Origin of the sequence: Pseudomonas oryzicola (assembly GCF_014269185.2) — a bacterium.
GTDB lineage: Bacteria > Pseudomonadota > Gammaproteobacteria > Pseudomonadales > Pseudomonadaceae > Aquipseudomonas > Aquipseudomonas oryzicola.
This window is the reverse complement of the sequence record NZ_JABWRZ020000001.1, coordinates 3,147,642-3,203,170: the sequence shown is the minus strand read 5'-3', so window position 1 is coordinate 3,203,170 and position 55,529 is coordinate 3,147,642. Positions and strand designations below refer to the sequence as shown.

The 55,529-nt window shown below is 63.9% G+C and carries 53 protein-coding genes (2 of these 53 cut by a window edge); 19 read left to right on the top strand and 34 right to left on the bottom strand.

The window, feature by feature from the left end; translation table 11 throughout:
* From HU760_RS14720 to HU760_RS14680, 9 genes are all read right to left on the bottom strand, one after another.
* Positions 1-520: the 5' portion of an NUDIX hydrolase gene (locus HU760_RS14720; protein ID WP_170030293.1), read on the bottom strand. It extends 44 nt beyond the left edge of the window; only the first 520 of its 564 coding nucleotides appear in the window; it begins with the start codon at positions 518-520; its stop codon lies beyond the left edge, outside the window.
* Between the two features lie 2 nt (positions 521-522).
* Complete coding sequence (locus tag HU760_RS14715) at positions 523-1,275, bottom strand: GntR family transcriptional regulator (RefSeq protein WP_186679913.1); 753 nt, start codon at positions 1,273-1,275, stop codon at positions 523-525.
* A gap of 90 nt (positions 1,276-1,365) precedes the next feature.
* Positions 1,366-1,755: a carboxymuconolactone decarboxylase family protein gene (locus tag HU760_RS14710; protein ID WP_008100863.1), complete on the bottom strand. Its 390-nt coding sequence runs from the start codon at positions 1,753-1,755 to the stop codon at positions 1,366-1,368.
* A gap of 137 nt (positions 1,756-1,892) precedes the next feature.
* Positions 1,893-2,381, bottom strand: coding sequence for a flavin reductase family protein (locus HU760_RS14705; RefSeq protein WP_186679916.1), 489 nt, complete (start codon positions 2,379-2,381; stop codon positions 1,893-1,895).
* Between the two features lie 13 nt (positions 2,382-2,394).
* Entirely contained in the window at positions 2,395-3,876 is a 1,482-nt protein-coding gene (locus HU760_RS14700) for an aldehyde dehydrogenase (RefSeq protein WP_186679918.1), read from the bottom strand.
* A complete protein-coding gene (locus tag HU760_RS14695; RefSeq protein ID WP_186679921.1) occupies positions 3,873-4,706 on the bottom strand; it encodes an alpha/beta fold hydrolase in 834 nt (277 codons plus the stop codon). The genes HU760_RS14700 and HU760_RS14695 overlap by 4 nt, the downstream gene beginning before the upstream one ends.
* Before the next feature lie 68 nt (positions 4,707-4,774).
* On the bottom strand, positions 4,775-5,371 hold the full coding sequence (locus tag HU760_RS14690; RefSeq protein ID WP_186679924.1) for an amino acid synthesis family protein: 597 nt from the start codon (positions 5,369-5,371) through the stop codon (positions 4,775-4,777).
* A gap of 192 nt (positions 5,372-5,563) precedes the next feature.
* Entirely contained in the window at positions 5,564-6,604 is a 1,041-nt protein-coding gene (locus HU760_RS14685) for an LLM class flavin-dependent oxidoreductase (RefSeq protein ID WP_186679927.1), read from the bottom strand.
* 83 nt (positions 6,605-6,687) lie between these two features.
* Positions 6,688-7,173 carry a flavin reductase family protein gene (locus tag HU760_RS14680; RefSeq protein WP_186679930.1) on the bottom strand — a complete coding sequence of 162 codons (486 nt, stop codon included), beginning with the start codon at positions 7,171-7,173 and terminating at the stop codon, positions 6,688-6,690.
* 318 nt (positions 7,174-7,491) lie between these two features.
* On the opposite strand from HU760_RS14680, the gene HU760_RS14675 reads away from it, so the two are divergent.
* Positions 7,492-8,898 carry a purine-cytosine permease family protein gene (locus HU760_RS14675; RefSeq protein ID WP_186679933.1) on the top strand — a complete coding sequence of 469 codons (1,407 nt, stop codon included), beginning with the start codon at positions 7,492-7,494 and terminating at the stop codon, positions 8,896-8,898.
* Between the two features lie 57 nt (positions 8,899-8,955).
* Here the strand turns inward: HU760_RS14675 and HU760_RS14670 are convergent, their stop codons facing one another.
* Positions 8,956-9,867, bottom strand: coding sequence for an AraC family transcriptional regulator (locus HU760_RS14670; RefSeq protein ID WP_186679936.1), 912 nt, complete (start codon positions 9,865-9,867; stop codon positions 8,956-8,958).
* Between the two features lie 102 nt (positions 9,868-9,969).
* On the opposite strand from HU760_RS14670, the gene HU760_RS14665 reads away from it, so the two are divergent.
* The 5 genes from HU760_RS14665 (at position 9,970) to HU760_RS14645 (ending at position 14,459) form a co-directional block, all read left to right on the top strand.
* Positions 9,970-10,530 (top strand): carboxymuconolactone decarboxylase family protein, encoded by a 561-nt coding sequence (locus HU760_RS14665; RefSeq protein ID WP_186679939.1) that lies wholly within the window; start codon positions 9,970-9,972, stop codon positions 10,528-10,530.
* Positions 10,531-10,629: 99 nt separating this feature from the next.
* Positions 10,630-11,694, top strand: a complete 1,065-nt coding sequence (locus tag HU760_RS14660) for an acyl-CoA dehydrogenase family protein (RefSeq protein ID WP_186679942.1) — start codon at positions 10,630-10,632, stop codon at positions 11,692-11,694.
* Positions 11,691-12,512, top strand: a complete 822-nt coding sequence (locus HU760_RS14655) for an ABC transporter ATP-binding protein (protein WP_186679945.1) — start codon at positions 11,691-11,693, stop codon at positions 12,510-12,512. The genes HU760_RS14660 and HU760_RS14655 overlap by 4 nt, the downstream gene beginning before the upstream one ends.
* Positions 12,499-13,704 (top strand): ABC transporter substrate-binding protein, encoded by a 1,206-nt coding sequence (locus HU760_RS14650; RefSeq protein WP_186679949.1) that lies wholly within the window; start codon positions 12,499-12,501, stop codon positions 13,702-13,704. Before HU760_RS14655 ends, HU760_RS14650 begins: the two co-directional genes overlap by 14 nt.
* The gene (locus tag HU760_RS14645; protein WP_186679950.1) at positions 13,704-14,459 is read left to right on the top strand and encodes an ABC transporter permease; all 756 of its coding nucleotides are present in this window, start codon (positions 13,704-13,706) and stop codon (positions 14,457-14,459) included. Before HU760_RS14650 ends, HU760_RS14645 begins: the two co-directional genes overlap by 1 nt.
* 49 nt (positions 14,460-14,508) lie before the next feature.
* On the opposite strand, the gene HU760_RS14640 is transcribed toward HU760_RS14645, so the two are convergent.
* Both HU760_RS14640 and argC read right to left on the bottom strand, forming a co-directional pair.
* On the bottom strand, positions 14,509-15,195 hold the full coding sequence (locus tag HU760_RS14640; RefSeq protein WP_186679953.1) for a GNAT family N-acetyltransferase: 687 nt from the start codon (positions 15,193-15,195) through the stop codon (positions 14,509-14,511).
* Positions 15,196-15,273: 78 nt separating this feature from the next.
* Entirely contained in the window at positions 15,274-16,215 is a 942-nt protein-coding gene (argC, locus tag HU760_RS14635) for an N-acetyl-gamma-glutamyl-phosphate reductase (RefSeq protein ID WP_186679955.1), read from the bottom strand.
* Positions 16,216-16,327: 112 nt separating this feature from the next.
* Between argC and HU760_RS14630 the strand changes: the two genes are divergently transcribed.
* Complete coding sequence (locus HU760_RS14630) at positions 16,328-17,209, top strand: LysR family transcriptional regulator (RefSeq protein WP_186679957.1); 882 nt, start codon at positions 16,328-16,330, stop codon at positions 17,207-17,209.
* Positions 17,210-17,233: 24 nt separating this feature from the next.
* Here the strand turns inward: HU760_RS14630 and HU760_RS14625 are convergent, their stop codons facing one another.
* Together HU760_RS14625 and HU760_RS14620 are read right to left on the bottom strand one after the other, a co-directional pair.
* On the bottom strand, positions 17,234-17,440 hold the full coding sequence (locus HU760_RS14625; protein ID WP_063913650.1) for a tautomerase family protein: 207 nt from the start codon (positions 17,438-17,440) through the stop codon (positions 17,234-17,236).
* Between the two features lie 18 nt (positions 17,441-17,458).
* Complete coding sequence (locus tag HU760_RS14620; RefSeq protein ID WP_186679959.1) at positions 17,459-18,193, bottom strand: SDR family NAD(P)-dependent oxidoreductase; 735 nt, start codon at positions 18,191-18,193, stop codon at positions 17,459-17,461.
* A 124-nt stretch (positions 18,194-18,317) separates the two neighbouring features.
* Between HU760_RS14620 and HU760_RS14615 the strand changes: the two genes are divergently transcribed.
* The gene (locus HU760_RS14615) at positions 18,318-19,238 is read left to right on the top strand and encodes a LysR family transcriptional regulator (protein ID WP_186679962.1); all 921 of its coding nucleotides are present in this window, start codon (positions 18,318-18,320) and stop codon (positions 19,236-19,238) included.
* Here HU760_RS14615 and HU760_RS14610 read toward each other — a convergent pair whose 3' ends face one another.
* On the bottom strand, positions 19,239-19,889 hold the full coding sequence (locus HU760_RS14610; protein WP_186679964.1) for a TIGR04211 family SH3 domain-containing protein: 651 nt from the start codon (positions 19,887-19,889) through the stop codon (positions 19,239-19,241).
* Positions 19,890-20,114: 225 nt separating this feature from the next.
* Here HU760_RS14610 and HU760_RS14605 point away from each other — a divergent pair, with 225 nt between their 5' ends.
* Positions 20,115-20,594 carry a VOC family protein gene (locus HU760_RS14605; protein WP_186679966.1) on the top strand — a complete coding sequence of 160 codons (480 nt, stop codon included), beginning with the start codon at positions 20,115-20,117 and terminating at the stop codon, positions 20,592-20,594.
* A 110-nt stretch (positions 20,595-20,704) separates the two neighbouring features.
* On the opposite strand, the gene HU760_RS14600 is transcribed toward HU760_RS14605, so the two are convergent.
* The gene (locus HU760_RS14600) at positions 20,705-22,453 is read right to left on the bottom strand and encodes a BCCT family transporter (RefSeq protein WP_186679968.1); all 1,749 of its coding nucleotides are present in this window, start codon (positions 22,451-22,453) and stop codon (positions 20,705-20,707) included.
* Between the two features lie 313 nt (positions 22,454-22,766).
* Between HU760_RS14600 and HU760_RS14595 the strand changes: the two genes are divergently transcribed.
* From HU760_RS14595 to HU760_RS14580, 4 genes are all read left to right on the top strand, one after another.
* Positions 22,767-23,084 (top strand): hypothetical protein, encoded by a 318-nt coding sequence (locus HU760_RS14595; protein WP_186679970.1) that lies wholly within the window; start codon positions 22,767-22,769, stop codon positions 23,082-23,084.
* 8 nt (positions 23,085-23,092) lie between these two features.
* A complete protein-coding gene (locus HU760_RS14590) occupies positions 23,093-23,293 on the top strand; it encodes a DUF1289 domain-containing protein (RefSeq protein WP_186679972.1) in 201 nt (66 codons plus the stop codon).
* Positions 23,294-23,346: 53 nt separating this feature from the next.
* Entirely contained in the window at positions 23,347-23,988 is a 642-nt protein-coding gene (locus tag HU760_RS14585) for a LysE family translocator (RefSeq protein ID WP_186679975.1), read from the top strand.
* 140 nt (positions 23,989-24,128) lie between these two features.
* Positions 24,129-24,920, top strand: coding sequence for a substrate-binding periplasmic protein (locus HU760_RS14580; protein WP_186679979.1), 792 nt, complete (start codon positions 24,129-24,131; stop codon positions 24,918-24,920).
* Positions 24,921-24,937: 17 nt separating this feature from the next.
* Here the strand turns inward: HU760_RS14580 and HU760_RS14575 are convergent, their stop codons facing one another.
* The 4 genes from HU760_RS14575 to HU760_RS14560 are packed head-to-tail and all read right to left on the bottom strand — an operon-like array spanning position 24,938 to position 30,073.
* On the bottom strand, positions 24,938-25,957 hold the full coding sequence (locus tag HU760_RS14575) for an XdhC family protein (protein ID WP_186679980.1): 1,020 nt from the start codon (positions 25,955-25,957) through the stop codon (positions 24,938-24,940).
* Between the two features lie 50 nt (positions 25,958-26,007).
* Positions 26,008-27,351, bottom strand: a complete 1,344-nt coding sequence (locus HU760_RS14570; protein WP_186679983.1) for a c-type cytochrome — start codon at positions 27,349-27,351, stop codon at positions 26,008-26,010.
* Between the two features lie 17 nt (positions 27,352-27,368).
* On the bottom strand, positions 27,369-29,618 hold the full coding sequence (locus HU760_RS14565) for a xanthine dehydrogenase family protein molybdopterin-binding subunit (RefSeq protein WP_186679985.1): 2,250 nt from the start codon (positions 29,616-29,618) through the stop codon (positions 27,369-27,371).
* Entirely contained in the window at positions 29,618-30,073 is a 456-nt protein-coding gene (locus HU760_RS14560) for a (2Fe-2S)-binding protein (protein WP_186679987.1), read from the bottom strand. Before HU760_RS14560 ends, HU760_RS14565 begins: the two co-directional genes overlap by 1 nt.
* A 244-nt stretch (positions 30,074-30,317) precedes the next feature.
* On the opposite strand from HU760_RS14560, the gene HU760_RS14555 reads away from it, so the two are divergent.
* Positions 30,318-32,504 carry an OsmC domain/YcaO domain-containing protein gene (locus HU760_RS14555; RefSeq protein ID WP_186679989.1) on the top strand — a complete coding sequence of 729 codons (2,187 nt, stop codon included), beginning with the start codon at positions 30,318-30,320 and terminating at the stop codon, positions 32,502-32,504.
* 222 nt (positions 32,505-32,726) lie between these two features.
* Positions 32,727-33,542: a class I SAM-dependent methyltransferase gene (locus HU760_RS14550; protein ID WP_186679991.1), complete on the top strand. Its 816-nt coding sequence runs from the start codon at positions 32,727-32,729 to the stop codon at positions 33,540-33,542.
* Here HU760_RS14550 and HU760_RS14545 read toward each other — a convergent pair.
* The 3 genes from HU760_RS14545 to HU760_RS14535 all read right to left on the bottom strand — a co-directional run bounded on the left by HU760_RS14545 (position 33,526) and on the right by HU760_RS14535 (position 38,054).
* Entirely contained in the window at positions 33,526-34,401 is an 876-nt protein-coding gene (locus tag HU760_RS14545) for a DUF6708 domain-containing protein (protein ID WP_186679993.1), read from the bottom strand. The genes HU760_RS14550 and HU760_RS14545 overlap by 17 nt on opposite strands.
* A 3-nt stretch (positions 34,402-34,404) precedes the next feature.
* Complete coding sequence (locus HU760_RS14540; protein ID WP_217858971.1) at positions 34,405-37,395, bottom strand: T6SS effector BTH_I2691 family protein; 2,991 nt, start codon at positions 37,393-37,395, stop codon at positions 34,405-34,407.
* Positions 37,396-37,754: 359 nt separating this feature from the next.
* Positions 37,755-38,054, bottom strand: a complete 300-nt coding sequence (locus tag HU760_RS14535; protein WP_186676435.1) for a hypothetical protein — start codon at positions 38,052-38,054, stop codon at positions 37,755-37,757.
* A gap of 155 nt (positions 38,055-38,209) precedes the next feature.
* Here HU760_RS14535 and HU760_RS14530 point away from each other — a divergent pair, with 155 nt between their 5' ends.
* A complete protein-coding gene (locus tag HU760_RS14530) occupies positions 38,210-38,638 on the top strand; it encodes a DUF2231 domain-containing protein (protein ID WP_186676437.1) in 429 nt (142 codons plus the stop codon).
* Complete coding sequence (locus HU760_RS14525; protein WP_186676440.1) at positions 38,635-39,927, top strand: PQQ-dependent sugar dehydrogenase; 1,293 nt, start codon at positions 38,635-38,637, stop codon at positions 39,925-39,927. The genes HU760_RS14530 and HU760_RS14525 overlap by 4 nt, the downstream gene beginning before the upstream one ends.
* 88 nt (positions 39,928-40,015) lie before the next feature.
* Here the strand turns inward: HU760_RS14525 and HU760_RS14520 are convergent, their stop codons facing one another.
* Positions 40,016-42,145, bottom strand: a complete 2,130-nt coding sequence (locus tag HU760_RS14520; protein ID WP_186676443.1) for a TonB-dependent receptor — start codon at positions 42,143-42,145, stop codon at positions 40,016-40,018.
* Between the two features lie 225 nt (positions 42,146-42,370).
* Between HU760_RS14520 and HU760_RS14515 the strand changes: the two genes are divergently transcribed.
* Positions 42,371-42,952: a hypothetical protein gene (locus tag HU760_RS14515; RefSeq protein ID WP_186676445.1), complete on the top strand. Its 582-nt coding sequence runs from the start codon at positions 42,371-42,373 to the stop codon at positions 42,950-42,952.
* A 2-nt stretch (positions 42,953-42,954) separates the two neighbouring features.
* Here HU760_RS14515 and HU760_RS14510 read toward each other — a convergent pair whose 3' ends face one another.
* Together HU760_RS14510 and HU760_RS14505 are read right to left on the bottom strand one after the other, a co-directional pair.
* Positions 42,955-43,746 carry a hypothetical protein gene (locus HU760_RS14510; RefSeq protein WP_437179844.1) on the bottom strand — a complete coding sequence of 264 codons (792 nt, stop codon included), beginning with the start codon at positions 43,744-43,746 and terminating at the stop codon, positions 42,955-42,957.
* Between the two features lie 373 nt (positions 43,747-44,119).
* A complete protein-coding gene (locus tag HU760_RS14505) occupies positions 44,120-44,449 on the bottom strand; it encodes a hypothetical protein (RefSeq protein WP_186676448.1) in 330 nt (109 codons plus the stop codon).
* A 195-nt stretch (positions 44,450-44,644) separates the two neighbouring features.
* On the opposite strand from HU760_RS14505, the gene HU760_RS14500 reads away from it, so the two are divergent.
* Entirely contained in the window at positions 44,645-45,394 is a 750-nt protein-coding gene (locus HU760_RS14500) for a FadR/GntR family transcriptional regulator (protein ID WP_186676451.1), read from the top strand.
* A gap of 89 nt (positions 45,395-45,483) precedes the next feature.
* Here the strand turns inward: HU760_RS14500 and HU760_RS14495 are convergent, their stop codons facing one another.
* From HU760_RS14495 to HU760_RS14460, 8 genes are all read right to left on the bottom strand, one after another.
* Positions 45,484-47,064, bottom strand: coding sequence for an aldehyde dehydrogenase (NADP(+)) (locus tag HU760_RS14495; protein ID WP_186676453.1), 1,581 nt, complete (start codon positions 47,062-47,064; stop codon positions 45,484-45,486).
* A gap of 182 nt (positions 47,065-47,246) precedes the next feature.
* Positions 47,247-48,800 (bottom strand): galactarate dehydratase, encoded by a 1,554-nt coding sequence (gene garD / locus HU760_RS14490; RefSeq protein WP_186676455.1) that lies wholly within the window; start codon positions 48,798-48,800, stop codon positions 47,247-47,249.
* Between the two features lie 79 nt (positions 48,801-48,879).
* Positions 48,880-50,241, bottom strand: a complete 1,362-nt coding sequence (locus HU760_RS14485) for an MFS transporter (RefSeq protein WP_186676456.1) — start codon at positions 50,239-50,241, stop codon at positions 48,880-48,882.
* A gap of 102 nt (positions 50,242-50,343) precedes the next feature.
* Positions 50,344-51,255, bottom strand: coding sequence for a 5-dehydro-4-deoxyglucarate dehydratase (kdgD, locus tag HU760_RS14480; RefSeq protein ID WP_186676457.1), 912 nt, complete (start codon positions 51,253-51,255; stop codon positions 50,344-50,346).
* Positions 51,256-51,827: 572 nt separating this feature from the next.
* On the bottom strand, positions 51,828-52,637 hold the full coding sequence (locus HU760_RS14475) for a gamma-glutamyl-gamma-aminobutyrate hydrolase family protein (protein WP_186676458.1): 810 nt from the start codon (positions 52,635-52,637) through the stop codon (positions 51,828-51,830).
* A 358-nt stretch (positions 52,638-52,995) separates the two neighbouring features.
* Positions 52,996-53,778, bottom strand: coding sequence for an amino acid ABC transporter ATP-binding protein (locus HU760_RS14470; RefSeq protein ID WP_186676459.1), 783 nt, complete (start codon positions 53,776-53,778; stop codon positions 52,996-52,998).
* 23 nt (positions 53,779-53,801) lie between these two features.
* Positions 53,802-55,046 carry an NAD(P)/FAD-dependent oxidoreductase gene (locus HU760_RS14465; protein WP_186676460.1) on the bottom strand — a complete coding sequence of 415 codons (1,245 nt, stop codon included), beginning with the start codon at positions 55,044-55,046 and terminating at the stop codon, positions 53,802-53,804.
* A 17-nt stretch (positions 55,047-55,063) separates the two neighbouring features.
* A protein-coding gene (locus tag HU760_RS14460) for an ABC transporter permease (protein WP_186676463.1) crosses the window boundary here: on the bottom strand, positions 55,064-55,529 show its 3' portion. The gene runs 245 nt beyond the window's last position; 466 of the gene's 711 nt are visible here — the last part of the coding sequence; its start codon lies off the right edge, out of view; the stop codon is at positions 55,064-55,066.

Here is a 55,529-nt window from a genome sequence, read left to right as displayed (position 1 = left end):
AGATGCCGTACACCCCAGCTTGCCGCTCGAGGATGTAGCGCTCCAGGATCTGCCGGATCGCCGGGTAGTAGATGTCGTCCCAGGGAATATCGTCCGGCTCGAAGAACTTGCAGGCCAGTGTTTCCGCCCCGTATTGCCCGGTTTCCTCGGTGGCGATGGCGCGGAAGATGATGTACACCTCGCTGATCTTCGGCACGCTGAAGATCGAGTACGGCGAGACGATCTCGGCGCGCACGCCAGTTTCTTCCCAGACCTCGCGCAATGCCGCCTGCTCGGTAGTCTCGCCGGCCTCCATGAAGCCGGCGGGCAAGGTCCAGGTGCCCGGGCGCGGCGGGATAGCGCGCTGGCATAGCAGGTACTTGCCATCGCGCTCGATGATGCAACCGGCAATGATCTTCGGGTTGATGTAGTGGATATAGCCGCAGCCGGTGCAGTGCAGGCGTTCGTGGGTGTCGCCTGTGGGAACGCCCCGGGCCAGTTCCGTGGTGCAGTGCGGGCAGTAGCGCGGGGCGTTGGGCATGGTCAGCGGCCTATGCGAGGTTCCTTGAGGGCCAGGGGCTCGACGATATCGCGCAGCTTGGCATTGTCATCCTGCTTCTGGCGCAGGTAGTCCAGGGCTACCTTGGCCGCGGCGCGGACGTGATCGACCGAGGCCTGGTGGGCAGCCAGCGGGTCACCGCTCTTGATCGCCTCGACGATTTTTTCCATTTCCCGGTTGCTGGCGCCGCGGCGGTTTTCCTGCGATACCGAGGTGGCGCGCAGGTAGCTGATGCGGGCCTGCAACTGGCGCAACTGCTGGGCTGCCACCTGGTTGCCGGAGCCCTCCAGCAGCACATCGTAGAAGCCTTGTACCGAATCCAGCACCTGTTGCAGCTCGCCTTCTTCGAGGGCCTCGCGGTTGACTTCCAGTGCGCGCTCCAGGGCACGGATGTCCTTGGCCTTGGCGTTGAGGGTGAACAGTTGCACGATCAGGCCTTCGAGCACGCAGCGCAGTTCATAGATGTCGCGGGCGTCTTCGAGGGTAATGATGGCCACGCGCGGGCCCTTGGCATCGGCGAACTCCACCAGGCCTTCCGACTCCAGGTGGCGCAGGGCCTCACGCACCGAGGTGCGGCTGACGCCGAGGCGGTCGCAGAGGTCGCGCTCGACCAGGCGGTCGCCCGGCAGCAGATGGAAGTTCATGATCGCGGCGCGCAGCTTGTCGAGCACGATTTCGCGCAGGGTAACGGGGTTGCGGTTGACCTTGAAACTGTCGTCGAGTGGCAGGCGTTTCATCGAGTGCGCTCTGAAAGAGGCTGCCCGACCGCAACTGCAACAGCACCACGAACCTCGGGTGCTCCTTGCATGGGTTCGAACAGCCCGGTGTTAACGGGTTGACTCCGCATCGGCTTCGGCGAACGCTTCGCGGGCCAGGCGGAAGCTGTCCACCGCCGCGGGCACGCCGCAATAAATGCCGACCTGGAGCAGGATCTCGCGAATCTGTTCACGGCTCAGGCCATTACGCAATGCGCCGCGAATGTGCAGCTTGAGCTCGTGGGGCCGGTTGAGCGCGGAAATCATGGCCAAGTTTATCATGCTGCGCTCTTTCAGCGACAAGCCTTCACGACCCCAGACGTGGCCCCAGCAGTATTCGGTGACTAGCTCCTGCAACGGTTTGGTGAAGTCGTCGGCGTTCTGGATAGAGCGGTTGACGTAGTCCTCGCCCAGCACCTGGGTGCGGATCTGCAGGCCTTTCTCGTACTTTTCGTTGCTCATGCGCAGTACTCCGGAAAAATAGGGTCATCGGTGTTGGCTTCTTCGCGGGCTTGCCCGCTCCCACGGGGATCACATAGATACTGAAACCTGTGCAGGACCTGTGGGAGCGGGCGAGCCCGCGAAGAAGCCAACGCGGTCTAGCAACCCAAGGGGGGCAGGGCGCCCAGCTTGCCCTTGTGGTAGACCATCGGCGTCACCGGCTCGGCCGGCAACACCAGGTTCTTCACTGCACCAACGATGATCGCGTGGTCACCGCCATCGTATTCGCGCCACAGTTCGCATTCGATGATCGCCGTGGCCCTGGTCAGCAGCGGGTTGCCCAGCTCGCTCAGGTGCCACTCGATGCCTTTGGCCTTGTCCTTGCCCTTGCCGGCGAACGCGTAGGCCTCGGCGGTCTGGTCGGCAGACAGCAGATGAATGGCGAACTGCTTGCTGTCACGCAGGATCGGGTAGGTGTCGGAGGCGTAGTTGGGGCAGAACAGCACCAGTGCCGGGTCGATCGACAACGCGCTGAACGCACTGGCGGTGATGCCGACGATGCCGCCATCGGCGTCCAGGGTGGTGACCACCGTGACGCCGGACGGGAAGGAGCCCATCACGTCTTTATAGATGCCGGGTTCGATCATGGGCGCAGTTCTCCTAGCGCATGACAAAGGGGTCGGGCATGGGCGCGGTGGACAAGTTGATCCACACCGTCTTCAGCTCGGTATAGGCCAGCACCGAATCGATGCCGCTCTCACGGCCGTAGCCGCTGTTCTTGAAGCCGCCGATCGGCGCCATGGCCGATACGGCGCGGTAGGTGTTGACCCAGATGATCCCCGAACGCACGTCGCGGGCCAGGCGGTGGGCACGGCCCAGGTCGCGGGTCCAGATACCGGCGGCCAGGCCGAACTGCGAGTCGTTGGCGATGGCCAGGGCTTCTTCTTCGGTCTTGAAGCGGATCACCGCAGCAACCGGGCCGAACACTTCCTCCTGCATGATGGTCATCGAGTTGCTGTCGCACTCGAACAGGGTCGGCTCGTAGAACCAGCCGTCACCCTCGACCACGGCACGCTTGCCGCCCATGTGCAGCCTGGCGCCTTCGGCCTTGGCCGCAGCCACCAGGCCTTCGACCACGGCCAGCTGTTGCGCGGTGGCCATCGGGCCCATTTCGCTGGCGTCGTCCTGCGGGTTGCCGATACGGATGCGCTTGGCGCGGGCGATCAGGCGGGCGACGAACTCGTCGAAGATTTCGTCCTGCACCAGCAGGCGCGAGCCGGCCACGCAGCTTTGCCCGGAGGCGGCATAGATGCCGGCCACGGCACCGTTGATGGCGCTGTCCAGGTCGGCGTCGGCGAAGATGATGTTCGGCGACTTGCCGCCCAGCTCCAGCGACAGCTTGGCGAAGTTCTCGGCACTGCTGCGCACCACGTGGCGGGCGGTGGCGGCACCGCCGGTGAAGGCGATCTTGCGTACCAGCGGGTGACGGGTCAGCGCTGCGCCGGTGCTCGGGCCGTAGCCGGTGACCACATTGACCACGCCGGGCGGGAAGCCGGCCTCCAGGGCCAGGCGGGCCAGTTCGAGAATGGTCGCCGAGGCGTGCTCGGACGGTTTGAGCACGATGGTATTGCCGGCGGCCAGGGCCGGCGCCAGCTTGATCGCGGTAAGGTACAGCGGGCTGTTCCACGGGATGATCCCGGCCACCACGCCGATCGGCTCGTGCACGGTGTAGGCGAACAGGTCGGGCTTGTCCAGCGGCAGGGTTCCGCCTTCGAGCTTGTCGGCCAGGCCTGCGGTGTAGTGGAAGAACTCCGGCAGGTAGCCGACCTGGCCGCGGGTTTCGCGGATCAGCTTGCCGTTGTCGCGGCTTTCCAGCTGGGCCAGGTGTTCCTTGTTTTCGGCAACCAGGTCGCCCAGGCGGCGCAGCAGCTTGCCGCGCGCGGTGGCGCTGATGCTGCGCCATTGCTGGCTGTCGAAGGCCCGCTGGGCGGCCTGCACGGCCAGCTCCACATCGACTTCGTCGGCATCTGGCAATTGTGCCCAGGCCTGGGCGGTGGCCGGGTTGAGGCTGTCGAAGGTCTTGCCGCTCTGGGCATCGCGCCATTGGCCGTCGATGCACATCTGGAAACGAACGAGGGTCATGCAACAATCCCCTTGGCGGATTCGGTAAGGGTGCGGGCTTGTGCGAGAAAGTCCAGCAGCATCTTGTTGACTTCACGCGGTGCTTCCACTGGCATCATATGCCGTTGCTCGGCGAGGACCACACTGTGCGCACCCGGAATGCTGGCGGCGAGCTGGCGGGCCATGGCCGGGGTAGAGCCCGAGTCGAGTTCGCCGGTGGCGATCAGCGTCGGCACCTGGATGCTGCCCAGGTCGGCGGCGCGGTACATGTCCTGGGTGGCGAACAGCGAATACGTGGTGTGGTAGCCCTGTGGGTCGTTGCTCGCCAGGACCTGGCGAATGGCGGCGACCTGCGCCGGGTTGGCAGCCTTGTATTCACGGCTGAACCAGCGGTCGAGCGCGGCGTCGACATTGGCGTCCGGGCCTTGCTCGGCTGCCTGGGCCGCGCGGGCGATAACCCCGGCACTCTGCTCGGGGGTGCGGTTGAACACACTGTTGAGTATCACCAGTGCCGCCAGGCGCTGTGGGTAATGCAAGGCGAACGCCCGGGCGACCAGGCCACCCATGGAGAAGCCGATCACGGTGGCCTGTGCGATCTGCAGGTGGTCGAGCAGCTCGGCAAGCTGGGCGGCATAGCCTTCCAGGCCGATGTCGGCAGCCGGCAGGGCACTTTGGCCGTGGCCGAGCATGTCGTAGGCGATGACGCGGTAGTCGTTGGCCAGGCCAACGAACTGACCGCCCCACATTTCCTTGTTCAGGCCCACGCCATGGATCAGTACCACGGGTTGGCCCTGGCCAACAGACAGGTAGCTGGTGCCGGCGGGGGTGCGTTCAGCAACAGGCTGAATCATGGAGGGCGCTCCTTCAAGGTCGGGCGCGGCGGGTAGGTACGTCACGCCCCGGCCCGTCTTGGTTGTTGTTATTGAGCGTTGGCTTTTTCGGCAGCCAGTTCTTCCAGGTCGATGTAGCGGTTGCCGATGCGTGGGTGCAGGCGGCCACCGTCGGAAGCCCCCAGGACCACGACGATTTCGTCGGCGCGCGGGGCATCTTCGATCTGCATTTCCAGGGTGATGTAGTGCGAGCGCAGGCCTTCGTCGTCCTTCTGCATCATCGGGATCTGGATCGAAGTGCCCGGGCCGCCGCGCTTGTTGGTGAAGCTCAGGTAGCTCTTGGCCTGTACCGCTTCGCGGTAGTGGTTGCCAAAGCGCAGGGTGTGAATGACCGCCGAGGCGTGTTCGATTTCGCCCTCCGCGCCGACCACGGCCGCTTTGCCATAGGCCTCGATCTTGTCGGCCCCGCCAATGGCGGCGGTCAGCCGCTCGACCATCAGGGCGCCCAGGTCCGAGCAATTGGCGCGGATTTCCGGCTTCAGATCTTCTACGAAACCGCGACCAGCCCATGGGTTCTTGATCACGACGGCCAGGCCGACCATGGTCACCGGCTTGTCGGTGGCCTTGCCGCCTTCGATGCGGGTCTCTTCGGAGTAGGTGACGATCTTGCGGATTTCGAAACTCATGGATGGCTCCTGGTGAGGGTTATCAGCTTTTGTTGTCTGATGGTATACCATAATATTTGTTGCGCAAGAGGCGGCTGGAAATTTCTCTGTTGCGAGGGGACGAAAGGCAAACACACCAAAAAAACCCGCTCCCGCGGGCCGCGATGACCCACGAAAGCGGGCGTGTCCCGCAATGGTTCAGGCAAAGGGAATTCAGGCGAACGCCGGCACCACTTCCTTGATGAACAGCGCGAGCGACTTCTTCTTCTCGGCATGCGGCAGGCTGTTGTCGCACCAGAAACTGAACTCGTCGACGCCCAGCGCCTGGTAGTACTTGATGCGGGCGATGATCTCTTGCGGGGTGCCGATCATGGTGTTCTTGCGGATGTTCTCCAGCTCGAACGCTGGCACTTCGGCAAACTTCGACTCCGGGCTTGGCTCAAGGAAACCGTTGACCGGGGTGGTCTTGTTGCCGAACCAGGCATCGAAGGTGCGATAGAAGCGCGAGATGGCCTGGGCGCCGACCTTCCAGCCATCCGGCTCGGCCGGGCTGTGCACGTGGGTGTGACGCAGCACCATCAGTTGTGGGCGCGGCACGCCCGGGTTGTTGTCGAGGGCCGCCTGGAACTTGTTCTTCAGGTCCAGCACTTCTTCGTCACCCTTCATCAGCGGCGTCACCATGACGTTGCAACCGTTGGCCACGGCGAAGTTGTGCGAGTCCGGGTCGCGGGCAGCGATCCACATTGGCGGGACGGCGTTGTAGGGTTTTGGCACGCTGGTGGAGGTGGGGAACTTGTACACCTCGCCGTCATGGGCGTAGTCGCCTTCCCACAGCTTGCGCACCACCGGCACCATTTCCCGCAGGGCCTTGCCGCCGTCGGTGGCCGGCATGCCACCGGCCATGCGGTCGAACTCGAACTGGTAGGCGCCACGGGCCAGGCCCACTTCCATGCGGCCCTTGCTGATCACGTCGAGCAGGGCACACTCGCCGGCGACCCGGATCGGGTTCCAGAACGGCGCGATGATGGTGCCGGCGCCCAGGCGGATCTTTTCGGTGCGTGCGGCCAGGTAGGCCAGCAATGGCATCGGGCTCGGCGAAATGGTGTATTCCATGGCGTGGTGTTCGCCGATCCACACGGTGCTGAAACCGCCGTTTTCGGCCATCAGGGTCAGTTCGGTCAGGTCTTCGAACAGCTGGCGGTGGCTGACCTGTTCATCCCAACGTTCCATGTGCACGAACAACGAAAATTTCATGGGGCTTTCCTCAACGCTTGTTGTTTTCACCCGCCATCAGGCGGGCTTCAGTGTGGGAGCGGGCCTGCGTCTGGCTGCAGGGCTCAGGCAAAGGCGGGCAGGCTGGCCATCTTGCCGCGGCAGTACACCATTGGCCGTGGCGCGTCTGCAGGGACGATCAGGTTGTGCACCTTGCCGACCATGATGGCGTGGTCGCCACCTTCGTATTCACGCCACAGTTCGCACTCGATGACAGCGGTGGCGCCGGCCAGGATCGGGTTGCCCAGTTCGCTCAGGGCCCATTCGATGCCGCTGGCCTTGTCCTTGCCCTTCTTGGCGAACGCATAGGCTTCGGCTTGCTGTTCACCGGAGAGCAGGTGGATGGCGAAGCGTTTCTGCCGGATCAGTACAGGGTAGGAGTCGGAGCTGTAGTTGGGGCAGAACAGCACCAGCGGCGGGTCCATCGACAGGGAGGAGAAGGCGCTGGCGGTCAGGCCGACGACCGAGCCGTCGTCGTCCAGGGTGGTGATGACGGTAACGCCGGACGGGAAGGAGCCCAGGACGTGCTTGTAGACGGTTGCGTCGATCATCGGGTGTACCTCTGAGGGGCTGCGGTGGTCCGCGGTTTTTATCGTTGATGTGTCTGATGGTATACCGTAATACCTATTTTGCAAGCGGAATTTTCAAGCTCACGGTTATCGCGATGAGCGGCGCAAGGCCACGGATGCTGCGGGTTCCGCTGTGAAGTCGGTTCGCCACAAAGGCTTTGCAAACGGATCAGTGGGCAGTTTTTCCTGCGGATCAGTGTTGTCAAAAGTTTGGAATACCATAATATGGTCCGCAGCTGAGAGGCCGCCTTGATGCGGTTTCCTTACAAAGATAAAAACGACCTTTCGAGCTGAAATCCTATGTCCCAACCGTCGTCGCAACACCCGTTTGTCGAGAACCACACGGTCGATTACGTTCCACCTGCCGAGCGCCACGGGAAGGCGCGTGACCTGTTCACCCTCTGGTTCAGCACCAACATCGCGCCACTGCCGATCGTCACCGGTGCCATGGTGGTCCAGGTGTTCCACCTGAACCTGCTGTGGGGGCTGGTGGCCATCGTGCTGGGCCATCTTGCCGGGGGCGTGGTCATCGCCCTGGCCTCTGCGCAGGGACCGCAGCTGGGCATTCCGCAGATGGTGCAGAGCCGTGGCCAGTTCGGCCGCTACGGCGCGCTGCTGATCGTGTTCTTCACGGCGCTGATCTACGTCGGCTTCTTCATTTCCAACATCGTCCTGGCGGGCAAGACCATCCATGGCATCGCCCCGAGCGTGCCAATGCCGGGCGCGATCGTGATCGGCGCCCTGAGCGCCACTGCCATCGGCGTGATCGGCTACCGCTTCATTCATGTTCTCAACCGTATCGGTACCTGGGTGATGGGCTCGGCGTTGCTGGGCGGCTTCATCATGATGTTCGCCCAGACGTTGCCGGCCGATTTCTTCAGCCGTGGCGCGTTCAACCTGTCGGGCTTCATCGCCACGGTATCGCTGGGCACCATCTGGCAGATCAGTTTCTCGCCGTACACCTCCGACTACTCGCGCTATCTGCCGCGTGAAGTGGGTATCGCCAAGCCGTTCTGGGCGACCTACCTTGGCGCCACCCTGGGTACCATCCTGTGTTTCAGCTTTGGCGCGGTAGCTGTACTGTGCGTGCCCGAGGGCACCGATGCGATGGAGGCGGTCAAGCAGGCCACCGGCTGGCTGGGCCCGATCCTGATGGTGCTGTTCCTGCTCAACATCATCAGCCACAACGCCCTCAACCTGTATGGCGCAGTACTGTCGATCGTCACCGCGATCCAGACCTTCGTCGCGGCGTGGACGCCGAGCATCAAGGTACGGGTAATGCTGGCTTCGGTAATCCTGCTGGGGTGTGGCCTGGTGGCGCTGAATGCTTCGGCAGACTTCATCGGCCAGTTCATCGGCCTGATCCTGGCCCTGTTGCTGGTACTGGTGCCGTGGGCGTCGATCAACCTGATCGACTTCTACCTGATCAAGCAAGGCCAGTACGACATCGCCTCGATCTTCCGTGCCGACGGCGGCATCTATGGCCGCTTCAACCACCACGCGATCATTGCCTATGCCTGCGGCATCCTGGTGCAGTTGCCGTTTGCCAACACGTCGCTGTATGCGGGGCCGTATTCGAACATTGTCGAAGGGGCCGACCTGTCATGGTTGTTCGGCTTGCTGGTGACGGTGCCGCTGTACTACTGCCTGGCCACTCGCGGCAACGCTGGCGAGAAGGCGGGGCGGGTGGTGAGTGTCAATGACTGACAGACAGGTGTAGTTGCAACAGGGGCTGCTTTGCAGCCATCGCAGGCGCAATACGGCTCAGCGTCTTTCATGCTGGCGCCGATACGCCCCTGGCTGCACACCCACCGCCTTGGCGAACGCCCGGGTAAACGCCGCAACCGATTGATAGCCCACCTGTGCGCCCACCTGCTCGACGGTGTGCCCCGCCTGCAACAGCTGGCTGGCATGGCGCATGCGCAACGCCAGCAGCACTTGCCCTGGGGACTGTCCCGCCAGTTCATTGAAGCGCTTGAAAAAAGCCGAGCGTGACAACCCGGTGCAGGCCGCCATGCTTTCCAGCGTCCAGGCTTGCCCCGGTTGCTCGATCAATTGCGCCAGCAGCCCGGCAAAAGCCGGCTGGCGGGCAAGCGCGACCAACCCGCCCAGTGGCTGCCCGGCATGCACCTGCTGGCGCAGCACATAGAGGAACAGCAGGTGCGTCAACCGCTCCAGCAACGTTTGCGACGGGCCGGCGGTGCGCCGGCATTCCTCCAGGATCAGCTCGAACAACGCCCGCGCTGCATGCCCGCCCGGTTCTTCGGCGCGCAGCAATATCCAGCTGGCCAGGCCCTCGACGATCAGCGATGACAAACCCGGCTTGAAGTGGAAAAAGCCGCACACCAGCCCTACGCCATCGACCGCTTCGGCGTCCAGCGGCTGCATGGGCTGGCGTGGCTGGGCACAGGCACCGGCCAAGTCCGGCTCACTGGCCAGGCGATAGCCAAGATCGCGTAGCAGGAACACCGCATCGCCGGCCGCCAGGCGTATGGCATCGGGCTGGCCGTCGATGTGCAGCCAGCAATGCCCCTGCACCACCAGGTGGAAGCTGGCGCGGCCCATGCCTTGCGTGCTGGCGTGCCAGCCGCCGCAGTAGCGGCCGACATGAAACAGGCTGGCATCAAGGTCCAGGCCCTCTAATAACCCATCGACAAGGTGGCTGGAGGAAATCATCTAATGCAAAGACTCAAGAGCAAGGAAAGGCGACTGATGAATATGGAGGGTAATGCTTATAACCAACAGACTGTAGTGACACCCATCACAGGAGATCACCGCATGTCGTCGCGAGTTACTTTACACACCCTTGAGAGCGCCCCGGAAGCGGCCCGACCGTTCCTCGAGAATGCCCAGAAGAATTCCGGCTTCATTCCCAACCTGCTGGGTGTGCTGGCCAACGCCCCGGCGGCACTGGAAACCTACGTGACCGTTTCGGCACTCAACGGCAAGGCTGACCTGAGCCTGGCCGAACGCGAAGTGGTGCAATTGATTGCCGCCACCCAGCATGGCTGTGACTTCTGCGTGGCCGGCCATACGGCGGTGGCGCTGAACAAGGCCAAGCTGCCGCAGGCGGTGGTCGATGCCCTGCGTGCCCGCGGCGAACTGCCGGATGCGCGTTACGAAACCCTGGCCGCCTTCGCCCGCGAAGTGATCGCCACCCGTGGCAACGTCAGCGAGGCCACTTATCAGGCCTTCCGCGCGGCCGGTTTCAGCGAAGGTAACGCGCTGGAAGTGATTCTGGGGGTGAGCCTCGCAACCCTGTGCAACTTTGCTAATGTGTTCGCCCAGACGCCGCTCAATGACGAGCTGGGCAAGTACCGCTGGCAGCCTTCTGCATGACCCGCGTGTGATCTCGGCCATACCGCGATCGTTGTAGGAGCGGCCTGGTGCCGCGAACGGGCCGCAAAACGGCCCCGGCGTTTTCAAAGGAGCAGGAACATGCAAGATTGCGCATTTCGACACTGGCTGGATGCCAATGCCGAAGCTATCGACCGAGGGCAGTGCGAGCCGCAGCGGGTGCTGACCCAGATTGCCGAATCACAGCTGCTGCGCATCGGTGTCGACCCGGCACTGGGCGGCACGGGCGGGCGGCTGGCCGACGCGGTCGAGGCCATCGCCGCCATCGCCAGCCGTTCGCTGGCAGCGGCGTTCGTCTGCTGGGGCCAGCGTGCCTTCATCGAATACCTGTTGCACAGCCCCAACCAGGCCCTGCGCGAGCGCTTGTTGCCGCGTTTGCTAAGCGGCGAACTGGCCGGGGCCACCGGGTTGTCCAACGCCATGAAGTTCCTGTCCGGCATCGAAGCGCTGCAGGTGCGTGGCCGACCGGTGGCCGACGGCTGGCACCTGGAAGGGCGCCTGCACTGGGTGACCAACCTGCGCAAGAGTGGCTTTGTGGTAGCCGCCGCCATCGAGGACGAAGCCGGTGGTGCGCCGTTCGTGCTGGCCATTCCTTCCGACGTTGAGGGCCTGGAGCGCTCCGACGACCTGCAACTGATGGGCCTGCAGTCGAGCAACACGGCAGCCCTGGCCTTCCACCAGGTGCAACTGCAGCGCGACTGGCTGTTGCATGAGAATGCTCGCGAGTTCCTGCCGCAGGTACGCCCGGCCTTCCTGGCGCTGCAATGCGGCATGGCCATCGGCCTGGCGCGGCGGGCACTGGAGGAGGTGCAACTGCACCTGCATGGTCGTGCCTCGTTCCTCGATGAAGCCCGGCGCGTGCTTGGCGAGCGTCTGGAAAACACCGTGGGCGAACTCAAGCAGGGCTTGCTCGATGGCCGCTTCCTGCAGCAGCCGGCGGCGTTGTTCAAACTGCGCATCACCTTGGCCGAAAGCGCTGCCGACGCAGTGCAGCTGGAGTTGCAGGCCAGCGGCGGCAAGGCCTACCTCAGCGAGTACGGTGAAGGCTTTGCCCGCCGCTGGCGCGAGTCGGCGTTCGTGCCGATCGTCACGCCCAGCCTGGTGCAACTGCGTGTCGAGCTGCAACGCCAGGCGGGCGCGGCATGAGCCCAGTGCTACTCGAAGCCCGTGACATCAGCCTGGGTTACCCCGGCGAAGGTGGCTGGCAGGCTGTGCTGACCCAGTTCGACCTGCAGCTGGCAGCGGGCGAAGTGGTGACCATTCTTGGCCCCAGCGGGGTTGGCAAGTCCAGTCTGTTGCGGGTACTGGCCGGCCTGCAGCAACCCCATGGCGGTAGCGTGACCTTGCACGGCCAGCCGCTGCAGGGGCCGCACCCGCGACTGGCCGTGGCCTTCCAGGACCCGAGCCTGTTGCCCTGGTTGAGCCTGGAAAACAACGTCGCCTTCGGCCTGGACTTCGCCCGCCAGCCAAGACTGGCCGCGGCCGAGCGGCGTGCGCGCATCGACCATGCGATCGACGCTGTGGGCCTGGCCCATGCGCGCAACCAGTACCCGGCGCAACTGTCCGGCGGCATGGCCCAGCGCACTGCGCTGGCGCGTTGCCTGGCCCGGCAACCCGAGGTGCTGTTGCTCGACGAACCGTTCGGCGCGCTGGATGAAGTGACCCGTGCCGATATGCAGCAGTTGCTGTTGCAACTGATCGCCACCCACAACACGGCGGCGGTGCTGATCACCCATGATATCGACGAAGCCCTGCTGCTGTCCGACCGGGTCCTGCTACTGGGTAACCACCCGGCGCAGATCCTTGGCCAGTGGCGTATCGACCTGCCGCAACCACGGACGCAGCGGGTCGAAGAACTGGGCGCCTTGCGCATCGATGTACTGAAAACCCTTCGGCGGGCAAGCCGCACAGTCGAACCTACCTTAACCCCGTTGCCCTCGGAGGCTGTCCATGTGCATGGATGACTGCTGTTCCTCTTCCTCGCGTCGCGATTTCCTCAAGCTCAGTGCCATGCTCACCGCCGCCGGTGCGTTACCGTTGCTGTCGAGCCTGCAGGCCCGTGCTGCCGCCGAACCGGACGCACCGGTGCGTATCGGCTACCTGCCGATCACTGATGCCACGCCGCTGCTGGTGGCGCACAACAACGGCCTGTTCGAGGCCGAAGGCATCAAGGCCGAGCGCCCGGTGCTGCTGCGCAGTTGGGCGCAAGTGATCGAGGCGTTCATCTCGGGCCAGGTCAACGTCATCCACCTGCTGTCGCCAATGACCGTGTGGGCCCGCTACGCCAGCAAGGTGCCGGCCAAGGTGGTGGCCTGGAACCACGTGGGCGGTTCCGGCCTGACCGTGGCACCGGATATCACCGATCTGAAGCAACTGGGCGGCAAGACCGTGGCCATCCCGTTCTGGTACTCGATCCACAATGTGGTGCTGCAGCAGATGCTCAACGACAATGGCCTGACCCCGGTATCGAAACCGGCCAATGCCCAGTTGGCGGCCAGCGAGGTCAACCTGCTGGTGCTGCCGCCGTCCGATATGCCGCCGGCGCTGGCCAGCAAGCGTATCGCCGGCTACATCGTCGCCGAACCGTTCAACGCCCTGGCCGAGCACCTCAAGGTTGGCCGCGTGCAGCGCTTCACCGGCGATGTCTGGCGCAACCATGCCTGTTGCGTGGTGTTCATGCACGAGCACGACCTGAACAATCGCCCGGACTGGTCGCAGAAAGTGGTCAATGCCATCGTCAAGGCCCAGCACTGGACCCGTGATCACCGCGCCGAGGCCGCTGCGCTGTTATCCAAGGCCGGCCCCAACAAGTACACCCCGCACGAGCCAGCGGTACTGAGCAAGGTGCTGGCCCCGGCTGCCGAAGACCGCGCCGGCTACATCGCCAGTGGCGCCATTCGCCACCAGCAGTGGGAGGAACAACGCATCGACTTCCAGCCTTACCCGTACCCGAGCTACACCGAAGCGTTGGTCAAGCGCCTGAAAACTACCTTGATCGAGGGTGACAACGCGTTCCTTGCCGGCCTGGACCCGGCACAGACAGCGCGCGATCTGGTCGATGACCGTTTCGTGCGCAACGCCATTGCCGCCGTCGGCGGGCCGTCGGTGTTCGGCATTGCCGACAACTTCGAGCGTAACGAGGAGTTCGCGGTCTGATGCGCACGCATGTCGTACAGGCCGGCCTTGGCCTGGCCGGGCTGCTGGGCTTGCTGCTGCTGTGGTGGGGCGCGGTTGCCCTGTTCGGTGAGGCGGATGGCCTGTCGGCGCGCTTCGCACCGGCGGCGACCCTCGGCAGCCTGGCCGAGTTGCTGGGGCAGGGCGAGGTCTACGGGCATATCTGGGTGAGCCTCAAGCGCATCCTGATCGGCTTGCTGCTGGCGCTGCTGATCGGTGTGCCGCTGGGCTTGCTGGTGGGCAGCTATCGGCAGCTGGAGGCCGCGACCACACCGGCGTTCCAGTTCCTGCGCATGATCTCGCCGCTGTCGTGGATGCCGGTAGTGGTCATGCTGATGGGCGTGGGTGACCAGCCGATCTATTTCCTGCTGGCCTTTGCCGCGTTGTGGCCAATCCTGCTGAACACCGCCGCCGGGGTCAGGCAGCTGGACCCGCGCTGGTTGCAGTTGACCCGAAGTTTGAGCGCCACCCGCTGGGAAACCTTGTGCAAGGTGATCTTGCCGGGGGTGATCGGCCATGTACTCACCGGTGTGCGCCTGGCCATCGGCATTCTGTGGATCGTGCTGGTGCCGTGCGAAATGCTCGGGGTGAGCGCCGGGCTGGGGTACTTCATTCTCGATACCCGCGATCGTCTGGCGTATTCAGAGCTGATGGCAATGGTGTTGCTGATCGGGGTGCTGGGGTTCGTGCTGGATGCCCTGGCGCGTGGCTTGCACCGGCGCTGGGTGCACGGCTGAAAGGCCAATGAGGCTTCTTCGCGGGCACGCCCGCAAAGAGGCCCTTGGATCAGTGCACGGTTTTGCGTTGCCGCACACAGGCCTGTGCCTGAGCGGTCAACTCATCCAGCCGCTCATCCCGCTGCTGTTCCGCTTCGACCATTGCCTCCTCACCTTGCTGGTTGAGCAGGTAGGTATGAATCTGCATCACTTCGGCCGTCTGGTAGATCGGCGCGATGTCCAGCCGCCCGATCAACGCACCGCTGGCACGCCCGGTGCTGCTCATCAGCACTTGCGGGCCATTGGCGGCCACCACCTGCATACCCATGGCCTCGAACCACGGCACCTGGCTGGCAAAGGCATTCAGCTCGACGCAGGCATGGCGTGCCTGCAGGTCGGCCAGCAGGGCGCGGGCGATGCCCTGGCGGCGATGGCCGGGGCGCACGGCCAGAAACGCCAGCGCGCACACCTGCTCGTCGTCTTCGGCAGGCAGCGACAGGGCAAAGCCCAGCAGTTGGTCGGGTGCTTCGGCATCCAGCGCCAGGGTCAGCGCCACAGCCAGGCCGCGGGTGCCGTCCAGCGCCTGCAGGTACTGGTGCACCTCCATGCCGACGCCGTACTGGTACAGCGGATACAGCGGGTTGTCGGCGCTGATGGCCACACTGCTCAGTTCGCCGACATTGTGGATCACCAGTTCGCGTATCTGGTTCTGGAAGGATTCGGGCGGCACGCTGTCGAGGCGGCTCAGGATGAACATCGGGGACGGGCTCCGGCGGTTGGATAGACGGCTCGCGCCATGCAGGCGCGGGCCCTGTAGTCTAACCGGTTTTACCCATCAGCCTTGTAGCTGCAGCGCACCGAGCATCAGGTCGAGGTTTTGCACTGCCGCCCCAGAGGCACCTTTGCCGAGGTTGTCGAACACGGCGGTCAACAATACCTGGCCATGTTCGGGGTTGGCGAACAGTGCCAGGCGCAGGTCGTTGCTGTCGTTCAAGGCCTCCGGGTCCAGGTTGGGCGCTGCACCGTGCTGATGCAAAGGCATGACCTGGACGTGGCGGGCCCCTTGGTAATGCTGCTCCAGGCAAGCCTGCAACTGCGCCGCGCTGACCTGGCCGGGCAGCAGGCGCAACTGCAGCGGGATGCTCAGCACGATGCCCTGGCGGTAGGCCGCGTAACCGGGCATGAACATCGGCCGTGCCGACAGCCCGGCGTGCTGCTGGATTTCCGGTACATGTTTGTGTGTCAGCTCCAGGCCATACAGCTGCAAGGTCGGGGCCTTGTCGGCACCGGGCTGTTCATGCCGTTCGACTGCCGCGCGGCCACCACCGGAATAACCAGAGATGGCGTGGATGTTCAACGGGTAGTCCGCTGGCAGCAGGCCAGCCTTGACCAGTGGCCGCAGCAGGGCGATGGCCCCGGTGGGGTAGCAGCCGGGGTTGCTGACGCGCTTGCTGTGGGCAATGCGTTCGGCTTGCTGCTCGTCGAGTTCCGGCAGGCCATAGACCCAACCCGGGGCCGTGCGGTGCGCAGAGCTTGCATCGATCACCCGCACCTGCGGATTTTCGATCGTCGCCACCGCTTCGCGCGCGGCGTCGTCAGGCAAGCACAGCAGGGCGATGTCGGCGCTGTTGATTGCCTCGCGGCGGCGTTGCGGGTCTTTGCGTTCGGCATCCGGCAAGGTCAGCAGGTTCAGGTCGCGGCGGCCTTGCAGGCGCGCATGGATCTGCAGGCCGGTGGTGCCTTGGTCACCGTCGATGAAGACAACAGGGGTGTGCATGGTCAGCGTCCGCTCGGGAAAGGATGGCCTATGCTCGCCTGTGGTGTTGGTAAAGGAAATTTGAATATCATGACGGTAATCTTCAGATTTACTGAACAAGACGGCCCTTGATATGCGTGAAATCAGCCTCGACCGCCTGCGCACGCTGGTGGTGATCGCCGACCTGGGCTCGTTTGCCGAGGCCGCCCGCCAGCTCAACCTGGCGCCGCCGACCATCAGCCTGCACGTGGCCGAGCTGGAGGCGCGCATCGGCGCCCCGTTGCTCACCCGTGCCCGCAGTCAGGTGCGGCCCACGGCCATCGGCGAAACCCTGCTGCTTCGTGCCCGTCGCCTGCTGGCCGATGCCGACCTGGCGCTGGACGAAGTGCGCCGTCAGGTCGAGGGGCTGACCGGGAGGGTGCGCCTGGGCGCCTCGACCGGTGCCATCGCCCACCTGCTGCCGCAGGCGCTGGAGCATTTGCGTGCCGTGCACCCGGGGATCGACGTGCAGGTGCAGGTGCTGACATCCCAGGCATCGCTGGCAGGTTTGCGCGAGGGCACCCTGGATATCGGCCTGGTCGCCTTGCCGCAGGTGGCTGGCAAAGGGCTTGAAGTTACCCCCTGGCGGCGTGACCCGATCCTGGCTTACGTGCCGGCCGACTGGCAGCCACCGGCCAGGGTCACGCCGGCCTGGCTGGCGCAGCGGGCATTGATCCTCAACGACAGCAGTACCCAGCTGTCGCGGGTGACCAACGACTGGTTCGCGGCGGCTGGTTTGTACCCCCAAGCACGCATCGAGCTTAACTACAACGATGCGATCAAGAGCCTGGTCGGGGCCGGGTACGGGGCAACGTTGCTGCCGCAGGAAGGCGAGGCGGCCGAGCTGGACCGGCGCATCGTCCGCCGGCCGCTGCGCCCGGGGCTGTGGCGGCAACTGGGTATCGCCTGCCGCCAAGAGCAGGTGGAGCGGGCCACGGGGTATGTGCTGCAGGCATTGGCGCGGCTTCGGCAGTAGGGGCTGCACAGCGGCCCCCAGGTTTCACCCCCGTTCTCGCGCTCGCACCGCGGTCACCGTCTCGCCACCTACCCCCCAGTTATCGGTCGGCACTTCCTCGATCACCACGAAGGTACTGGCCGGCGGCTTGCCCAGCACCTGCTGCAACATGTGCGTGGTCTGTTCGATCAACTGGCGCTTGTGCTCGGCGCTCACCCCTTCATCGGTCACGCGAATATGGACATATGGCATGGCTGTTCGCGCCTCCGCTCAGTGCCAGGTGCCAGCGGTACTACCGCCATCCACCGGCAGGATGACACCGCTGACGAAGCGTGAGTCCGCCAGGTACAGCACGGCGTCCACCACGTCCTGCGGCGCGCCGGTGCGGCCACTGGGCGACAGCGCGGCCATCCCCTGGACGTTGCCGCCATGCAGCGGCGTGTCGATGATCCCCGGCGCCACGGCATTCACCTGCACGCCGCTGGCGGCCAGTTCCAGCGCCAGGGCTTTCACTGCCTGGTTCAGGCCGCCCTTGACCAGCACCGGCAGCAGGGCTGGCACGCGAGTGTCCGGTTGCAGGGCGATGGAGGCGGTGATGGCGATGATCTTGCCATGCCCTTGGCTGGCCATGATCCGCGCCGCTTCCTGCGCCGGGTAGAAGAACCCCTTGAGGTTGGTGCCGACCAGAGCGTCGACATCCGCTTCGCTGTACTCCGTGGCGGGTTTGGCAATGAAGATGCCGGCATTGTTGATCAGCAGGTCGACACCGCCGAAGGCCTCCACGGCGCGGGCGAACAGGCGCTGTGTGGTGCCTGGCTCGGCGATGTCACCGGCTACGCCGATGAAGCGCGAAGGCTGGCCGAGGCGGGCGGCGGCCTGCTCCAGGCGGGCCTGGCTGCGGGCGTTGCCGACCACGTTGTCGCCGCGTTCGAGGAACGCCTCGGCCAGGGCGAAACCCAGGCCGCTGGAGGCCCCGGTGATGATGACAGTACGTGGGGTGTTCATGTGGTTGATCTCCAGTGAAGTGAGCCATGAGCTCGGTGTGGAGCCACTCTAGGACGTTACCCGTGCTTGAAAAATGAGGCGCATGGTATTTCAATCGATACACCATGTAATTGATCGAGCCGCTATGAGCCGCCATTTCGATGATCTGCAACTGGGCAGCCTGGAGTTGTTCTGCCTGGCTGCCGACCGGGGCAGCTTCAGCGCTGCCGCCACCGAGGCTGGCGTCACGCCGGCGGCGGTCAGCCGCAGCGTGGCACGCCTGGAGGAACGCCTGGGGGTGCGCCTGTTTGTCCGCACCACCCGGCAGATGCGCCTGTCTGCTGCGGGCCTGGCCTATTACCAGCAATGTCGGCAGGCGCTGGGGCAGTTGGTCGAGGCCGAGCGCCAGGTCACGGGCGGGCAGGTCGAGCCGAGCGGCCGTTTGCGCATCAGCGTGCCCACGCCTTATGCGCACCACCGCTTGTTGCCGCTGCTGCCGCGGTTCCGCCAGCGCTACCCGAGCGTGCAGGTGGATGTACATGTCAGCAACCGCAATGTCGACTTTGCCGAGGAACCGTTCGACCTGGCGATTCGTGGCCGCGAGCCGAGCGATTCGCGCCTGGTGGCGCGGCGTCTGGAGGATGCCGAACTGGTGGTGGTAGGCACGCCGGGTTACCTGGCCCGTGCCGGCACCCCGCAAACCCCGCAGGACCTGCTGCAGCATGACTGTATCCAGTTCGAGATGCCCAGCACTGGCCGTCGCCCACCCTGGACCTTTCGCCAGGGTGGAGTACAGGTAGAGGTCGACACCCAGGGGGCGTTCACTTGCCAGGGCGACTTCCTCGCCACCGCCACGCTGGTGCGTCATGGCGGCGGCCTGATGCAGGCTTACCGGTTTACCGTGGCGGACGCCCTGGCCAGTGGCGAGCTGGTGGAGGTACTGGGTGAGTATGGCGGGACGTCAAGGCCGTTCATGCTGCTCTACCCGCAGGCTCGGCATATGCCGTTGCGGGTGCGGGTGTTCATCGACTTCCTGTTCGCCGAAGCCAGCTCGCCGCCCGGCTGATCAGAACCAGCGATCGTTCTTCTTGCGCCCGCGGGTCAGTGACGGCAGGATCAACCCTGCCAGCAGGCCCGCGCCGGCAATGCTGCCGCCATACACCATGTAGCGCATCATCACCTGCTTGTTCTCGTCACCCAGGCGGGCCTTGGTATCGCGCAGGTCCGACTGGCTCTGGTCGAGCTGTTCGTTCAATGCCTGGTTGCGCGCCTGCAGTTCGTCGATGAGCTTTTTCCGCGAATCGAGCGTCTCCTGCATGCCCTGAACGCGGTTCTTCCAGCTGTCGTCGATGGTGTTCAGCTGCCCGGTCAGGTCCGCGACCTGGGCGTCGAGCTGCGGCAGGCGCTCACCCTGGCCCGGCACCGCCTGCAGGTCGCTGCTGAGAATCCACACCACATCGCCATTCTGGCCACGCACCTGGCTGTAATTACCCTGGGTGCCGATCAGGGTCAGTTTCTGCCCGGACTTGAGAGTACCGACGATGCGGTGGCCGTCGGTCGGGCCGCTGCGCACATAGGTGCTCAGGCTGTCGCTGACCCAGCGTGCATCGCTGGTGGGCTCTTCGGCGTGCACCGGTGCGGCAAGGGCAACAAGGGTGGCAATCAGGCCGCTGCGCAGGGCAGAGAGGGCGGAAGCAGTCGGGCGGGAATCGGGCATGTTGGTCTTCGCTGAAACAGGACAAAGGTAGGCCCGGTGACTGGGCCGATGAACCGGTCGGTGAGTTGACCGCCAGCGAAAGACCGTTTTTTTATCGGCAGGTTCACCACCTGACGTCGGAAATGTCTGCAGAATATTGCAGAAGCAGCCACTTGGCCGGGCTCGCGCCGGTGTTTGATGCGGCGCGCTAGACTCCAGTTTTCACCTCTTTCATGGAGCAAGACCATGACTGCCAAGAACACCATTTGCCTCTGGTACGACAACGATGCCGAGGCGGCGGCGACCTTCTACGCCAGCGTCTTCCCCGATACCCGGGTGACGGCGGTGCACAAGGCACCAAGCGACTACCCGTCGGGCAAGCAGGACGATGTGATCACTGTCGAATTCACCGTCATGGGCATACCTTGCGTGGGGCTCAATGGCGGCAAGGCCTTCAGCCATTGCGAGGCGTTTTCGTTTCAGGTCAGTACCGAGGACCAGGCCGAGACCGACCGCTATTGGAATGCCATTGTCGATAATGGTGGCGAGGCCAGCGTCTGCGGCTGGTGCAAGGACCGCTGGGGGATTTCCTGGCAGATCACCCCACGCGTCCTGATCGAAGCCATCGGCCACCCGGATCGCGCGGCGGCCAAGCGCGCGTTCGAGGCCATGATGCAGATGGGCAAGATCGATGTGGCCAAGATCGAGGCCGCCCTGAAGGGCTGAGCCGAGGGGTTAGGTAGCCGCGCGCGTGGCGCGCGTCCAGCCGCGAACACCGGCGAAGCCGGTGCCAGAGGCTGGATGATTCGCGGCTACCTGTCCCTACGCAGGCCGCGTCAGGTTTCGGACACTTCGCTTGCCGCTGGCGTGGCCTTGCTGGATGTCTTCTTCTCCTGCACCACGATGTAGAACTCTTCGCCATGCTTGACCGCACCATACAGCACGGCCTTTTCGATCAGTTCGTTGCCACGCAGGTGGCGCAGCATCATCGGGTCTTTGCGCAGGTCGCGGTACAGCGCCAGGCACAGCAGCACCATCACCACCACGAACGGCAGCGCCACGACGATGGTCAGGTTCTGCAGCCCGGTGAGCGCCTCGCCGGGGTCGCGTGGGTCGCCGATGGCCAGCATGATCGCCGCCACCGTACCGGTCAGCGCGCCCCAGAAGATCACCGTGCGGCGCGATGGCGTGGTGGTGCCGTGCTCCGACAGTGTGCCCATGACCAGCGAGGCGGCGTCGGCACCCGAAACGAAGAAGATGCCCACCAGGATCATTACCAGCACCGATGTCGCCGATGCCAGCGGGTAGCTGTCCAGCAACTGGTACAGCGCATGGTTACTGTTGACTGCGCCATTGGCCAGCTGGAAGGCGCCTTCGCGCAGGGCCTCGATGCTCGCGCCGCCGAAGATGGTGAACCACACCAGGCTGACCAGGCTCGGTACCAGCAATACGCCGGTGACGAACTGGCGGATGGTACGGCCACGGCTGATGCGGGCGATGAACATCCCCACGAATGGCGTCCAGGAGATCCACCAGGCCCAGTAGAACACGGTCCAGCCGGCCAGCCAGCTGTTCATCTGCTCGCCGCCGCTGGCATTGGTGCGGGCCATCATTTCCGGGAGCATCTTGATGTAGATGCCGATCGAGGTCGGCAGCAGGTTGAGCATCAGCAGGGTCGGGCCCACCATGAACACGAATGCCGCCAGTACCAGGGCCAGCACCATGTTGGTGTTGGACAGCCACTGGATACCCTTGCCGATGCCGGACACCGCCGAGGTGACGAAGGCGATGGTCAGCAAGGTGATGACCGAGATGTAGAACAGCTTGCCGGGGTTGTCGATCCAGCCGTTGTATTCCAGGCCGCCGGCAATCTGCAGGGCGCCCAGGCCGAGCGATGCGGCCGAACCGAACAGCGTGGCAAAGATCGCCATCATGTCGATCATGCGGCCCAGCGGGCCGTTGGCATGTTTGCCGATCAAAGGCCTGAAGGCGGCGGAAATCAGCTGCGAGCGGCCCCGGCGGAAGGTGCCGTAGGCAATCACCAGGCCGACGATGGCGTACATCGCCCAAGGGTGCAGGGTCCAGTGGAACAGCGTGGTGGCCATGGCCACTTGCATCGCTTCGCTGGTCTGCCCAGCGGCTGACCCTGGCGGTGGTGACACATAGTGCGAAAGGGGTTCGGCAACGCCGAAGAACATCAGGCCGATGCCCATGCCGGCACTGAACATCATCGCCACCCAGGACACCGTACGGAATTCGGGCTGTTCGCCATCCCGCCCCAGCGGCACCCGGCCGTAGCGGCTGGCGGCCAGCCACAGCACGAATACCACGAACAGGGTGGAGGTCAGCACGAAGAACCAGCCGAAGTTGAGAATGACCCAGGACTGCGCGCTGGAGGCGTTGCTGGCGAGGCTGGCCTGGTTGAGGAAACCCCAGAGGACGAAAGCGATTGCCAGGAGGCTGGTGAAGCCAAAGACGATCCAGTCGAGCTTGCCCTCGAAGTGCCGGTCCTGGCGTGCTTCCGCGGTTTTCGAGGGGTCTGTCACGCCAAGGTCGAGCGTTTCGGTAATGTGTTCCTTTGCCATGAATTTCAGGGCCCTTTTTCTGCCTTACCTGCTGGCGCAGGCTTGTTGTCGTGTGGGCTGCCGGGCTCGCGCACTGCCTCGGCGGGAAACTGCTGACGCGATTATCCTGCGCAGGAAATGCCAGCGCCTGTCCCGATAGCGCCGTAGGGCGTCCATTACGCGACTTGGCAAATACTTTTAGTTCTGGGGGTGATGGCCCTTTCTGCTTCGCGTTCTGGTACCCTGAAGGGCATCAACCGGGCCCGCCCATCCGAGCACCGTAGAAGCGCTGCTGCGTGGGCCTGGCCGTAACAGGAAACGGAGATTCGTCAACATGGCCACTGACCGTGTGAGCCTGATTCATTTCGATAAATTGAGCATGAGCCCTGCCGCTGCCGATCGGTTCCAGAAAGCCCTCGATGCGCTGGAAGCGCTCAAGCTGCAGGACCGTTACGTGTACCTCATCGCTCCTTATCTGGGTGATATCGCCGACGCCTCCGACAGCGAGCAACTGGCCACCGCCCTGGAGCAGGGCTTGCGTGTGGTTGACGAGCTGCTGGCCGCGAGGTCGGTCAGCAAGGTCAAGGCCGAGGACGTACGCCAGGTATTCCAGGGCGCCGCCGCACAGGCGCGGGCAGCCATGCCTGGCTAAGTGGCAGCATGGCCAAAGACATCGACAACCCTTGCGTCTCGCTGTGCCAGCTCAATAGCGAGCTGTGCGTGAGCTGTGGCCGCACCCGCGACGAAATCCGCAAATGGCGGGGCATGAAGCGCCCCGAGAAGATGGCCACCGTGCAGCGGGCGGCCATGCGCATGAAAGTTATCGCCAAGAAAGCGGCCAAGCGGCAGAATGCCGACTGAACCTGCGTATCCTGCACGCGGCCCTTTCTGTTTTGTTGTCTGACGAGCCTGAAATGGATTCTCACTCGCTGTTTGCCTTTACCCTGGTCGCGGCCATCGCGATCGCCAGCCCTGGCCCTGCCACCCTGATGGCCATCAACAACAGCCTTGCCCACGGCCAGCGCAGCGCGATCTGGTCGTCGCTGGGTAATGGCTCGGGCCTGTTCTGCCTGTCGGCTGCAGCCATGCTCGGGCTGGGTGCACTGCTGGCCAGTTCTGAAATGCTCTTCAATGCCGTGAAGATCCTGGGCGCCGGCTACCTGTTCTACCTGGGCGCGCGGCAATTGCTGAAAACCAGCCCGATGCTGGCATCGGGTGGCGCAGAGGGGTTGCCCAAGGTGAGACCGACGCCACTGAAACTGTACAAGTCGGCCTTCTTCACGGCAGTGACCAACCCCAAGGCGACCATGTTCTTCACCGCGCTGTTCCCGCAGTTCATCGACCAGGGCGCGGCATTGCTGCCACAGTTCCTGATCCTGACCGGGATTTTCGTGGCCTTGTCGCTGGTTTCGCTGAGCCTGTATGCGGCGTTGGCGGCACGGGCCAAGGGCGTGCTCACCCGGCCGTCGCTGTCTCGCTGGGTAAGCCGGGTAGTGGGCACGACCTTCATCGGCTTCGGCGCGGCGATCCTGGCGATGCGGCGACAGGGCGCCTGAAGTACGGGTGGTGCAGGCGCGACGCCTGCAGCTTCGGGTCACCAATGCTGGCCGATAGACGGCCAGCAGGATGACCGCAGGTGATCCAGACTGTTTCATGGCGCGCACATAGAGATGCTGCAGCCGACCGAGGGTTGTCCATGATCGAGCGTTGCTTTCGCCACGCCTTGCGGCTGTTGCCGTGCCTGTTGCTGCTGCCCCTGGTGGCGGTGGCAGATGAACCCTGTCGGCGGCTGACGGCCACCGGCAACCCGGAATACCCCCCTTATCTCTGGCGCGACCCGCAAAACCCGCAGCAACTGATCGGTGTCAACGCGGACCTGCTGAAATACCTGGGCAAGCAGCTGGGGCTGGAAATCGAATTGATCTATACCGGGCCGTGGTCGCGCGCGCAGGAAGAAGTGCGCACCGGCCGTATCGACCTGATGGCCGGGTATTTCCTGACCCGGGCCCGCCAGCAACAGATGGACTTCATCGCCCCGCCATTCCTGCACACCCCAAGCGTGGTCTGGGTGCGCCAGGACAGTGCCTTCGCCTACCAGCAATGGGCCGACCTGAAAGGCCACAAGGGCGGCATACTGGTCAGCAACAGCCATGGCCAGCAGTTCGACGACTACGCCAGGGCCAACCTCACCCTCGAAGCAGTACCCGGCGCCAGGCAGGCGTTCGAGAAGTTGCTGCACAAGCGCAGCGATTATGTGGTGTACGAGCAGTATCCCGGCATGGCCCTGGTGCGCACCTTGGGTATCGCGGGGACTGTACGGGTGCTGGAACCGCCAATTTCCAGCGAAGGGCTGTACCTGGCGATGTCGCATCACTCGCCCTGCAACCAGCCCCGGCTGCGTGAGGCGCTGGCGCGGGAGATGGAAAAGATCGTAGCCGGGGCGCTGCCCGAACAGCTGTTGCAGCAGAACCTGGAGCGCTGGCAGTAGGCGCCTGTTGCCTGATCCTACAAGGGCCGCGCCAGCTGTTCGGCCTCCTTGGCTCGGGTCACGTTGACCGTGCCAGGCAGCTTGACGGCGTTCTTCGCGGCGAGGAGCTCGGCCATCACGCTGACCGCGATCTCCGCCGGTGTCTTGCTGCCGATATAGATCCCGATGGGGCCGCGCAGGCGCTGCAGTGAGGCCTCGCTTTCGCCGAAGTGTTCGATCAGGCGCTCACGGCGCAGCTGGCTGTTGCGCCGCGAGCCAATCGCGCCGATGTAGAACGCCGGGCTGTGCAAGGCTTCGAGCAGGGCCAGGTCGTCCAGCTTGGGGTCGTGGCTGACGGCGACGATGGCACTGCGCAGGTCCGGGGCGAAGGCGCGCACCACGTCGTCCGGCATGCCGGCCAGGTGTTTGACGCCGGCAACGTTCCAACCGGCCCGGTACTCGGGGCGTGGGTCGCACAGGGAAACGCTGAAGCCATTGAACAGGGCCATGGTCGCCAGGTATTCGGCCAGCGCGCCGGCACCGATCAGCAGCAAGCGGTAGCCGGGGCCGAGGGTGTTGCATAGGCGCTGGCCATCGAAGCTGAACAGCTCGGGCGTGCTGTTGGCGGCGAGGCTGGCCGCGCCGCTGCGCAGGTCGAGGTCGCGGCGCACCAGGCTGCCGCTGTCCAGGCCTGCCAGCAGTTGCTCCAGGTGCGGCAGCGACGGGGCGAACTCCAGCACCAGTTCGAGCGTGCCACCGCAGGGCAGGCCGAAACGGTGGGCATCGTCGGCGCTGACGCCGTAGCGCACCAGCTGTGGCAGGCCATGGGGCATGCCGGGGCCGCCATAGGCGGTGGTGTAGCGGTGGATGAGGTCGTCTTCGATACAGCCACCGGAGACACTGCCAACCACCCGGCCATCGCTGCGCAGGGCCATCATCGAGCCCACTGGGCGTGGCGAGGATCCCCAGGTGCGGGCGACGGTGGCGAGCAAGGCGCGGTGACCGGCGGCGAGCCAGTCGCGGGTGGTGCGCAGCACCAGCAGGTCGATGCTTTCCATGGTTACTCCGGTAAATCGGATGTTCGGGGGGCCGTACCGGCCTCCACACTTCAACGCATATGCAGGATGATCGGGCTGCTGCTGGCCGGGTCGGTATGCTCACGCAGCTTGCCCACTGCCTGTGCACTCACCGTGCCGCCCTGGTTGCCCCAGGCCGTGCGCACGAAGCTCAGCACGGCGGCAATTTCCTGATCGCTCAACTGTTCACGAAACGCCGGCATGCGATAGGCGTCCGGCAGGCCAGCGGTTACCACCCGCTGTGAACCGTTGAGGGTGATGTTGATTGCCGAGGCGTCTTCCCTGGCCAGTGCCGAGGTGGCGCCGGCCAAGGGCGGCATCCATTCCGCCTGGCCCTTGCCGTCCAGGCCGTGGCACGACGCGCAACGGGTCACATAGGCATGCGCGCCGGGGCTGTCGAGCCGGGTTGCCGCCAATTCGGCCTGGTACTGCCACGCTGTGCCGTCGCGCTGCGGATCGCCAGGCAGCGACTTCAGGTAGTGCGCGATGGCGGCCAGGTCAGCGTCGCTCATGAACTGCGTGGAGTTGTTGAAGGCTTCGGTCATCGAACCGAACACCACGGTGTGGCGATTGCGCCCGGTCTTGAGGAACTGCGCTATTTCCACCTCGCTCCAGCGCCCGAGCCCGGTGTTGTGGTCGGCGCGCAAGCTGGGGGCGTACCAGCCATCGAGCAGGGCACCGGCGAGGAACGGCTTGTCGTTGTCATCCAGGGCCTTCTCGTTGAAGGCCAGGCCGCGCGGGGTGTGGCAGCTGCCGCAGTGGCCAGGGCCCTGGACCAGGTAGGCGCCGCGGTTCCACTGTGCATCCTTGCCGGCCTGGTCGGTGTACGGCGTGCTGGTGGCGAACAGGCCGTTCCACACGGCGATGGGCCAGCGCAGGTTCAGCGGCCAGGGAATGTCGCCGGGCTGGTTTGCCTGCGGTACCGGCTGCACGCCGAGCATGAAGAAGGCATACAGCGCCTTGACATCGTCATCGCCAAGCTTGGCGTAGGACGGGTAGGGCATGGCTGGGTACAGTCGCCGGCCGCCAGGGGCGACGCCGTGGCGCACGGCGCGGTCGAAGTCGGCCAGGCTGTAGCGACCGATGCCATTGTCGCGGTCGGGGGTGATGTTGGTGGCATGAATGGCGCCCAGCGGGGTGGCCATTTTCAGCCCGCCGGCGAACGGCTTGCCGTCCGGCACGCTGTGGCAGGCTACGCAGTCGCTGAGCCGGGCGACGTACTCGCCACGGCTGACCAGTGCCGGGTCGGCGGCCGTGGCCGGTGCGCCGGCAAACGGCGAAACCGGCTCGTGGGTGACATACCAGGCCAGCAGGCCTGCCGCGACCAGGCACGGCAATGCCAGCCAGCCAGCGGTTCTTGCGAAACGATGGGGCATGGTGCGTCCTTGTGCTGTCAGCCGAAGGTATGGCGGCTCAGCGGCAGGCTGCGCACGCGCTGGCCGGTCAATTGCGCGACCGCGTTGACCACTGCCGGAGCGACGGCGGGCAACGGTGGCTCGCCGATACCGCCCATCTTCGCCCCGCTCTCGACGATACGGACATGCACCCGGGCCATGCGCGAGGGCGGCAGGATCGGGTACAGGTCGTAGTTGCGCGCGCGTGGCTTGCCGTCGACGTATACCGCTTCTTCCAGCAGCGTCTGCGACAGGCCCAGGGCGACGGCGCCGTTGACCTGGTGCTCGATGATCGCCGGGTTGACGATGCTGCCCGGGTCGATGGACTGCCAGATGTCGTGCACCTTGACCTGGCCATTTTCGATCGACACCTCGGCAATGACCGCCGCCTCCGAGCCAAACGGCGAGGCCATGGCCACGCCGCGTGCGCGCTTGCTGCCGTCTTCGGCAGTGAACGGCCCGCGTTTCCAGCCGCCGGACAGTTCAGCAACTGCCTGCAACAGGTTGGTCAGGCGCGGGTTGTCGCGCAACAAGTGCAGGCGCAGCTCGAACGGGTCCTTGCCGCCCTTGTCGGCCAGCTCGTCAAGGAACGACTCGTAGAAGAAGTCGTTCAGCGAGTTGCCCACCGAGCGCCAGTAGCCAAGCATGGCCGGGCCTTTGACATAGACCTGGGCGATGCGTTTGTTGGCGATGGCGTAGGACTTGCCCGACAGCCCTTCGAGTGCAGTCGGGTCGAGCTTTTCGCCCTGTTTGCCGGCGAGGGCCTCGGTCGGGCCTTCGGTGGCGCTCACAGCCTCGAGGGCCACCGGCAGGCCGTCGGCATCCAGACCGGCACGGAACTTCACCACGGCCACTGGCCGCAGTACGTCACGCAGGAACTCCTCTTCGCGGCTCCAGATAAGCTTCACCGGTCGGCCAACCGCCTTGGCCAAGGCAATTACCTGAGGGTAGGGGTTGGCCGAGTCGTACAGGAAGTGGCGGCCAAAGAAGCCACCCAGCAACGGCGAATGCAGGGTGATCTGTGCCGGGGCCAGGCCGGTGCGCCGGGCGATGTCGTCACGGAACATGTCTGGCGCCTGGTTGGGCAGCCACACCTCCAGCGAACCATCGGCATTGAAGCGCGCCAGTGCCGAGGGTGGCTCAAGCTGGGCATGGTTGAGGTACTGGTTGTGGTAGGTCGCCTCGACGCGGGTCTTGGCACTGGCCAGCATGCCGGCCACATCGCCCTGGTTTTCCTCGTCGCGGGCCGGTGCTTCGACCGTGGCCAGGTGGTCGCGCCAGCCATCGCTGGAGAAGTCGGCCGGCATCGGCCGTACCGGGCTGTCGGCGGCAGGCTCCTGCCAGTCCACCTGGATGGCTTCCACCGCACGCTTGGCGTGCCACCAGCGCTCGGCAACCACCGCCACGGCGCCTGGCAGCTGGTGCACCGAGTGCACGCCCTGCATGGCCTTGACCTGGTCTTCGTTACGCAGGCTGCCGACAGTCATGCCCAGGCGTGGCGCGTGCTGCACGGCAGCATGGAGCATGCCGTCGACCTTGATGTCGATGCTGTACACGGCCTTGCCGGTGGATTTGTCGTAGGCATCCAGGCGACGTACCGGTTTGCCGATCCAGCGAAACTGGCTGGGGTCGCGCAGCTTGACGCTGGCCGGGTCGGGCACCGGCAGGTCCATGGCCCGCGCGGCCAGTTCACCGTAGGGCACGGAGCGCCCACTCGTGGTATGTACCACGTTACCCGGCGTGGTGGTGAGTTGCTCAACCGGCACGCCGAGCTGCTCGGCGCCTGCCTGCAGCAGCATGGCGCGGGCGAGGGCGCCCAGGCGGCGCATGGTCGGGTAGCTCATGCGTACCGACATGCTGCCGCCGGTGATGCGCATGCCGTTTTCCATCACTACATAGGCTTCCCCAGGCGGCGCGCTATCGACCACGAACCTGGCCGGGTCGACATCCAGTTCCTCACCGACGATCTGGGCCATGGCGGTGAAAGGCCCTTGCCCGCCTTCCATGAACGGGCTGAGCAGACGCACGGTGCCGTCCGGGCGAATCTCCAGGAATGCCGGTACCTGAGTACCGCGTTCGGCGCTGGCTGCGGCCGCTGCCTGCACGCGGGGCGCGCCCATGGGCAGGCCGAAGCCAAGTACCAGGGCGCCGACTGCCGTGCCGGCCAGAAAACGCCGGCGCGACAGGTTGAGGGTCGCGCCCTGCTGCAACTCGAGCAGTTCGGCAGTTGTGTCGACAGGTTTGCGCATCAGGCCTTCTCCCCTTGAGCCAGGTCATGCATGGCGGCATGGATGGCGTTGTAGGTGCCGCAGCGGCACAGGTTGACCATCGCCGCGTCGATCTGCGCGTCACTGGGCCTGGGTGTGTGCTTGAGCAGTGCCGTGGCCGCCATCACCTGACCGGACTGGCAATAACCGCACTGGGCAACCTGGTGCTCGACCCAGGCCGCGACCACCCGCTTGCCCACGGCGTCGGCCTCGATCGCCTCGATGGTGGTCACCTCGCGCCCGACCACACCGGCCACCGGCGTCACGCAAGCGCGCACCACGTTGCCGTCCACCAGCACCGAACAGGCGCCGCACTGGGCCAGGCCGCAGCCATACTTGGTGCCGGTCAGCCCCAGGTCATCGCGGATCACCCACAGCAAGGGCGTGTCGGCGTCTGCCTCGACCTGGTAGGTCTTCTGGTTGATGCGTAGTTCCATGGTTCACCTGCCGTCTACGGTTGCTGTCGCGCTGTCTTTTCTGATTGGGGAATACGCTGTTCCCCGGTCCGGAAACGCTAGCACAGGGGTTGACCGCCGGACTGGTGGACGGGGCAGGTTCAGAGGATCAGGCAAGTAATTCGGTGGAATGCGCAAGCTGGTCGCGCAAACAGGACTTCCGGCGTGAAAACCCGGATAATGCCGGCCACTTTCGTTTTGCACGCTTAAATCACGGTAATCCCGCATGGAAATCAAGGTCAATTTTCTCGACAATCTCCGTCTCGAAGCCAAGTTCGACGACTTCACGGTGATCGCCGATCAACCGATCCGTTACAAAGGTGATGGCTCGGCCCCGGGGCCGTTCGACTATTTCCTGGCGTCCTCGGCCTTGTGCGCGGCTTACTTCGTCAAGCTGTACTGCCAGACCCGCAACATCCCTACCGAAAACATTCGCCTGTCGCAAAACAACATCGTCGACCCGGAAAACCGCTACAACCAGGTTTTCAAGATCCAGGTCGAACTGCCCGAGGACATCTCCGAGAAGGACCGCCAGGGCATCCTGCGTTCCATCGACCGCTGCACCGTGAAGAAGGTGGTGCAGACCGGCCCCGAGTTCGTGATCGAAGTGGTCGACAACCTCGATGCCGATGCCCAGGGCCTGTTGATGCCGGTGTCGGATACCAGCACCTGTATCCCCGGCAAGGACCTGCCGCTGGAGCAGACCATCGCCAACATGTCGGGGATCCTGGCCGGGCTGGGAATGAAGATCGAGATCGCTTCGTGGCGCAACATCGTACCCAACGTATGGTCGCTGCACGTGCGCGACGCCCAGTCGCCAATGTGCTTCACCAACGGCAAGGGCGCCACCAAGGAGGCCGCACTGGCCTCAGCGCTGGGCGAATTCATCGAGCGCCTGAACTGCAACTTCTTCTATAACGATCAGTTCTGGGGGGAGGACCTGGCCAACGCACCGTTCGTGCACTACCCGAACGAGCAGTGGTTCAAGCCAGGGCCACGGGATGCGCTGCCGGTCGAGATCCTCGACGAGCATTGCCTGGCCATCTACAACCCGGACGGCGAGCTGCGCGGCTCGCACCTGTACGACACCAACTCGGGCAACACGGCTCGTGGCATCTGCTCGCTGCCGTTCGTGCGCCAGTCCGACCAGCAGGTGGTGTACTTCCCGTCCAACCTGATCGAGAACCTGTTCCTCAGCAATGGCATGAGTGCCGGCAATACCCTGGCCGAAGCGCAGGTGCAGTGCCTGTCGGAAATCTTCGAGCGGGCCGTGAAGCGCGAGATCCTCGAAGGCGAGCTGTGCCTGCCGGACGTGCCGCAAGAGGTGTTGGCCAAGTACCCGGCCATTGTTGCCGGCATCCAGGGCCTGGAGGAGCAGGGCTTCCCGGTGCTGGTCAAGGATGCTTCGCTGGGGGGCGCGTTCCCGGTCATGTGCGTGACCCTGATGAACCCGCGTACCGGTGGCGTATTCGCCTCGTTCGGTGCCCATCCGAGCCCGGAAGTGGCGCTGGAGCGCAGCCTTACCGAACTGCTCCAGGGGCGCAGCTTCGAGGGCCTCAACGACCTGCCGCAGCCGACCTTCGAAAGCCACGCGCTGACTGAACCGAACAACTTCGTCGAGCATTTCATCGACTCCAGCGGCGTGGTGTCGTGGCGCTTCTTCAGCGCCAAGGCCGACTTCGAGTTCGTCGAGTGGGACTTCTCCAGCCATGGCGAGGACTCCAACGTGCAGGAGGCCGCGACCCTGTTCGGCATCCTCGAAGACCTGGGCAAGGAGGTGTACATGGCCGTGTACGACAACCTTGGCGCCACCGCCTGCCGCATCCTGGTGCCGGGTTACTCGGAAATCTACCCGGTAGAGGACCTGATCTGGGACAACACCAACCGCGCCCTGTCGTTCCGTGCCGATATCCTCAACCTGCACAGCCTCGACAACCGCGCCCTCAAGCTGCTGCTCAAGCGCCTGGACAACTGCGATGTCGATGACTACACCACCATCACCACGCTGATCGGCGTGGAGTTCGACGAAAACACGGTCTGGGGCCAGCTCACCATTCTGGAACTGAAGCTGCTGATCTGCCTGGCAGTGCAGCGCTTCGAGGATGCCAAGGAACTGGTCGAGGCGTTCCTGCAGTTCAACGACAACACCGTCGAGCGTGGGTTGTTTTACCAGGCATTGAACGTGGTGCTGGAAGTGTTGCTCGACGACGAGCTGGAAATGGACGACTACGAGGCCAACTTCCGGCGTATGTTCGGCAACCCGCGCATGGACGCGGTGTTGGGCTCGGTGGATGGAAGCGTGCGTTTCCATGGTCTGACCCCGACCAGCATGAAGCTCGAAGGCCTCGACCGCCACTTGCGTCTGATCGAGAGCTACAAAAAGCTGCATGCGGCTCGGGCCAGGCTGGCCTGATCACGCGTCACTGCTGATATCGCCAGGGCCGCTTTGCGGCCCATCGCGACACCCGGCTGTCCCTGCGACGCGCCCGTATAGATCGGTTTCAAATAGCCGCTATCCCCAATCTGTCTTGTCGCTTCGCCTGCCAGGCGCGTAGCGTCTTGCTTCTATCCCCTCAATCCATGGCGTGTGACCGCCAGAAGGATCTCGGCCGCGCACCTTGAAAAGGCGCAGACCATGAACACCTCTTTGGATACCAATGCCCTGAAAGCCCGCCAGCAAGCCATATGGGCCAGTGGCGACTACGCGGTAATCGGCACCACCATGCAAATCGTCGGCGAGCGCCTGGCCGAGGCCTGTGACCTGCGCTGGGACGAACAGGTTCTGGATGTTGCCGCCGGCAATGGCAACGTTACCCTGGCCGCAGCTCGACGCGGTTGCCGCGTCACCTCCACCGACTATGTGCCCGAGCTGCTCAAGCGCGGCGAAGAACGGGCGCGGGCCGAGCGCCTCGATGTGGTGTTCCAGACCGCCGATGCCGAAGCACTGCCGTTTGCCGATGGCACCTTCGATGCGGTGCTGTCGACCTTCGGCGTGATGTTCGCCCCCGACCAGGCCCAGGCTGCGCGCGAACTGAGCCGGGTGTGCCGGCCCGGTGGCCGGATCGGCCTGGCCAACTGGACCCCGCAAGGCTACGTCGGGCAGATGTTCAAGACCCTGGGGCGGCATGTGCCACCGCCTGCCGGGGCCTTGCCGCCCTCGCGCTGGGGCGATGAGGAACAATTGCGCGTGCTGTTCGAAGGCGCGTTTGACGCGTTGCAGGTCAGCCGTCAGCTGTTCAACTTCCGCTATCGCTCGGCGGCGCATTACCTCGAGGTGTTCCGCACCTGGTTCGGACCGATGCGCACGGCCTTTGCCTCGCTGGAGCCGCAGGCGGCCGCGGCGCTGGAGCGTGACCTTACCGAATTGCTGAATGCCTGCAATGTGGGCGGCCCGACGTCACTGGTGGTGCCGAGCGAATACCTGGAGGTGGTGATCACTCGCGGCCGTTAGCAGGGGTTCCTTCGAACGCCTCTGCCGGTGGTGGCGCGGCCTGGACATTGAACAGTTTGCATATGAAGTACCAAGCGATGGCAACTGTCAGGTTGTAAGGGAACAGCACCGCCCAGAATGGCAGTTGCCAGTTCTTCTTGCCCTGCATTTCACCGGGCTCGCCGGTTCGCCAGGGGGCATAGTGGCGCCAGGCTTCGGCCGGGGTCAGGCAAATGGCGTGCAGAGGCTTGTGCCACCAGTTGGGTTCGCCGGGAGGGGGGAGTCTGTCCGGGCCGTGGTCCATGAAGTGACGGAGGTATTCCCATACTTCGGCGACATGCTGGACGTCGGAGTCGGTGGGTTCGTTGCTGTCGACCCAGAGGCAGTCCGTCTGGTGGAGGCTGCCGTCCGCTCGGCGTGGGGCGAAGGCAAGTGCATAACTGGTGGAAAAGGATGAACCACCGAACTCGGTGCGTTTAAATATACCGCCGACCGTATTGTTCCAGTCGAAGATGAACAGTTTGCCTATTCGTTGATAATATATTTTTTTCGAGTACCTGTTAAAGTATATGGCTGATAGTCGTTTGATGAAATATAGTCTATAAAATAAAAATGGCGAAAATAGGAAGGGGGCTAATAGGAACATGATCGAAATTTCGTAATCACTGTCATAGGTTAATTGCTCTGTGAGAGCGGTTGGGTATGTATAGGCTGCCGTCGACAGAATCATTGCAACGTACATTTTTCCCATGAAAACGGAGTCGTTAACCCAAGGATTGCGCAGGCAGAGGTAATTATGTTTGATGTGATCGACCTGGCCCAGGATTCTGGGTGATAGGTTTTGTTTCATAGTGGGGGTGAATAACCAGGTTGTCGACATATGCTAGTTGCTCAGTGTGAATTTGGCGGATGATGCTGAGGTCGTAAGTAGACCTTGATTAGGGTGGTAGTCGACGCTAAGGCTTATGCTTCTTTTATTTTGTACTGAACCCTTGAAGTTCAGAATCAGGCCTGCTTTTGTGGGAAAGCAGACTATATGCATTGTTAGGTTCGACTCCTGGTTGTTCTCAGATAGACTATTGACAGTGGCTGACCATTCACTTTGCCCTATGAGGAAGCCTTTTAAAAGAATTGAGAATTCTGCGGAAGGTATGGCTGTGGCCACCTCATTGTATATAATTGAGGTCCAGTTTGGTGTTGACCAATGGTTGGCTTCGCTCCAGGCGCTGTTTAATCCTTCAACACCAATAAGGCCTGCTTCCTTTTCTGTCAGCAGAATGGGCGCATAGTGGTCAGCGTACCAAGCTTCAATTTCATCAGTTAAATTTCTGAATTTTGGTAGTCTTCTTTCAAAGTCAAGTGTGATATTTTCTCGTGCTTCACCGTCGTTCTTGCGTGTGCCGAATACGCATCTGGCAGCCCATAGCTCTGTAGGGGTATGGATCCTTTCATGTGCTTTGGCATGAAGGTACAATCCGGTCGCAATGATTGCCGTCCCAGCTAAGAAAATTGAGCCAGCAGCCCAGCCTGCAAACGGAATTAACAGCGTTGGACCTGCGATCGCTAGACTACCCTCAAGTACCAACACAGACCCCACAGCAATGGCGAACCCGCCGCGGGTAGTATACGTGGCAGCTCTTGAGTCGCCGTTGTCCTTTTGACGTTCCGCCTTCTGCAGATCTGAAAGCAATCCAAGTAAAATTGCCGGATATCCAGATACCCGCGCAAACAGGTTACTTCCTAGAAATTTGACTAATCCATTGCCAAACGCCATCCCTGGCGCAGTCGAACTCAACCTCAGCATCACGGCTTTCTGCGTTGCACGTACGCTGACCAAGGTCGACGCCGCCGCACCGATTACACCGAAGATCGATGAAGCGAAGCCCGTGGTGTATTCCGGCGCATCACTTTTCTGCAGGCTGTTGTAGGCCGTCTTCAGCGATAACACGTTGAACCACAGCATCCCGGCGTTCAACCCGCCGCCAACGCTGGATGTCAGCAACCCGAGGAAGTTGGGTTTCACCCGTACGGTAGTGGTCATTTCAACTGAAATCGTCCGGCTCCCCGAGATCCGCAGGCGCTTCATTTCCTCCACCTGCGCCATGCCGCTTTTCAGGTACTTCTGCACCTCCTGGCTGAATGGATTTTCCCTGATCGCCTGGTCGGTAATCCGATAGCGTGCCGCCAACAGCCCGAGTGCCTTCTCGGCATTGGCTTCACCTGCCGCCAGCAGCACTTGCTGGCGCAGGCCACGGCTGGCATCCCAGCGAGTCTGCCCGCGCAGGCGCTTGAGCACCACGGTGTTGACCGACTGGGCCGTCAGGTCGGTGATGTCGGCCATGGCCGGAAAACGCCCGGCCAAGCCTTCGATCACGTTGTCGCTGGCGCCGAGCAGGCTGCCGATCGCGTCGGCCTTGTCCTTGAACGGGTTGAACGGGGCGAGGGCGGTGTAGAGCGGGCTGTCGTGCTGGTCCAGCCACTGCTCCAGGCGCTTGAAGCGCCGGTCCTGGTCTTCGGTACCGGGAGCCGGCTGGGCCATCGGCTGGATCAGCAGCGCCAGGGAAATTTCCAGCCCGCGGGCAGAGGTGAGTTCGTCGCGGTCGTAGCAGGCCAGGGCGGCGGCCAGGCTGTAGGGATCGTCGATATGTCGGGGTTCGGCGGTTGCCAGCCAGGTGTCATGGTCGTGGCTGGCTTGCAAGGCCTGGCTGCGCAGGGCGCCGATGCGCTGCTCCAGCTCATCGCGTTCGGCGAGGAAGCGCAGGTAGCTGGCGCTATCGAGGCGCTGTGCCAGACGCGCGCCGTGGGGTGAATAGTCCTCGTGGGTGAGGGCCTGGAAACGCGAGGCCGAGGGCGACAGGGCAGGCCCGCGACGTTCCGTGCCCAGCCGGAACGCGGCCAGCTCCGGAGATGGCGCATCCGCCGGATACAGGCTTACCAGGGTCTTGTCCAGCAGCACGGCGACCAGGTTGCGGTGGTGGAAGTCGCGGCTCTGCGGGCTCAGCTGTTCGGCATCCAGCCGATAGCAGGCCGGTACCCGTTCGTGCTCGGGGCCCTCTGCGGGTTTCAGGTGTGGCAGCTGCTCGGCGGGCATCAGGTCGCGCAGTTGGTGCTGGTAGGCGGACACCGACAGGCTCAGGTCCAGGGCCATGCCCTCGGCGTCGGCGAGCGCGACCACCACCGGGACCTTCGGCTGGGTGTAAGGGTAGTGCCGGCCGACGGCCACAAGGTTGCCGATGGGCAAGGTTTCGCTGAGCGGATCGCTGCTCCAGGTCAGGGGCATGCGCCGCGCGGCGGGCTTGAAATCTTCAACCCAGGTGGGCAGGGCACTGACTGGCAAGACATGCGGCTGGCTTGACGGGGCCTGGCTGGCGCTGATGAGTTCGGCCATGTCCAGCTGGCGCATGTGCCGTTTGCGCAGGGCTGGCGAAGCGCTGATGCGGGCGGTCATGGCATTGGTCCACAGGTGTGGGCTGTAGCCGACCCATACTTCGCTGGCGGTATCGGGGCAGGTGTCGGCCCAGACCCAGCCCAGGGTACGGCTGGACAGGTAGCGATCGCGCAGGTGGTAGCCCTCCAGGCCGCGATAGCGCAGTTCCTTGTAGAGGCCTGCGCCGAGGTACTCATGGATGACCAGCTTCTGGCCCAGGGGGCCTTGCATGAACACATAGACATAGCCTGGGCGCAGGGCGCGCAGGGTGTAGGCGGAGTGCCGCAGCAGGGGGAAGCCTTGTTCCAGGTTGAAGCCGGCAGCGGCATAGCGGCAGGCGGGAGCGTCGCCACTGCGCGGGACGATGGCATAGCGCACCGGCAGGATCGGGATGCGTGCGCTGCAGGCAGGGCCGGAGGTGGCGCTGCTCACGGAGGCGTCGTTCATGGGAGCTCCTTACCCAGGGGCAATCTGTGTAAATCATGAAAAGCAAAAAGCCTGGTTCACGACCGATAAGTCCATCGTTCGCCTACCAAGGGTTATTGGAAACCAATCGGGCGGAAATGCGTTGTTGTCGCGTTATTGGCGGCTTGTATCGCCGGGGAGTACCGGTCAAGTTGCCATCGAGCAGCCTTGCTGGTCTGCTTTCAATGACAAGACAATGCCCAGGCTTTCGCTTTCAAGTCGAGAGCGAAAATGTAAAAACATATTTGATCTAGTTGCGGTCAGGGCGTGGCGCAATAAGCGGAAAAGATTTCAGAATTATTTGTAGGAAAGAACTTACTTTAGTTCCTGTTTATATACATTCAGTTCTTGCACTTGGCCATCACCACCTGGCAAGTTCTCGGTGAGCCCCCCGACCGGCTGGCATAACGCACGCAGTTGTCCAGCGACTTCTTGCGGGCGATGCTCAAGGTATCGCCCCATGCCAGGCCACCTTCGCCAGTGGTGGGGACGGCTTTGGCGAAGCAGTTGGAGCCTATTGTGCGTGCCGCATAGTGGGTCTTGCCGGTCTTGCTGGAGCAACCGGCCACGAGCACCAGGCCGAGCGCCAGCAGGGTGGTCAACGCCCAGGGCGAACGCGGGCGAATCGGGTTGCTGCTCATCGGTTGTCTCCTTGCGCCAACGCCTCGCAGCATAGGCCATTCAAACCAAACGGTGAACTATCGCCTTGTCGAGAGGCTCCTTTGCTAGGCGCGCCCTGCGCACGCCTGGTGGCCACGCCATCAGCCCCTGGGTCACTGAATGAAAAGGAGGCACCGTGACCGCATCCGAGCAAACCTTCTACCGCCATACCCCCAGCCCGCTGCATGCCTTGCTGCTGGCCGGCAGCGTTCCGTTGTTTCTCGCTGCGCTACTGAGCGACATCGCCTACTTCAACAGTTACCAGATCCAGTGGAGCAACTTCGCCGCCTGGCTGATCGCCGGCGCCCTGGTATTTTGCGGGCTGGCACTATTGTTCGCGTTGGCCAACCTGATCCGTGCCGAGCACAAGGGCGGCCGGCCGACGCTGTACTTCGTGCTGCTGCTGGTGACTTGGGTGCTGGGGCTGATCAATGCCTTCGAACATGCCAGGGACGCCTGGGCGGTAATGCCGTCCGGGCTGGTGCTGTCGGTGATCGCGAGCGTGCTCGCGACAGTGGCCGCCTGGACCGGTTTGAGCGGCCTGCGCTCGGGAGGTGCGGCATGAAGCTTGTACCTGCGTTGGGCCTGTTGAGCATGGCGTTGCTGTTGACTGCGTGTGGCGGTGATGGCGAGCCGACCCAGGCCCTTGGCCCCGACCCGAAACTGCCGGCGCCACAACGTGGCCTGCTGCCGAGCATGAAAATCGCCCAGCCGGTAGCCTGGGGTGAGCAGAAGCCGACGGTACCTGAAGGCTTTACCGTCACGGCCATCGCCACCGGCCTGAAGATCCCGCGGCAGACCCTGGTGTTGCCCAATGGCGATATCCTGGTCGCCGAGGGCCGCGGTGGCAGCGCGGCCAAGCTCAAGCCCAAGGATGTCATTGCCAACCAGATCAAGGCCAAGGGCAATACCCAGGTCAAGGGGGGCAACCGCCTGACCCTGCTGCGCGATGCCGACGGCGACGGTAGCTATGAGCTGCAGACGGTGTTTGCAGAAAACCTCAATGCGCCGTACGGCCTGGCCTTTGCCGCTGGCAAGCTGTACGTGGCCAACCAGGATGCCCTGGTGCGCTTTGACTACCAGGACGGCCAGACCCGGGCCGATGGCCCGCCGACCAAGATCACCGACCTGCCTGCCGCGATCAACCACCACTGGACCAAGGCGCTGACGATAAGTCCGGATGGTCGTTACCTGTACGTGGGCATCGGTTCCAACAGCAACATCACCGAACGCGGGCTGGAAGTGGAGATCGACCGGGCCATGGTCTGGCAGGTCGATGCTGCAACCGGCGCGCACCGGCCCTATGCCACGGGCCTGCGCAACCCGACGGCGCTGGCCATCCAGCCGCAGACCGGGCAGCTGTGGGCGGTGGTCAACGAACGCGATGAGCTGGGCCCCGACCTGGTGCCGGACTACCTGACCTCGGTGCGTGAAGGTGGTTTCTACGGCTGGCCTTACAGTTACTGGGGGCAGAACGTGGATGAGCGGGTACGGCCGCAGAACCCGGACAAGGTCGCGGCGGCGATCAAGCCGGATTACAGCCTCGGTTCGCACGTGGCGGCACTGGGCGTGGCTTTCTCCATCCCGGCCATGGGCGAGCGCTTCGCCGACGGCGTCTTCGTGGGTGAACATGGCAGCTGGAACCGGCCCAATCCGGTCGGCTACAAGGTCATCTTCGTGCCGTTCGGCAATGGCAAGCCGGCAGGTGAGCCGATCGACTTCGCCAGCGGTTTCCGCGGTGAGGATGGCAAGACCCGCGGGCGGCCGGTGGGGGTGACGGTGGATCCGAGTGGTGCGTTGATCATTGCCGATGACCTGGCCAATACGGTCTGGCGGGTGACGCGTAACCGCTGATTGCATCTGCATGGTGTACGGGGCCGCTTTGCGGCCCTTTCGCGATACAAGGCCGCCCCTGCAGGGGGGCGGATTGCTTGCCGAGTGATCAGAAGCGGTAGTTGAAGCTGGCTTCCAGTGTACGCGGTGCGCCTGGGGTGATCAGGTCCACCGAGCCGTGCGCAGAGGCGTAGTAGTCGCGGTCGAACACGTTCTTCAGGCGCAGCGCGGCGTCCCACTGCGGCACGCTGTACAGCAGCGCGGCGTCGAAGGTGGTGTAGCCCGGCATCACCACCACGTTATCAAGTGCGGTGTAGCGCTCGTCGACGTAGTTGGCACCGGCGGCCACGCGCCATTGCGGGGTCAGGGTACGCACCAGCCAGACGTTGGCGCTGTTGCGCGGCGTCAGGGTCGGGGTCTGGCCTTCGTTCGCCACGCCATTGGTCTTGCTGTTGGACTTGGTGATCTCGGCGTCCAGGTAGGCGTAGCCGGCGTAGATCTGCCACTTGTCGCTCAGTTGGCCGCTGACGGTGGCTTCGAAGCCGTCGGTGCGCTGCTCGCCAGCCAGCACGGTGAGGTTGGGGTTGGCCGGGTCGGCGGTCTTGATGTTGGTGCGCTCGAGGCGGAACAGCGCTGCTGTCAACGACAGGCGACTGTCGAGCAGGTCCCACTTGGCGCCGATTTCGTAGTTGGTCGTTTCTTCCGGCTCCAGGTGCTGGTTGCTCGGGCTGACCGCGAATACCTCGCCCGAGGGCTGGTAACTGCGGCTGACCGAAACGTAGTAGGACTGGATGGCATCCGGCTGGTAGACCAGGCCGGCGCGCGGGCTCCAGGTCTTGTCGGTGCGGTCGAGGTCGACGTTCTGCACGCGGTCGTCGTCGTATTCCTGGCCAAAGATGTCATAACGCACACCGACCAGCGCTTTCCAATGCTCATTCAGCTCGATCATGTCCTGGACGTACAGGCCAGTGGTCTGCTGGAAGTTGGTGCCCTTCGACGACAGGTTGGCGGCGTGTTCCGGCACCGCTACCAGGGCGTCTCGGTACACCGGCACCTGGGCCACGTTGTTCTGGCTCAGGACCCGCTGGTGCTTGTCCTGGAAACCCACCTCCACGCCATACAGCAGGTTGTGCTGCATCCCGGCCAGCTGCGCCTGTTGCTTGAGCTCGGTCTGGTTGAACAGGCCGTACTCGTCACGGGCGACGTTGCCGCGGTTGAGCTTGACCAGCAGCTCGCCATCGGGCGCAGTGACGAAGCGCTTCGGGCCGCTGTCGGCGAGGGTGTTGTTGCGGTCCAGGTCGTAGCGGTAGTAACGGCTGGTGTTGGTCAGGGTAAAGTCGTCGTTGATGCGGTAATCGAGGCTTGCGGTCAGCGAGAACACTTCGCTGCGGGCATAGTCCTGGTCGGCATCGCCGGAACCGAAGCGCTTGTCACGGTGCACATCCACCGGGCGGTTGCCCAGGGCCGGGATGCCGAAGTCGATCAGCCGCTTGTCATACAGGTAGGTGGCGCCCAGGTTCAGTTCCAGGTCATCGGAGAGGCGGAAGTAGGCCGATGGCGCGATGGCCTTGCGGTCGATGTAGCCATCATCGCGGAAGGTGTCGCTGTCTTCGAAGGCACCGGTAACGCGGTAGGCCTGGTTGCCCTGCGGGTCGGCCCAGCCACTGTCGAACTGGGTGCGGCGCTTGCCTTCGCTGTCGAAGCTCATGCCGACTTCGCGCTTGGGCGTGAAGCTGGGTTTCTTGCTGATGCTGTTGATCAGGCCACCCGAGGAACCACGGCCATACAACACGGCGGCGGGGCCCTTGATCACCTCGACCCGCTCGATGTTGGAAAGGTCGCGGAAGTACAGCGCATCGTCGCGCACACCGTCGATGTACATGTCGCCAATGGCGCTGAAGCCACGGATGGTCACCTGATCGCGCTGGCCATCGCCGTTGGACAGGCCGACGCCAGGCACGTTCTTCAGCACATCTTGCATCGACTGGGCGCCCTGGTCCTTGATCACGCTTTCCGGCACGACGTTGACGGTTTGCGGGATGTCGCGCAGCGGCGCGTCGATCTTCAAGGCGCTGCGGCTTTCAACGGCCTTGTAGCTCTGCTGCTCATAGGCGCTGGTGACGGCGGTGGCGGGCAGGGCGAGGGAACCCTGCGACTCAGGTTGAGCTGCATGAGCAGCAGGCATGACCAGCAGGCCGAGCATGGAAAGCGAAGCCGGGGCAACAGACTTTTTTGCCATTACAGGTGACTCGTTGTTGTATTCGAGGTTGCGAATACTAACGATTCTCAAATGTAAAGCAAGTGTAAAGAATTCGCATTTGCTATTGCGGCGGCCTGCCTGGTTGCACGCGGGCTGAACCTGTCGCCAGGGGCTGGCCCGGCAAGCCAACCGGGAACGGCTATGCTTGTCAGCGCGTGAGCATCACGCGCAATCGTCCGGTCTTGATTACAGGGAAGCAGGCCTATGAATCCAATTCGCTCCATCGCTCGTGCTGTCGCTCTTGCCACGCTGGCCTGCGCTGCCAGTTTCACGGTGCAGGCTGCCGGTATTCCCATCGGCAGCGAGGCGCTGGAAAGCCACGTCACCACACAAGTCACGGCCATCGACCTGGGCAAGCGCCAGGTCACGGTGAAAGGTCCCGATGCGAAGAAGGATGTGACCTTCCAGCTCACGGAAAAGGCCAAGGCACTGCACAACCTCAAGGTGGGTGACCAGGTCGACATCTATGTCACCCGCGCGGTGGCCTATGTGTTGAATCCCGAAGTAGGCGGGGCGCCAAAGGCGACTGACGAGTCCGGTACCATCCGCGCCACGGCGGACAACCCCAACCCTGGTGGCGAGGCATTCCGCCAGGTCAAGGTCACCTCGCAGATCAAGAAGATCGACCTCGATAAGCATGAGGTCAGCTTGCTGCCACCGGAAGGCAAGCTGCAGGTGATCAAGGTCGAGAACCCGGACCTGCAGGCACGCATGAAGAACCTCGAGGTCGGGCAGACCGTCGACGCGATCTACACCGAAGTGCTGCGCGTCGAAACCTCACGCTGATCTCAACCAGCGCCGACCTCGGCTGCTGCCGGGGTCAGGCTTCGGCTGGCCCGGGCCTGTATCCGCCGCGAGGCCTTGCAGGCGGGAGGGTGTTGATGAAACAGCCGTAGCACCCAGTCAGGGCGGGTCTTGCTGGCATCGTTGAGCCAGTTGGCGACCGAGTCCTGGGCATACTTCTCGGGTTCGGCCAGCAGTGGCACCAGCATCGGCTCGGCCACCTCCGGCTGTTGCTTGAGTGCGGCAATGTGTTCGCACCAGACCCCGCGGGGGCGCAGGATCTCGATGCAAAACCGCCGCACCAGCGGGTCGGCATCGCCAACATGGCGGCCGAGCAGGAGCAAAGCGGCGTCAAGGTTCTGCGCCAGGCGCGGCCGCAGGGCAATCCAGGCCCACTCGCGTACACCAAAGTGTTCATCACGAGCGAAGCGCAACTGTGCCTGCAGGGCCTCTTCCAGAGGCAGCGAGCGGGACAGGTGCGCCTGGGCAAATGCCGCCCAGCTGCGCACGGTATCCGACGGGTGTGTGCAGCATTGCTCGAACGCCTGTTGGCGCAGGGGGGCGGGAGCCTGATCCAGCCATTGGCCCAACGCCAGGCCAATGGCTGCCACCTTTTTCGACAGGCCCAGTGCGTGGGCCAGTTCGGCGCTGGCAGTCAACTGCTCCAGCAGTGCCTCGGGAAGCTGGCCGGCCAGGGCGTGGGCGAGGGCCGCCTGGTCTACCGCCAGGCATTCAGCCAGGTTGCGGGTCGGCAACTGGCCAAGGTCGATCAGGGTCTTGCGTTGCTCCTGCAACATGTTTCACCTCCATGTGATCGGCGATCTGGTACGACGGTTGCGATCAGCTTAACAAATACCAGCTGAAGCGAGGCCGCTGCGTCTCGCTGTCTTTACGTGGTGACGTACCCGCCGATGCAGTGTGTTTCACCCGTAAAGGCAATCGATACCATCGGGACATAAGTGTTTATTATCAATAAGTTACAAACACTTCCTGAGTATTGACTGAGGAAATCTGGATGGGGGAAGTGGCTGGTTGGCGGGAGAACCTGGCCACTTGGGCGCTTGGTGCGAGCGTCCAAGTGGCCGCTGGACGTGGTAGCAGGCATCTTCCTGGTGTAGCATGCTACTAAATGACATCAAATTTTAGCTGTAAGTCATTGATAAATAATGTTTAACGTCTTGCAACGGCGTGCTGTACGCATTGCTCGTAGTAAGTCTGCCTGATGGCCGCAGGTTTGAGCCGTGAACGGCTGTTATAGGTTTGCTCGGTAATACCGAAAGCGGTCATGCGCATCCACGGTTTGGCGAATTTGCGTACCTGTAGCTTCTTGCGGGTGGCATACAGCGTTACCCCGGAAAGCTTGGCCTGCTGGGCCTCGGCGGCGATCTGCGCGCCCCAGTCGCAGGTGTGGCGATCGTTCTGGCTCAACGCCTGTGCCTGGGCGCCGAAAGCGAGCGTAGCCAGCAGGCAGCCGGCCATCGTTGCTAGAATTACGCGCATGTTGCTGTCCTAAACGTCTGACGGAACAGGGAGTTTGCCTTCGCTTCAGGAAGCCGGGGGCCAGCAATTTGCCGTCAGTGAGAAACGCCGTGTCGCGACCGGCGGCGGGGCCGAGAAATACCGCACCGTATGTATGTGATCGTACAACTGCTTGCGCTATGATGACGGCTGTCTTTCTAGGTGAAATACAGCGTAATGACAGAGCAGCAGGTACAGCCAAGGACCCGGCGCAAGCCGCGCAGCCTGGCGCAGGAACTGGTCACGGTGCTGACCGAGCGGATTCGCAGCGGCCAGCTCAAGCGCGGCGACAAGCTGCCGACCGAATCGCAGATCATGGCCGAAGAGGGCGTCAGCCGCACCGTAGTGCGGGAGGCGATCTCGCGGCTGCAGGCCGCCGGGCAGGTCGAGACCCGTCACGGTATCGGTACCTTTGTCCTGGATGCGCCGGCCACCGGTGGCTTGCGCATCGACCCGGCGACTGTCGTCACATTGCGCGAAGTGCTGGCGGTGCTGGAATTGCGCATCGCCCTGGAAATCGAGTCGGCAGGCCTGGCAGCGCAGCGCCGCAGCGATGAACAGCTGGCCGGCATGCGTGCGGCGCTGGATGAAATCAACGAAGGGGCAGCCCATGCCAGCGACGCAGTGTCTGCCGACTTCCAGTTTCACCTGCGCATCGCCCAGGCCAGCGGCAACCACTACTTCGCCGACATCATCAACCACCTGGGTACCAGCATCATTCCGCGTACCCGGCTGAATTCGGCGCGGCTGGCGCATGATGACCAGGCGCATTACATGAGCCGGCTGATGCATGAGCACGAGGCGATCTACGAAGCCATCGCCCGCAGTGACAGCGAAGGGGCCAAGATGGCCATGCGCATGCACCTGAGCAATAGCCGCGAGCGTTTGCGCCAGGCCCATGCCGAGGCCGAGGCACAGGGGGCCTGAACCCCTTGGCTGGCAGCGCCGGCATGGTCGCCGGCACGCCGAAGGAAAAGCCCCGCCATGCGCGGGGCTTTGTTGTTTCAAGCAACCGGTCAGATCGGCCCTTCACGCCAGTGGCCATTCACCAGCCGACGCAGCCCCAGCGGGTTGTCATCGCGCAGTGCTTCGGGCAACAGGGCCTGCGGGTAGTTCTGGTAGCACACCGGGCGCAGGAAGCGGTCGATGGCCAGGGTGCCGACCGAGGTGCCGCGGGCATCCGAGGTTGCCGGGTACGGCCCGCCATGCACCATTGCCTCACATACCTCGACACCGGTCGGGTAGCCGTTCACCAAGATCCGCCCGACCTTTTCTTCCAGCAGCGGCACCAGCCAGGCAAAGGCCTCGAAGTCCTCGGGTTCGCCGATCAGCGTTGCGGTCAGTTGCCCACGCAGGCCGAGCAAGGCGCTGCGCAATTGTGCGTTGTCCTGCACTTCGACGGCCACGGTGGTGGGGCCGAACACTTCTTCCTGCAGCAACGGGTCGGATTCGATCAGCAAACGGGCATCGGCCTTGAACAGTTGCGCACGGGCCTGGCTGCCTGCCTGCGCCTGGCCGGCCAGGTGCTGGATACCGGCGTGGGCCTGCAAATGCTCCAGGCCACCCACGTAGCTGCGCAAACCCGCGGCGTTGAGCATGGTCTGGCCGGCTTGTTGAGCCAGTTGCTGGCCAAGATCGGCCAGCAACTGGCTGTACTGCGGTGACTGCAGGCCGATCACCAGGCCCGGGTTGGTGCAGAATTGGCCAGCGCCGAGGCACACCGAACCCGTCAGTTCGCGGGCAATCGAATCACCACGTTTGGCCAAGGCGCCTGGCAGGATGATCACCGGGTTGATACTGGACATCTCGGCGAACACCGGGATTGGCTGCGGGCGTTCGGCGGCCATGCGGCACAGGGCGTCACCGCCTTTCAGCGAGCCGGTGAAGCCAACCGCCTGGATGGCCGGGTGCTTGACCAGCCACTCGCCGACGCCGCCACCGAAGACCATGTTGAATACCCCCTTGGGCATCCCGGTGCGCTCGGCGGCGCGCTGGATGGCGCAGGCCACCAGGTCGGCCGTGGCCATGTGGCCGCTGTGGGCCTTGAACACCACCGGGCAACCGGCAGCCAGGGCGGCGGCGGTGTCGCCCCCGGCGGTAGAGAAGGCCAGCGGGAAGTTGCTGGCGCCGAATACCGCAACCGGGCCGACGCCGATGCGCATCTGGCGCAGGTCGACGCGTGGCAACGGCTGGCGATCGGGCAGGGCGAGGTCGATGCGCGCACCAAGGAAATCGCCTCGGCGCAATACCTGGGCGAACAGGCGCATCTGGCCGCTGGTACGGCCGCGCTCGCCTTGGATACGCGCGGTGGGAAGAGCGGTTTCGCGGCAGACGATGGCGATGAAGGCGTCGTCCAGCTCATCCAGTTCGGCGGCAATGGCGTCGAGAAATTCGGCGCGCCGCGCCGGGGCCAACTGGCGGAATTCGGCGAAGGCCGCAGCAGCGGCCTTGGCAGCCTGGTCCACTTCGCCTTCGGTAGCCTGGAAGAAATTGTATGGCAGCGCCTCGCCAGTGCTGGCGTCCAGGCCCTGCAGGCGCTGTTGGCCCGCGGCGCTGCGCTGGCCGGCGATGAAGTTGTGGCCGAGGATTTCAGGCATGGGGTGCTCCTGTGGGCTTGAGGGGAAAAGTGGAACTCATTTGGGGGGCGCAGCCCTGTTGGAGCGGGTTTATCCCGCGAACAACCCAACGCGGTGGAAGGCACCGGCTGCGCCGGTGATCGCGGGTGAACCCGCTCCTACAGGGATGGTGAAATAGCGGACTTCCGAGCAACCTCGGGCCATCAGGTAATCGGCGCCGGGTTGAACAGGGTGATGTCGTTATGCAGGCGGTGCTGCTCGGCCCAGGTCCGCTTGCGGCCGCTGGCCACGTCCAGGTAGTAGTGGAACAGCTCCCAGCCCAGCTCTTCGATGGTCGCGCAGCCGCTGGCGATGCGCCCGGCATCGATGTCGATCAGGTCGGGCCAGCGCTGGGCCAGCTCGCTGCGGGTGCAGACCTTGACCACCGGCGCCATGGCCAGGCCATAGGGGGTGCCGCGGCCAGTGGTGAACACGTGCAGGTTCATGCCAGCGGCCAGCTGCAAGGTGCCGCAGACAAAGTCGCTGGCCGGGGTGGCGCAGAAAATCAGGCCTTTGTGCTTGACCCGTTCGCCCGGGCCAAGCACACCCTGAATGGCGCCGCTGCCGGACTTGACGATCGAGCCCAAGGCCTTCTCGACGATGTTCGACAGGCCGCCTTTCTTGTTGCCCGGTGTGGTATTGGCGCTGCGGTCGGCGGCGCCCTGTTGCAGGTAACGGTCGTACCAGTCCATCTCATGGACCAGCGCATCGGCCACCTCCTGGTCTTGCGCGCGCGACGTCAGCATGTAGATCGCATCGCGCACTTCGGTCACCTCCGAGAACAGCACGGTGGCACCGGCACGAACCAGCAGGTCGGCAGCATAGCCCAGCGCCGGGTTGGCGGTAATGCCGGAAAAGGCATCGCTGCCCCCGCACTGCATGCCCAGGATCAGTTCGCTGGCCGGTACGCTCTCGCGGCGGCGCTGGTCGAGTTTCTTCAGGCGGCTTTCGGCCAGTTGCATGATCTGCTCGATCATCTCCACAAAGCCCAGGCTGGCGTCCTGCAGGCGGTACAGCCACGGATCGCTGAGGTCCACCGAAGGGTCGTCGGCGTGCATCACCTGGTCGGCCTGCAGCTTTTCGCAACCCAGGCTGATGACCAGGGCCTCGCCGCCGAGGTTGGGGTTGCGCGCCAGGTTGCGCACCGTGCGGATCGGGATGTAGGCATCGCGCGCATTGATCGCCACGCCGCAGCCGTAGCTGTGGGTGATGGCCACCACATCATCGACATTCGGGTAGCTGGGCAGCAGCTCGCTGCGAATGCGCTTGACGGCGTGCTCCAGTACCCCGGCCACGCACTGCACGGTGGTGGTGATACCAAGTATGTTGCGGGTGCCGACGCTGCCGTCGGCATTGCGGTAGCCTTCGAAGCTGAAGCCTTCGAGCGGCGGCAGCGGCTGCGGGACAGCATCGCAGCGCGGCAGGCTGTCCAGCGCCGGGGCCGCCGGCATGGCCAGCTGGCTTTCCTGCACCCAGCTGCCCTGGCGCAGGTCTTCCAGTGCGTAGCCGATGATCTGCCCATAGCGGCGTACGGGCTCGCCCTTGGCAATGGCCACGCTGGCCACCTTGTGGCTTTGTGGCACGCCTTCGACCAGGGTCAGGCCGTCGGCGAAGCGGGCGCCTTCGCCCAGGCCGCCGGCATTGACCACCACCACGACGTTGTCGTCAGCGTGCAGGCGGACGTAGCGGGGCGAGTCGGAATGTTCGATCAACTGCATGTTCGGGCCCTGTTTGTGAGGTTCTCAGGCTTTTGTACATCCGCCTGCGCCGGGGGAGGGTCGACGCAGGCGTGCTCGGTCAATGGTGCGAGCTGGCCAGTTTGCCGCTGGCGGCTGGCCCGGCGTCAGGCTTTGGGGTTTCGCGCAGCTCGATGCGCTTGATCGGGCCGACGATGACCAGGTAGCTGAATACCGCCACCAGGGCATTGGCGCCCACATACACCAGTGCCCACTTGAACGAGCCGGTGGCGCTGATGATGTAGCCGATGACGATCGGGGTGGTGATCGAGGCGATGTTGCCGAAGGTGTTGAACAGGCCGCCAGACAGCCCGGCAATCTGCTTGGGCGAAGTGTCGGCGACTACCGCCCAGCCCAGTGCGCCGATGCCTTTGCCGAAGAACGCCAGGGTCATGAAGCCGACCACCATCCATTCGGTATCGACGTAATTGCAGAACACCATGCTGGTTGACAGCAGCAGCCCGCAGACGATCGGCAGCTTGCGCGAGAAGGTCAGCGAGTTGCCGCGGCGCAGCAGCCAGTCGGAGATCACCCCGCCCAGCACGCCGCCGATGAAACCGCAGACCGCCGGCAACGAGGCGATGAAGCCGGCCTTGAGGATGGTCATGCCGCGCTCCTGCACCAGGTACACCGGGAACCAGGTGAGGAAGAAGTAGGTGATGGCGTTGATGCAGTACTGGCCCAGGTACACCCCCAGCAGCATGCGGCTGGTCAGCAGTTGCCGGATATAGCCCCATTTCGGGCCGTCGCTGCCGCGCTTCTGGTCCATGTCCACCAGGCCGCCATTGTGCTCGATATGTTCGAGCTCGGCCGGGCTGATGCGCGGGTGTTGGCGCGGGTTGTAGATGGTCTTCAGCCAGACCATGGAGAACACGATGCCCAGTGCGCCCATGACGACGAACACGTGCTCCCAGCCGAAGCTGAACACGATCCAGCCCATCAGCGGTGCGAACAGGGCCGTGGCGAAGTATTGCGCCGAGTTGAAGATGGCCGAGGCGGTGCCGCGTTCCTGGGTCGGGAACCAGGCCGCGACGATGCGGGCATTGCCCGGGAACGACGGGGCTTCGGCAAAACCGACCAGGAAGCGCAGGGTGAACAGCGTCACCACCGCCCAGGCCACCGGCAGGCCACCGACAAAGCCCTGCAGCAGGGTGAACAACGACCAGGTGAAGATGCTGAAGGCATAGACGTTCTTCGAACCGAAGCGATCGAGCAGCCAGCCGCCGGGAATCTGACCGGCCACGTAGGCCCAGCCGAAGGCAGAGAAGATGTAACCCAGGGTGACGGCATCGATGCCGAGGTCTTTCTGCAGGCTGGAACCTGCGATGGCAATGGTGGCGCGGTCGGCATAGTTGATCGTGGTCACCAGGAACAGCATGAACAGGATCAGGTAGCGCACATGCGTCTTTTGGCTCGCTTGCATGCTGGCAGTACTCCCACTAGTTATTTTTATGCGGGCTCATGTAAGGGTAACCGGAGTGGCTGGCCACTCCGGGCGCGGCATCTGGCAGGCCGCGGGCAGCGCTTACTGCGGGCCCATCTTGTCCATCAGCGCGGCGAGCTGTTGGTATTCTTCGGCAGTCAGGTCGGTCAGCGGGGTACGCACCGGGCCTGCATCGTAACCGGCAATCCTGGCACCGGCCTTGACGATACTGACGGCGTAACCGGCCTTGCGGTTGCGGATGTCCAGGTAGGGCAGGAAGAAGTCGTCGATCAACTTGGCCACGGTGGCATGGTCGTCACGGGCAATGGCGTTATAGAAGGCCATGGCGGTCTTCGGCACGAAATTGAACACGGCGGAGGAATACACCGGCACGCCCAGGGCCTTGTAGGCAGCCGCATAGACCTCGGCGGTCGGCAGGCCACCCAGGTAGCTGAAGCGCTCGCCCAGGCGGCGACGGATCGACACCATCAGCTCGATGTCACCCAGGCCGTCCTTGTAGCCGATCAGGTTCGGGCAGCGCTCGGCGAGCTTTTCCAGCAGGTCGGCGTTCAGCCGGCAGACGTTGCGGTTGTACACCACTACGCCGATGTTCACCGATTTGCATACCGCTTCGACGTGGGCGGCAACGCCTTCCTGGCTGGCTTCGGTCAGGTAGTGCGGCAACAGCAGCAGGCCCTTGGCACCCAGCCGCTCGGCTTCCTGGGCGTACTCGATGGCCTGGCGGGTGGCACCACCAACGCCGGCGAGGATCGGTACCGAGGTGGCGCAGGTGTCGACTGCGGTCTTGATCACCTGGCTGTACTCGCTGGCGGCCAGGGAGAAGAACTCACCGGTGCCGCCAGCGGCGAACAGGGCGCTGGCGCCGTAGGGGGCGAGCCATTCCAGGCGTTTGACGTAGCCCACCGGGTCGAAGTCGCCCTGGGCATTGAAGTCGGTGACAGGGAAAGACAGCAGGCCGTGGGAGAGGATGGATTTCAGTTCTTGTGGCGTCATTGTTGTAGGCATCCTGTGGCGCTTGGGGGTGAAGGGTGTTGCTTTGCGCTTGAGGTAAGTTATCGTACAACTTGTACGATGACTAGTGCCTTTTGGGAATTTTTTGCGGGGATGGCAGGGGGATGCCAGGGCGGATTGGTTTTAGATGTGTGTGGTTGCGTAAATCGAGCGCCGCCCGCGCGGCGCATCGCGGATGAAATCCGCTCCCACATTTGTTGCAACGTGCCGAACCTGTTACGCCATGGTTGCCAGCCTTGGCGCATGACTTGAGCCTTGCAAACCTGCTGACAACCATGGCCTCGCAGGCATGGCCACGGTGCAACAGATGTAGGAGCGGATTTCATCCGCGATGCGCCGCGCGGGCGGCGCTCGATCTCCCAGGCGCAGAAGATCCAACGACAACCACTCGGCAGTCATCATATCTCTTAAGGGGAAAAGGAAAAAAGATCGCGGAGACAGGCACAAGCCCGCCGCCCGCTTCCACGGGAAGTATTCCGGGACCAGCAGAGGGTGACCGGGGAAGCGGGGGCGACCTTGCGCCGCCCCGCGATCAAAGCGCAGTGAAGCGAAGGTCAGGCAGCCTGCTGGCGCTTGATCTGCGCCTTGCGTACCTGGGCCCGGCAGGCATCGCCGAAGGCCTGGAAAATCTTGATCGAGTCCGGGTTGCTCGCCGCTTGCCACTCTGGGTGCCATTGCACGGCGAACAGGAACGGCGAGAGGCTCGGGGCGTGAATCGCCTCGACCAGGCCGTCTTCGGCATGGGCGATGGCCTCGATGCCGGCGCCGAGCTTGCGCAGGCCCTGGCCATGCAGCGAGTTGACGCGAATTTCGTCGCTGCCCAGGGTGTCACGCAGCCAGCTGCCAGGCGCGATCTTCACGCCGTGTACCTGGGCGTATTGCACCTCGACCGGGTCTTCCGGGTTTTCCCGATGGTCGTTGAAGCCAGGCTCGGCGTAGACCTTCTGGTAGATGTCGCCACCCAGGGCCACGTTGATTTCCTGCATGCCCCGGCAGATGCCGAAGATCGGCAGGCCACGCTTGATCGCCGCCTTGACCAGCGGGATGTCGAACAGGTCGCGGTTCTTGTCCTGGCCTTTGCCGGGGGTCTGGTTTTCCTGGCCGTACAGGGCCGGGTCGATGTTGCTGCCCGCGCCGGTCAGGTACACGCCGTCGGCCATGTCCAGGTAGGTTTCAAGGTCATCGATGCCGCAGCAGGTGGGGACCAGCACCGGTACGCAATCGGCGAACTCGACCAGCGGAGTGATGTATTTGTGGGTCATGACCTGGTAGTCATGGCCTTTGCGCTCTTGGCTGCCCATGGTCATCAGGACGACGGGTTTGCGCAGGGAAGGTTGCTTGTTGCCAATGTTGCTGTTGGACATATGTCACCTTGGGACAGGTTCGGCCTGTCGTTGTTGTGCAGGTGCACGGCGCGCGGCCCTGGGTGCAGCCTGTAGCCCCGAGCACTGCCGGCTCGTCAGAGGCGACGATTCCGGTCGGGGCTTGTAGATAGCTTGCCAGAGCCGTTCGATATGTCAAACGACTGAAGGGGCCTTGAATGCGTGGAATGCACCGGTTCTTGGGGGTTGAAACCGATGCAGGCCTGTGGCGGCGTGGGTTTGGCGGGGATGGTGGTCAATAATATTTAACGATGCAGTCGGGTCTTTGCAGCGATGCAATGAAGGTGGCGCCTGTTGCTTCCTCCTCGCGGGCATGCCCGCGAGGAGGAAGCAACAGCTCTCAGTGCAGTATCTGCGCCAGGAACCCTTTGGCCCGCTCGGTGCGCGGCTGGTTGAAGAACACCTGCGGCGGACTGTCCTCGATGATCTGCCCTCCTTCGAGGAACAGCACCCGCTCGGCGACCTGCCGGGCAAAGCCCATTTCATGGGTGACGCAGAGCATGGTCATACCGGTGCCGGCCAGTTGCACCAGTACATCCAGTACTTCGGCGACCATCTCCGGGTCCAGCGCCGAGGTGGGCTCGTCGAACAGCATGATGCGTGGCTTCATGCACAGCGCCCGGGCAATCGCCACCCGCTGCTGCTGGCCACCGGACAGCTGGCTGGGATATTTGTGCGCCTGGCTTTCGATACCGACCTTGCTCAGGTACATGCGCGCCCGCTCTTCGGCATCCTTGCGCGACAACCCGCGTACGCTGGTGGGGGCCAGCAGGCAGTTGTCCAGTACGCTCATGTGCGGGAACAGGTTGAAGTGCTGGAACACCATGCCGATATCGCTGCGCACTCGCGCCGCCTCGCGAGTGGTGGCAGCCAGGTCGATGCCGTCCACCTTGATGCTGCCCTGCTGGGCCACTTCCAGGCGGTTGATGCAACGGATCAGGGTCGACTTGCCCGAGCCGGACGGCCCGCACAGCACGATACGTTCACCTTCGCGCACCTGCAGGTCGATATCGCGCAGTACATGGAACGCGCCGTAGTGCTTGTTAAGGCCCTCGATGCGGATCAGCACCGGGCGTGGGTCGGGTTCGGGGGCAAGGCTGGCAAGGCTCAGTGGTGCGGTCATCTTTGTTGTTCTCCCGCGTGGGTTCAGTCGAAACGGGTCGCGCTATAGGGCGCGGGGTCGGTGAAGGGGCGTTCGCCAGTGACCAGTTCGGCCACCAGGCGGCCGCTGACCGGGCCCAGGGTGAGGCCGTGGTGGGCGTGGCCGAAGTTGAACCACAACCCTGGGTGGCGCGGGGCCGGGCCGATTACCGGGCGCATGTCGGGCAGGCAGGGGCGACGGCCTAGCCATGGGGTGTCATCCAGGCGCTCGCCCAGCGCCGGGAACAGCTTGCGCGCCAGGGCTTCGCAGCGGCCCAGCTGAATCTGGTTGCCCGGTGCGCTGCTGGCGGCGAACTCGATGCCGGTGGTCAGGCGCACGCCGCGGGCCATGGGCGCCAGCACGTAGCCGCCCTGGGTATCGCAGATGGAGTGCTCCAGCTGCGCGCCGTCGCGGGTGCTGTAGTGCATGTGGTAGCCACGCTTGATCGCCAGCGGGATCTCATAGCCCAGGCCGCTGAACAGGTCGGCTGACTGTGGGCCGAGGCAGGCCACCACTTCATCGGCGGTGATCGGCCCGCGGCGGCTGTCGACCTGCCATTGGCCATCGACCTGGCGCAGGCTGCGTGCATCGCCATGCAAGAACTGCCCGCCGCGTTGCAGGAACAGGCTGGCGTAGCCGCGGGTGAGGGCGCCAGGGTTTTTCACGGTCTTGGGGTCGAGCCAGTGGATGCCACCGACCACGGTGGCGTCCAGTTGCTGTTCGCGGGCCTGCAATTGCCCGCACTCGAGGATTTCGAACTGCAGGCCATAGCGGCTCAGGCCTTTGGCGTCGGCCTTGGCCTGCGCGAACAGCGCCGGGTCACGGAACACTTCGATCCAGCCTTTGGCCTGCACCAGGCCTTCCAGGCCGGCGGCAGCGATCAGTGCATCGTGTTCTTCGACGCAGCGTTGCACCAGCGGCAGCATGTCGGCGGCAGCCCCGGCCAGGCGTCCGGGGGCCGACTGGCGCCAGTAGCGCCATAGCCACGGTGCCGCCTTGGGCAGGTGCAGCAGGCTGTAGCGCACATCGGGCTGGCGGTTCAGGCCGTAGCGCAGCAGCGCGCCCAGTTGCCGGGGGAAGGCGTAGGGGATGACGCTGGAGCGCTCGATCAGCCCGGCATTGCCGTGGCTGGTGCCGCTGCCCGGTTCGTCACGGTCGATCAGGATCACCTGGCGCCCGCGGGCCTGCAGGTGCAGCGCGGTGCTGACGCCGACGATGCCGGCGCCGAGGACAAGGGTCTGGCAATGCATTGGAACGTATCCTTCGGTCAATTCAGGTGGCGGCCCAGGCGGGCTTCCAGGTGTTTCAACAGGCGCCGCACCAGTTCGACGATCAACAGGTAGAGCACGGCGGCCCACAGGTAGATCTGGAAGTCGAAACTGCGCGAGAAGGCCAGCTTGGTCACGCCCATCAGGTCGTAGATGGTCACCAGCGAGGCGATCGCACTGGCCTTGATCATCAGGATCAGTTCGTTGCCCAGGGGGCCGATGGCCACCAACAGTGACTGCGGCAGGATCACCTTGAAAAAGGTGGTCGAGCGCTTCAGGTTAAGGGCCCGCGCTGCTTCATGCTGACCCGGAGCCACGGCCATCAGGCTGCCGCGGAAGATCTCGGCCTGGTAGGCGGCTGTGTTCAGGGTGAACGCCAGCAGGGTGCAGAACCACGCCTCGCGGAAGAACCACCACAGGCCGACGTCCTGCCAGAAGCCCTTGAGCGAGCCCAGGCCGTAATAC

Bases quoted from the DNA above. Each gene is read 5' to 3' on its own strand.
- HU760_RS14715 (WP_186679913.1), bottom strand. From the start codon at position 1,275: ATGAAACGCCTGCCACTCGACGACAGTTTCAAGGTCAACCGCAACCCC.
- HU760_RS14705 (WP_186679916.1), bottom strand. From the start codon at position 2,381: ATGATCGAACCCGGCATCTATAAAGACGTGATGGGCTCCTTCCCGTCC.
- HU760_RS14650 (WP_186679949.1), top strand. From the start codon at position 12,499: ATGTGCATGGATGACTGCTGTTCCTCTTCCTCGCGTCGCGATTTCCTC.
- HU760_RS14675 (WP_186679933.1), top strand. From the start codon at position 7,492: ATGTCCCAACCGTCGTCGCAACACCCGTTTGTCGAGAACCACACGGTC.
- HU760_RS14585 (WP_186679975.1), top strand. From the start codon at position 23,347: ATGGATTCTCACTCGCTGTTTGCCTTTACCCTGGTCGCGGCCATCGCG.
- HU760_RS14695 (WP_186679921.1), bottom strand. From the start codon at position 4,706: ATGATTCAGCCTGTTGCTGAACGCACCCCCGCCGGCACCAGCTACCTG.
- HU760_RS14525 (WP_186676440.1), top strand. From the start codon at position 38,635: ATGAAGCTTGTACCTGCGTTGGGCCTGTTGAGCATGGCGTTGCTGTTG.
- HU760_RS14575 (WP_186679980.1), bottom strand. From the start codon at position 25,957: ATGGAAAGCATCGACCTGCTGGTGCTGCGCACCACCCGCGACTGGCTC.
- HU760_RS14535 (WP_186676435.1), bottom strand. From the start codon at position 38,054: ATGAGCAGCAACCCGATTCGCCCGCGTTCGCCCTGGGCGTTGACCACC.
- HU760_RS14500 (WP_186676451.1), top strand. From the start codon at position 44,645: ATGACAGAGCAGCAGGTACAGCCAAGGACCCGGCGCAAGCCGCGCAGC.
- HU760_RS14495 (WP_186676453.1), bottom strand. From the start codon at position 47,064: ATGCCTGAAATCCTCGGCCACAACTTCATCGCCGGCCAGCGCAGCGCC.
- HU760_RS14520 (WP_186676443.1), bottom strand. From the start codon at position 42,145: ATGGCAAAAAAGTCTGTTGCCCCGGCTTCGCTTTCCATGCTCGGCCTG.
- HU760_RS14655 (WP_186679945.1), top strand. From the start codon at position 11,691: ATGAGCCCAGTGCTACTCGAAGCCCGTGACATCAGCCTGGGTTACCCC.
- HU760_RS14620 (WP_186679959.1), bottom strand. From the start codon at position 18,193: ATGAACACCCCACGTACTGTCATCATCACCGGGGCCTCCAGCGGCCTG.
- HU760_RS14475 (WP_186676458.1), bottom strand. From the start codon at position 52,637: ATGTCCAACAGCAACATTGGCAACAAGCAACCTTCCCTGCGCAAACCC.
- HU760_RS14555 (WP_186679989.1), top strand. From the start codon at position 30,318: ATGGAAATCAAGGTCAATTTTCTCGACAATCTCCGTCTCGAAGCCAAG.
- HU760_RS14505 (WP_186676448.1), bottom strand. From the start codon at position 44,449: ATGCGCGTAATTCTAGCAACGATGGCCGGCTGCCTGCTGGCTACGCTC.
- HU760_RS14625 (WP_063913650.1), bottom strand. From the start codon at position 17,440: ATGCCATATGTCCATATTCGCGTGACCGATGAAGGGGTGAGCGCCGAG.
- HU760_RS14470 (WP_186676459.1), bottom strand. From the start codon at position 53,778: ATGACCGCACCACTGAGCCTTGCCAGCCTTGCCCCCGAACCCGACCCA.
- HU760_RS14560 (WP_186679987.1), bottom strand. From the start codon at position 30,073: ATGGAACTACGCATCAACCAGAAGACCTACCAGGTCGAGGCAGACGCC.
- HU760_RS14590 (WP_186679972.1), top strand. From the start codon at position 23,093: ATGGCCAAAGACATCGACAACCCTTGCGTCTCGCTGTGCCAGCTCAAT.
- HU760_RS14670 (WP_186679936.1), bottom strand. From the start codon at position 9,867: ATGATTTCCTCCAGCCACCTTGTCGATGGGTTATTAGAGGGCCTGGAC.
- HU760_RS14645 (WP_186679950.1), top strand. From the start codon at position 13,704: ATGCGCACGCATGTCGTACAGGCCGGCCTTGGCCTGGCCGGGCTGCTG.
- garD (WP_186676455.1), bottom strand. From the start codon at position 48,800: ATGCAGTTGATCGAACATTCCGACTCGCCCCGCTACGTCCGCCTGCAC.
- HU760_RS14660 (WP_186679942.1), top strand. From the start codon at position 10,630: ATGCAAGATTGCGCATTTCGACACTGGCTGGATGCCAATGCCGAAGCT.
- HU760_RS14465 (WP_186676460.1), bottom strand. From the start codon at position 55,046: ATGCATTGCCAGACCCTTGTCCTCGGCGCCGGCATCGTCGGCGTCAGC.
- HU760_RS14640 (WP_186679953.1), bottom strand. From the start codon at position 15,195: ATGTTCATCCTGAGCCGCCTCGACAGCGTGCCGCCCGAATCCTTCCAG.
- HU760_RS14565 (WP_186679985.1), bottom strand. From the start codon at position 29,618: ATGCGCAAACCTGTCGACACAACTGCCGAACTGCTCGAGTTGCAGCAG.
- HU760_RS14545 (WP_186679993.1), bottom strand. From the start codon at position 34,401: ATGTCGACAACCTGGTTATTCACCCCCACTATGAAACAAAACCTATCA.
- HU760_RS14550 (WP_186679991.1), top strand. From the start codon at position 32,727: ATGAACACCTCTTTGGATACCAATGCCCTGAAAGCCCGCCAGCAAGCC.
- HU760_RS14630 (WP_186679957.1), top strand. From the start codon at position 16,328: ATGCGTGAAATCAGCCTCGACCGCCTGCGCACGCTGGTGGTGATCGCC.
- HU760_RS14680 (WP_186679930.1), bottom strand. From the start codon at position 7,173: ATGATCGACGCAACCGTCTACAAGCACGTCCTGGGCTCCTTCCCGTCC.
- HU760_RS14580 (WP_186679979.1), top strand. From the start codon at position 24,129: ATGATCGAGCGTTGCTTTCGCCACGCCTTGCGGCTGTTGCCGTGCCTG.
- HU760_RS14690 (WP_186679924.1), bottom strand. From the start codon at position 5,371: ATGAGTTTCGAAATCCGCAAGATCGTCACCTACTCCGAAGAGACCCGC.
- HU760_RS14710 (WP_008100863.1), bottom strand. From the start codon at position 1,755: ATGAGCAACGAAAAGTACGAGAAAGGCCTGCAGATCCGCACCCAGGTG.
- HU760_RS14485 (WP_186676456.1), bottom strand. From the start codon at position 50,241: ATGCAAGCGAGCCAAAAGACGCATGTGCGCTACCTGATCCTGTTCATG.
- HU760_RS14610 (WP_186679964.1), bottom strand. From the start codon at position 19,889: ATGCCCGATTCCCGCCCGACTGCTTCCGCCCTCTCTGCCCTGCGCAGC.
- HU760_RS14515 (WP_186676445.1), top strand. From the start codon at position 42,371: ATGAATCCAATTCGCTCCATCGCTCGTGCTGTCGCTCTTGCCACGCTG.
- HU760_RS14600 (WP_186679968.1), bottom strand. From the start codon at position 22,453: ATGGCAAAGGAACACATTACCGAAACGCTCGACCTTGGCGTGACAGAC.
- HU760_RS14540 (WP_217858971.1), bottom strand. From the start codon at position 37,395: ATGAACGACGCCTCCGTGAGCAGCGCCACCTCCGGCCCTGCCTGCAGC.
- HU760_RS14570 (WP_186679983.1), bottom strand. From the start codon at position 27,351: ATGCCCCATCGTTTCGCAAGAACCGCTGGCTGGCTGGCATTGCCGTGC.
- HU760_RS14685 (WP_186679927.1), bottom strand. From the start codon at position 6,604: ATGAAATTTTCGTTGTTCGTGCACATGGAACGTTGGGATGAACAGGTC.
- kdgD (WP_186676457.1), bottom strand. From the start codon at position 51,255: ATGACGCCACAAGAACTGAAATCCATCCTCTCCCACGGCCTGCTGTCT.
- HU760_RS14615 (WP_186679962.1), top strand. From the start codon at position 18,318: ATGAGCCGCCATTTCGATGATCTGCAACTGGGCAGCCTGGAGTTGTTC.
- HU760_RS14605 (WP_186679966.1), top strand. From the start codon at position 20,115: ATGACTGCCAAGAACACCATTTGCCTCTGGTACGACAACGATGCCGAG.
- HU760_RS14700 (WP_186679918.1), bottom strand. From the start codon at position 3,876: ATGACCCTCGTTCGTTTCCAGATGTGCATCGACGGCCAATGGCGCGAT.
- argC (WP_186679955.1), bottom strand. From the start codon at position 16,215: ATGCACACCCCTGTTGTCTTCATCGACGGTGACCAAGGCACCACCGGC.
- HU760_RS14665 (WP_186679939.1), top strand. From the start codon at position 9,970: ATGTCGTCGCGAGTTACTTTACACACCCTTGAGAGCGCCCCGGAAGCG.
- HU760_RS14510 (WP_437179844.1), bottom strand. From the start codon at position 43,746: ATGTTGCAGGAGCAACGCAAGACCCTGATCGACCTTGGCCAGTTGCCG.
- HU760_RS14595 (WP_186679970.1), top strand. From the start codon at position 22,767: ATGGCCACTGACCGTGTGAGCCTGATTCATTTCGATAAATTGAGCATG.